Raw genomic sequence first — 49,881 nt, forward strand, 5'->3', positions numbered from 1 at the left:
TAAAACCGTAGTTTGTTAAAGAACATCAACCCTTTGCGACGTTTGTCACTCAAATTGGACGGGAATTATAATAGGTTTTTTTGCCTTTGTCAAGTGCTGGGAATTAAATTTAGCTTAAATTTTGAAAAAAAATCTTTTTTGCACTAATTTTTCTTCCCATATTCGATTTTATCGCCATTTTTATCATATAATGGATACTTTATTTCATTTTTATTCATTTTTAAAATAATTGCTTTTTCTAAATCTATATTATGAGAATAACAAATTCTTAGCAAATAAACTGCAATATCTGCAATTTCTTCTTCTAAATGCTCTTTTCTTGAGTTATCTAAATTTAAGCTTTGTTCTTCATTTAGCCATTGGAATATTTCAACTAGTTCTGACGTTTCTACACTAAGTGCCATTGCTAAATTTTTTGGATTGTGAAATTTATCCCAATCTCTTTCATTTGAGAATTTTAAAATCAATTCTTTTATCTTGTTCATGTCCATAATTATTCCTCTAATCTTTTGAATTCTTCTATTATGTCATTTATATTTTCACTTCCAACAGAAATTCTAAGTATATCTTTTGGTAATCCAATCTCAATTAATCGTTTTGAACCTTCTTCACTTTTTATATAATCATAATGTGCAAGATAAGTATAAGGCATAAGAAGTGTAAATTCTGTACCTAGACTTGGTCCCTTTGCAAAATTTAAATTATCATATATAGTTTCAAATGATTTATTAAATGTTACAGAGATAAGACCTGTATAGGAATTGTCATCTTTCATTATTTGTTTATACTCAAATTCATTTTCAGAATTTAAACAATAATATATCTTATCTATATAAGAACATTTTTTAAAGTAATCAACTAAGGTTTTTGTATTTGAACTAATTGTTTTAACTCTTTTCTCATAATCCTTTATTTCAAAAGCCATTCTTTGGATATCTTTTATATATGCTTTATCACAATGTTTAAAAAATTCTACACTCATATGAGATAATTTTGATTTTTGATTCAAAATAATTGCACCCATTAGAACATCTGCATTACCTGAAGCAAATTTTGTAAGAGACTCTACATATATATCTGCATAGTCATTTAAATTTATATTATATGGTGTTGCCAATGTAGAATCAACAACCAAGGGAATATTATATTTTTTACAAAGTGAGTTTAGTCTTTTCATATCAACACATAATAAAAGAGGATTTGTAGGAACTTCTGTGATTATTGCACTTACTTTAAATCCATTTTCTTCTAAATAAGATTCTAATAAATCTAAGTCTTTTACATCAGTAAAAACTTTTGATTGTTCATAATAATGTTTTACAATATTCATAGTATCTAAATACAACCAACCAAGTTGAACTAGAATATTTCTTCCATTTCTTCTTTGAATATTTTTTATACCTTTAACAACACCATACATTGCGTTCATACCTGAAGGGGCTAAGGTAATATTTTCTTTTGCTTGATTATAAGCTTTTGCTAAAGTTGAAACTACTAAATCAAAAGCAATTTTTTCTTTTTCTTTTTCTTCTATATGTTTTGAATTTATCAATCCAATATTATATAAATAATCTTCTGCAAGTCTAGATGATAAATTATAACCTACATGTTGTATAAACATCAAAACTCTTTGGAGTTGACAAGTACCATTTCTTACTAAAATTACACCAAAAGGCTCTGTAATCTCTATTTTATTATGTATATAATATTTATCACTTAAAATATCTACAGCTTTTTGGGAGCTTAAAAGTACCACTTCATAAGAATCACTTATTTTATATTTTTCTTTTATATATTTTGCAAGAATTCTTAAATATGGATGCATAGTAAATCTGGGATAACCAGACTTTATTTTTTCCATCGCTTCGCCAAAACCCTCTTCATAATCAATAACATCTTGGAGTTTTGGCATACTTACACTTACGGCATGAACATTATTTTGTGGTAGTGTTTCACCACATTCTATAGGCTTAAACGAACTATTTTCCATCTATTTTAAGGCTTGTTCAATATCTTCTATTAAATCTTCAACATTTTCTAATCCAATAGAGAATCTAACTGTACCATCACTTATTCCAATAGCAGCTAGTTCCTCTTTTGAAAATGATGCATGTGATATTTTTGCAGGAATTTCTACTCTAGAATCAGGACTTCCAAAAGAACATTTTTCACCAAAGATTTTTGTATTTTCAATAAATTTTTCAGCAAAATCTTTATTTATAAACTCTGCACAAAAAACTCCTGGAATATAATCCATTTGATAAGTTGCTAGTTTGTGTTGAGGGTGCGATTTTAAACCTGGATGCATAACAGCTTTTATAAAACTTTGTTTTTCTAAAAATTCAGCTATCAATATAGAGTTTTTTTGATGTTCTTTCATTCTTATTTTAAGAGTTGGTATTCCTAAGCTTATTAAAAAGACATCCATTGGATTTTGACTTCTTCCATGGGCATTTGCATAATAGTGAAGTTCATCAGCCAATTCTTTTGTTTTTGCAACAATCGCACCAGCTACTACACTTCCATGTCCTGAGATATATTTAGTAGTAGAGAAAAGAGAAAAATCAGCACCCATATCAAGTGGCCGTTGTGAAATAAAAGTTGCGAGTGAATTATCAATAGCAAAAAGAGTATTATATTTTTTTGCCAAAACAGATACCATACCTATATCAATTATTTTAAGACCAGGATTTGTGGGTGACTCACATAACACTAAATCGATTTTATTATTTTTTAGAATTTTTTCCAATTCTGGTTCACTTAAGAAATCAGCAAAATGTACTTTTATATTATATTTTCCTTGAAAAACTTTTAATAATCTAAAAGTTCCTCCGTAACAATCAGATTCTACCAAAACTTGAGAGTTTGCTTTTAAAACTGTTTCAAATAAAAGTGATACTGCACCAATTCCTGTATGTGTACATACACATCCTGCTCCATTTTCTACTTCTGTAAAAAGATTTTCTAAAGCTTCTCTTGTAGGATTATCACTTCTTGTATAATCATATATCTTTTCACCATCTTGTTTTTTTAAATCAAAAGTTCCTGTATTATATATAGGAAAGTGTGAAGCACCGTACGGATCTTGAATTGTAGCAAAATCTTGTAGATGAGAAAGTTTTGTTTCTAAGTGTTTTTTCATAATAAGCCTAATAATTTTTTGTTTATTATATCTAAGGATTTATAATCATTTGATATAAGTTAATTAATTTTTTATTATGATGTTATAAAATGAGTAGTTTTGAAGAGGAATATTTAGAGTTAAAAACTCTAAATATTCTTAATAATTATTTTGCTGTTGAACAAGCAGATACACCAGGAGGTGTAGTTGGTTGAATAGAAGCATTTTCAGCTTTTTCGCTTACATTATCAATAAATTCAATTAATGTTTCAGTTGCTTTCATATATCTTTTTGCAGAAATTGATTCAGGATGGAAATAAACGATTGGTTTTCCATTATCTCCACCTTCTCTAATAGCAGGTTCAATTGGAAGATTTCCTAAAACAGTCGTTCCATACTCTTTAGCTAAAGCCTCACAAGTACCCATACCAAAGATATCAGACTCTGTACTACATGTAGGACAAATAAATCCACTCATATTTTCTACAATCCCACCAACTGGAATATGAAGTTTCTTAAACATATCTAAACTTCTTCTTGAATCATCAAGGGCTACATGTTGTGGAGTTGTAACATTTACACCACATGTTACAGGAACGCTTTGAGCTAATGTTAATTGTGCATCACCAGTTCCTGGAGGCATATCAATAAATAAAATATCTAATTCTTCCCATAAAATATCTCTTAGAAGTTGTTGGATTGCTTTCATAATCATAGCACCTCTCCAAATAAGAGCTTGTCCCTCTTCCATAAGTGATCCCATAGACATAACATCTACACCATAAGCATGGAATGGTTTTGCTTTATTTCCGATTACTTCAACTTCTTTACCTTGTAATCCGAACATTCGAGGAATATTTGGTCCATAAATATCAGCATCTAAAATACCAACTCTTTTACCTTGCATAGCAGCAGCTACTGCTAGGTTAACAGTTGTAGTTGATTTACCAACTCCACCTTTTCCTGAAGATACCATTACAAAGTTTTTAATTTGTGGAGCAATATTTTTTCCACTTACACTATTACTTGTTTGTTTTGGAGCTTCTGGTTTTTTTACTTGTAAATCTAAATTTGTAACACCAATATTTTCTAATACTTTTTTAATATTAGTTCTTATTTCATGTTCTACTTCTTGTGCACTTGAAGTTATTTCTACAAGTATACTTACAGCATCACCATTTACTTCAACATTTTTTAAAAATCCAAACTCTACAATTGATTTTGTAAAACCTGGGTAAATTACTTTTTCTAATTCTTTTTTTATATCAGCTACATTTGCCATCAATACTTCCTTAAAATTATTATTCAATTTTTTCGCATTATAGATAAAATAGGATAATTTTTATCTTAATTGTAAATCATAGTTTTTTTACCATGATTTATAATTAATTTTACTAGATATTTCAAAGCCATCATCCTTTTCATTTAATGAAAATTCATGGCTTTGACAACTTTTTTTATTCATTATTTCGATAATTTCTTCTGCTTTTTTTAAAGCAACTTCTCTATTATAGTATTCAAATTCTTCATCAAACTTAAATCTTCTTACACAATGACAAGGTTTAAGTACTTTTACTTTCATTAATTAGCTTTATATAGCTGCTTTCATAGCTTCACCATGTTCTTCAACGATTTTTTGAGTGATTTTGTATGAACAAAATTTTGGTCCACACATTGAGCAAAATTCAGCTTCTTTAAATACATCTTGAGGAAGTGTTTCATCATGATACTCTTTAGCCCGATCTGGATCTAAACATAGTTCAAATTGTTTGTTCCAATCAAAAGCATATCTAGCATCAGACATTTCATCATCAATATCCCTTGCACCTTTTCTTCCTCTTGCGATGTCAGCACTATGAGCTGCTATTTTATATGCAATAATACCTTCTCTAACATCTTGGGCATTAGGTAAACCTAAATGCTCTTTTGGTGTAACATAACAAAGCATACTAGCTCCATGCCATCCACCAACAGCTGCACCAATTGCAGATGAAATATGATCATATCCAGCAGCAATATCAGTAGTAAGTGGTCCTAAGATATAAAAAGGAGCTTCATGACAATACTCTCTTTCTAATTTCATATTTCTCTCAATTTGATTTAAAGGCACATGCCCAGGTCCTTCAATCATAACTTGAACATCTTTTTCCCACGCTCTTTTTGTAAGCTCCCCAAGTATTTTTAATTCTGAAAGTTGTGCTTCATCAGAGGCATCAAATAGACATCCTGGTCTTAAACTATCCCCTAAAGATAAAGAAACATCATGTTTTCTACAAATATCTAAAATCTCATCAAAAGCATCATAAAAAGGATTTTCTTTGTGATAATGCATCATCCAAGCAGCCATAAGTGAACCACCTCTTGAAACTATTCCCATTTTTCTTTTTGCAACATGAGGCATAAATTGTAATAAAAATCCTGCATGAATAGTAAAATATGAAACACCTTGTAAAGCTTGTTTTTCTAAAACTTTTAACATAACTTCAATAGATAAATCTTCTATTTTATCTTTACAATCATGCAAGATTTGATAAATTGGAACTGTTCCAATAGGTACAGTAGAATGTTCAATTACTGCACTTCTAATAGAATCAAGGTCACCACCTGTACTTAAATCCATAATAGTATCAGCACCATGTTTTAAACAAACATCAACTTTTTCAACTTCCCCTGCTATATCTGAAGCTAAAGCAGAAGAACCAATATTTGCATTAATTTTACAACTTGATGCCATTCCTATTGCCATTGGTTTTAAATGTCTATGATTTACATTTGCAGGAATAATTAATCTTCCCCTTGCAATTTCACTTCTAACCAATTCTGGTTCAATTTTTTCCACTTTTGCAACATATTCCATTTCAGGTGTTATCATGCCTTTTTTTGCATAATACATCTGTGTTCTTACTTCATCATCTTTATGATTATCTAACCAATCTCTCATAAAATATTCCTATCTAAAATTTTCCCTGATTATATCAAGTTAAGTTTATAAAAACTTAATCTATTAAATTAATTTTATCACAGAAAGAAATAATTAATAAAATGTATATTTTATATGCACAAGATAATTTAATATACTACATTAAATGAAAAAAAATTGGTATAATGTATAATAATAAAAAATTTATTAACACATTTGTTAGTAATATTATAAAACTTGATATTAAAGAAAAAAGTTAAGAACCTCATATGAAATTTGATATTTGCACAATATCTAGTGCAGTATGTCACATATGGGTAAAAATATTAGATAAGGCAATAATAAGTAAAAATAATCTATTATTTTATCAACTAATAGGGAAATAAATGAAAAATGATATTATAGAAAAAATAGAATCGCTACCACCTTTACCAAATAGTGTTATTGAGTTAGAAAACTTTAGAAGACGACCAGAAAAAGAACCTGTGGAACTGCTAAAGATTATTGAGCAAGATCCACTTATTATTACAACTCTTTTAAGAGTTGCCAACTCTGCAATGTTTGGTTTTAGAAGTGAAGTAGAAACTCCAAGTCGAGCGGTAAACTTGCTTGGAATAAATTTTACTATTTCTATTGCCCTAGGTTCTGTTGTTCAAGATTTAATAAAATCAAATCTAAATGCATATAATATATCTACTGATGATTTTTTAATGGCATCAAATTTGGCATCTAATATCATAAATAATTGGGTAGGTGAAATTGACTTTGGACTAAAAGAAGACCTATTATTACCTGCGTTTTTACAAGAAACGGGTAAGTTTATTATTTCTGAAATAATTCAAGAACAAAATAAAACTGAAGAGTTTCAAGAAGCATTAAAAACAGCAGAAGGAAGCTTATCTAATATTGAAGAAGCCTTTACTGGATTTTCTTGTTCAAGAATTACTGCAAATATTTTTAAACACTGGAATTTAAGTCATAATCTTATTTTTACTATTGGATTTGTAGGTAATGTTGAACAATGCCCAGAAGAATATCAACGAAAAGTTAAAATACTTGAAGTAGTAAAAATTTTAACTGATATAAGAAATCCATTGGGCGATGAACATATTGAAAGAGCTTTACAATTAGCGACTAAATATAATCTTGAAATTGAACCTTTAGTAAATGCTATTGATAGAATCAAAGAAAAGATGAGTGAACAATAATTTTAATTAAAATTAACTAATTTCCTAACTTAAATTTTTCATAAGTAACATTAGTTATAATTTGTAACTTTTTTACACAAGGGGTATTGTTGTCTAAAGTTACTTTATTAATATTATGTGCTGGAAATTCTACTAGATTTGGACTTAATTGTAAGAAACAATGGCTAAGAGTGGGAGATATTCCACTATGGCTATTTGTTACTAAAAGAATTACTTCTTACTATAATTTTGATAATGTAGTTATTACATCTTCAAAAGATGAACTATCTTATATGAAAAATTTTTCTGATGAATACAAATTTATTTTAGGTGGAGATACAAGACAAGAGTCTATGATAAATGCTTTAAAAACAATTGATTCTGACTATGTAATGGTTACAGATGTTGCAAGAACTTGTATTCCTAAAGGTGTTATTTTAGATCTTATTTCAAATAAGGAAAAAGCTTCTTGTATTGTTCCTGTTTTAAATGTAACAGATACTGTTGTATTCAAAAATGAAACAATTAATAGAGATGAAGTAAAACTTATACAAACTCCCCAGCTTTCAAATACAAAAATTCTAAAAAAAGCTCTTGATACTGATGTTTTTTTTACAGATGACAGTTCAGCAATAAAAAATATAAATGAATCAATTTTTTATGTAAAGGGAAGTATAGAAAGTAATAAATTAACTTTTCAAGAAGATCTTAAATTAACCCCTTGTCTTAAAGGACCTTCAAATAATTTCTTTACAGGATTTGGAATAGATATTCATGCTTTTGAAGAGAATAAACAAATGGTACTTGGTGGAGTTAAAATTGATAGTAATGTGGGATTTAAAGCTCATAGTGATGGAGATGTATTAATTCATTCTGTGATTGATGCACTGTTAGGTGCATGTGGAGCAGGTGACATTGGAGAATTTTTTCCAGATACTGATAATACATATAAAAATATTGACTCAAAAGTATTGCTTGAAAAAATAGTAAACTTTATTTATAATGTTGGATATGAAATAGTAAATGTAGATTTTACAATCCTTGCACAAAAACCTAAAATAAACCCTTTTAAATTTGAAATTAAGAAGTCAATGGCACAACTATTAAATATTGATATGCAATATGTTAATGTTAAAGCAACAACTGCTGAAAAGCTTGGGTTTGTAGGAAGAAGTGAGGGTGTTACAGTCCATAGTGTTGCAACACTAAAATATTTTGATTGGAAAAATAAATGAATATATTGATAATAGAAAATGAAATTTATCTAGCACAAAAAGTTGTTTCAAGAATACTTGATGATGGTCATTCTTGCGATTTTGTTGAAATGCCAAATAATAATTTAACAAAAGATTATGACATGGTTTTATTATCAACTTCACTTCCTAGTGAAATGGTAAAAAAAACTATTCAAAAATATAAAAACTCTATTATAATCTTACTTGTTTCATATATTAGTGATGAGACTGTAACCGAGCCAATAAATGAAGGTGCAAAAGATTATATTATGAAGCCATTTATTATGGATGAATTAATTAGAAAAATTTATCACTACAAAGAGTGTAGACAGATGAAACAAGAGTTGTCTACTCTTAAAACATATGTTGAATTTCTACTTGAAGAGATAGATACAACTGGCGTTAATATATCACATTCTTTGCCAATGCTTGTGGAAACAAATTCACAAAGATGTACTGATAAATTAGCTTTTGAAATATCAAAATCTTTAAAATTACCAATTAGATTTATAGCCCTTGATAGTCCAACTTGGCAAAAAGAGTTATCAACAATTACCAACAAAGAAGTAGTTTACCTAACTGATTATCATTCATTAAAGAAAAGTGCGAAGGATAATGTTTGTATTGCAATAGAGCATAAAAACTGTATTATTAGCTCTTTAGAAAAAGAAGTTGATTTTCCTTTTCCTAAAATTGAATTTATGAGACCTGATATGTTTATGTTAAATAATAATATTATGACCATAAATGATTATGTTAAGATGATGGTTATATCATTTCAATCAAAATATCCTGATACAGAATTATCGAAAAAACTTGGAATTTCAAGGAAATCACTTTGGGAAAAAAGAAAAAAATTAGGAATTGAGAAGAAGAAATAATGAGAAAAGCCTTTTTAACTCTTTTTTACAGTGGACTATCTCCCAAAGCTCCAGGTACTGTTGGTAGTTTTGTTGCATTGATTTTGGGTCTATTTCTTCTACAATATATCCATGTATCAACACTTTTTTTACTCTCTCTTTTAATTTCAGTTATTGCTATTAAACAAATCAATATCTATGAAGAAGAAGTTGGTATGCATGATGGAAAAGAGATAGTCATAGATGAATTAGCTGGAATGTGGCTTGCTCTTTCTATCTGTGGTATTACAAATGAAAACATGGCATATCTAGCACCTTTGGCATTTTTGTTCTTTAGACTTTTTGACATTTGGAAACCATCTATTATTGGTAAAATTGATAAAAATGTAAAAGGTGGTTGGGGAGTTATGGGTGATGATTTAGTTGCTGGTCTTGCAGCTGGTATTGCTTCTGCTGGAGTGTATCAACTATTATTAAAGTTTGTTCTTTAATTAATAGTGTTTTTTATTCATCTGCACAATTTTTGCAGATAGTTCTATAATAACATTTTTATAAAATTTTGAAATACTAGTTTGTTCTTTAAAGTCTTTAATTCGAAAGGCCAATACTAATGTATTAGATTCTCCTGACTCAACAGTAGCACTTCTAGGTTCTCCTGTAAGTCTCATCATTTCACCAAATAGCGCTGGTTTATCAATGGTAGCAATTCTAACACTTGATCTTGCATCTATTTGTTTTTTTCTATTTATATAAAGTTTACCTTTTAATAAATAATATATATAATTTCTAGTAGTTTCACCCTCTTGAAATATGATTTCTTTATTTTTGTATGTTATGATTTTTACTTCTGTGATTATCTCTTCAATCTCATCTTTGCTTAAAATAGAAAAAAACGGTATTTTTTTACTTATTTTAAGTAATATTTTCATTGCATCAATTTCTTTTTTGTTAGTAACATCTGTATTATTTTCTAGAGTTTCCATTTTCATCCTTAAATATACAGTTTATTTTATTGCTTTTATTCTTCACAAAATGTGAAGAATAAAATTTACTTTATCATCTCTGCAAATTGTTTAAAGATGTACTTAGAATCATGTGGTCCAGGACTAGCTTCTGGGTGATGTTGAATTGAATAAATGTTCTTATTATTATATCTCACACCTTCAATTGTATTATCAAATAAGTTTTTATGAGTTACTTGAGCTATTTTTACAATATCATCAGGAACACTATAATTATGATTTTGTGCAGTTATTTCAACTACACCATTATTTGCAACAGGATGATTACCACCATGTTGTCCAAACTTTAATTTATATGTATCAAAACCATGTGCAATAGAAAGCATTTGGTGTCCTAAACAAATTGCAATGATAGGAATATCAGTCGCAATTAATTTTTGAACTTCTTCTTTTTCTTTTACTAAAGTAAGGGGATCACCTGGTCCATTTGACAAAAATATTCCACCAATCTCTTTTGCTTCATATCTAGCTATTAAATCATCAGCTTTAAATGATGAAGGTACAACTTCAACTTCAAGACCAGATTCAACTAACTCATTTAAAATATTTCTTTTTACACCAAAATCTATAACAACTATTTTTTTATCACTCATTACTGCTTTATTGTAAGAAAGAACTTGATGATTCCAAGCTCCATTTTTATGTATATATGGCTCTTTTGTACTAACTTCTTCTATATAATTGATATCTTCTATTCTAGGACTTGCAGCTAATTGTTTAGCTAATTCTTCTTTGTCAGAAATTTCTGTAGATGCAATCATCATCATTGCACCTTCATCTCTAATCATTTTTGTTAAATATCTTGTATCAATATCTTTAATTCCCAAAACATTGTGCTCTTTTAATAAAGAACATAAATCACTTTCACCTCTATAATTAGAGTATTCGTGATGATAATTTCTAACTATTACACCTTTACAAAAAGCTGTACTACTTTCCATATCATCTTTATTTACCCCTACATTCCCAATTTCTGGCATAGTAAAAGTAACAAATTGCCCAGCATAACTTGGATCTGTGATTATTTCTTGGTATCCAGTTAAAGATGTATTAAATACAATTTCACCAACTGTTGTACCTTTTGCACCAAAAGAATTTGCTTCTAGAAATGTCCCATTTTCTAAATATATCCATACTTTTTGCATATTACATTAACCCTCTTTTTATTAACTCTTCTTCATATAATCTATGATAAACAATATCATACTCATCTGTACCTTGTATCAATTTTCTTTTATAGTTTTTAATTTTTTCATACACTGCATCATCTGCTTTTTCAAACCCATCTAAGAACTGACTAATAGAATCAAAAATTACATTTTTTACTTTATTATCTGAAACAGTATAATGAATATAATCCTCTTCCCAAAGAAAGTCTAATAATTGATGTGAGATATCTGAATATCTATCTTCATTATTTAATATCACTCCAAACTCATTTGCAAGTCTTTTTTTAGTCATCCAAAAAAGTTGTCTATAATCAGCATTTAAGAACTCTATTTCTTCTGCTTGTTCTGCTAGTATCTCATCAACTTTTTCATCTAAATCATGCTCTTTTTCGATATCTATATCTAAAATTCTTTCCACTTCTCGTGTGATTTCTTCTTTAGTTTTTCTTACTTCTACAAATTCACAATTTACCAAATCTCTTGATATTCTTCTTGCGATATAAGGTGTATGATGTAATTTCATTTTCATAAATGTTATCCTCTAATTATAGTATCGTCTCTCTCTGGTGATGTAGAGATTATACCTACTTTTACACCAGTTAATTCTTCAATTTTATTTATATATTTTTTTGCATTCTCAGGTAAATCTTCAAATTTTCTAGCACCTGCTAATTTATCCCACCCTTCAAACTCTTCATAAATAGGTTTTACATTAATTAAATCAGATGGCATATAATCTATTCTTTTTCCATCTAAATCATAAGCAACACAGATTTTAATTCTTGGGAAACCATCTAAAACATCAAGTTTCATTAAAGACAATTGATCACAACCATTTAATCTAGCAGCATGCTTAACAGCAATAGCATCAAACCAACCACATCTTCTTCCCCGTCCTGTTGTAACACCAACTTCTTTACCAATATCAGCAATTTTTTGTCCATCTTCAGTAAAATCTTCTGAAGGGAAAGGTCCATTTCCAACCCTTGTTGTGTATGCTTTTACAATACCAGTTACAATGCCTATATCTTTTGGTGAAATTCCAAGTCCTGTACAAGCTCCTGCACTTACACAAGAAGATGAAGTTACATAAGGATAGGTTCCATGATCAATATCTAATAAAGTACCTTGAGCACCTTCTAATAATATTTTTTTGTCATTATCAATTGCATCCCAAATCATATTTGTAGTATTTGCAATAAAAGGTTCTAATTTTTCTTTATATGAAGTTAATAATTCTATTAATTCTTCTTTATTTGGAGTAGCTATTTCTAAAACATCAAAGATAGCTTTACTTTGTGCAAAATAATCAATTATTCCACTTGCTAATTTACTTGGATTTAAAAGTTCCCCTACTCTAAAACCAGTTCTACTAATTTTTTCAGCATAAGCAGGACCAATTCCTTTTCCTGTAGTTCCAATAGCTTTATCACCTTTTAGTCTCTCTTTTGCTTGGTCAATCATAGCATGATATGGAAGATTTAAATGTGCTTTATCAGAAATGAAAAGTCTTCCTTCTAAGTTTTTAAATTGTTCCATCTCTTTTATAATTGATGATGGGCACAAAACGACACCATTACCAATTATATTTATTGCTTTTGGATTTAAAACACCAGAAGGAATCAAATGTAAGGCATACCTAACTCCCTCAACCCAAATTGTATGTCCTGCGTTATGTCCACCTTGACTTCTACAAACAACATCATAATTTTGGGCAAGCATGTCAACCATCTTGCCTTTACCTTCGTCACCCCATTGGATTCCTACTATTAAATCAGCTTTACTCATCTTCCTCAATCCTCTAAAATTTTTAATAAATTATCTGTATAAAGTGCAAAACCTAGTGAACTTATTCCATCATCACTATATTTCCCACCTTTACATATTACAAAGTTATTGTGTATAACTCTAAAATAAACATCATCATAATACTTTAAACTTCCATGATATAATGGAGCAATTACTAAATTATCATACTCAATTTGAGATGCAGTATTTAAAAGTTTTTCTAAATGAATTTTTATTTCACTTGGAACTAATAATATACTTTGTTTTAAATCTTCAATACTTTTTACTCTAATTAAAGAGTTTAACCAAGGTATATCTAAATCAAATAATTGCGCTATTTCACCATTTTTAAAAAGTTCAATATCTATTTTTAACTCTTTTGCTACAAGCTTTGGAATATTGATATTTGATAACTGTAAAATAGGTTGAACATTAATACTTTTTAAAATATCTGCTGTTAAATTTAAAATATCACTTATGTTATCATGGTCTATCCATTCACATCCTATTTGATACTGCTCTTTTGATGGATAAGAAAATATAGGTTGAATATAAAACCATTTTTTGTGCTTTGTAGTTCTTCCTAATCTTTTTGTAATAATTCTTACCACATCTAAAGAAGAATCGGCTCTTAAAGATACTTGATTATTTTGAATATCTGAAAAACTAATTAATTTTTTTTCATCTTCTATTGATTGATGTTGAGAATATGAGAAATTAGGAGTAACTATCTCTTCAAAGTTATTAGAATATAGTATATCACTAATTTTACTTTCTAATTCTCTTTTTAATTTTGCAGTTTTTCCAAAATAAAGACGACTTCCTTTTGGTATCTCATGAGCATAAATCATTCATTACCTTTAAAAGTAAACATTGCAAATACTTTATTTGCCGTCCCATCAAATTCTCTAAGACCTAATTCATCCATTGCTAACTCTACTGCATTTACGGCCCAAGCAGCTTCAAAGTCTTCTACAAGTCCCATATGATTGATTCTAAAAATAGAATTTTTTATATGATCTTGACCACCTGCAATATTTACATTATATTTTGTTTTCAAAATTTTTCTAATAGCTGGTGCATTTTCTGTATAAACTGTTGTCATAGCATCAGCTGGTGTTTTTGGATATATTTCACAACCAATGGCTTTTAAAGCTTCTCTTGAAGCTTTTGCTCTTAAGGCTGTTTTCTTATATAAATCATCAAATCCACCATTACTTTTTATATGTGTTAAAATCTCTTTTAATCCAATAATTAAAGTTGTTGCTGCTGTCCAAGCTGTTGTATTCGTTTTTTGTACTTTTATCTCTGTTGCTAAATTAAAATAATACCCTTTTGAAAGAGTTTGGATTTTTTCAACAGCTGCATTGCTTAATCCAATCATTGCAAGACCAGGAGGAAGCATTAGTGCTTTTTGACTACCAGTAATTACAGCATCAAGATTTGTTGTATCAATTTTTTCTACACCAACGGCAGTAATTCCATCAGCTACAATCATAATATTTTTATTAAACTCTTTTACTTGTTTAGCTAGTTCTTCTACTGGATGCCTAAGTCCTCCAGCACTTTCACAAATTTGTATAAAAATGGCATCAATATCACTGTCATTTCTTAGTGTTTTTATTACTTCTTCAACACTAACAGGAGTATTCCATTCATTTTTTATTTCAGTATATGGTAGGTCATAAGCTTTGCAAATTTTTCCAAATCTCTCACCAAATTTACCTGAGTTAATTGTAAGAGCTTTTTTATTCACTAAATTTAAAATACAAGCTTCCATTGCACCTGTTCCGCTAGAAGCGAGCATTACAACCTCATCCATTCCGTATAATTCTAATAATAATTCTCTAGTTTGTCCAAAAATAGATTCAAACTCTGGTGTTCTATGATGAATAGTAATATCAGCCATAGCTTTTCTTACAAATTCTGGTACTGGAGTAGGACCTGGAGTCAATAACATTTATTTTCCTTAATTTTCTTTCATTTGAGTAAAACGATAGATTTTATCTAAAAATATATTATTAATTGGTTAAACACAAATTAGGAAATTTATATTAAAGTTTGTGAAAAAAACTTGACAAAGCTAATATTATTCTATACAATCTATATATAATATTACTTTTTTTGAAAAGTAATAGATAAAATTAAAGGATAAACATGTCAAAAGTATTAAAAGAAAAAAAAGTTGCTAAAATAGCAAAAAAAGTTGCTACAAAAGCTACAAAGAAAAAAGCAGATGCTAAAAAATTAGCTAAAAAAATTACTAAGAAAGTAACAAATTTAAAACTATCAAAACCAAAAAAAGCTAAAACTGCTGCTAAAAAAATCGCTAAAAAAGCCTCTTAAATAACATTTGCCTAAAGAATTTATATTTTTTAGGCAATTTTACTTGACATTTATTACTAATTAGTAGTATAATTCTCATATGGATTCAAAATGAAATAGATTTTATTTTGTAATCTTTCATAAATATGAATTATAAAATTCTTATAATGTTTTCAGAAGTTGTTGCTTTGAAAAAAGTTAAATACAAATACTACTAATTAGTAATTAAAAGGTGAAAAAATGAATATAGCAAAATTAGGACTAATCTCTATCTTAACAGCAGGTGCATTATTTGCAGGAACATATAATGTTGATGTAACTCACTCAAACCTTGGATTTAAAGTTAAACACTTAATGATTTCAAATGTGACTGGAAAATTTGATAAGTTTAATGGTTCTTTTGTTTTTGATGAAAAAGCTAATACATTGACAAGTTTAAAAGGTGCAGCTCAAGTTGCTTCTATCAATACTGAAGATGCAAAAAGAGATGGACATTTAAAATCTGCTGATTTCTTTGATGCTGCAAACCATCCAGAATTAACATTTGATTTAGAAAAAATTGAAGGTGATAAAGCATATGGGAAACTTACTATTAGAGGTATTACTAAATCTGTAGAATTTGATTATGACAATAATGGAACAGTTACTGATCCTTGGGGAAATAAAAGAGTTGGTTTAGAATTATCAGGAAAAATCAATAGAAAAGACTTTGGTCTTAACTGGAACAAAGCATTAGAAGCTGGTGGAGTTTTAGTTGGAGAAACTGTTAAAATCAATATCGAATTAGAAGGTGTTTTAGCAAAATAAAGCATCCAGATGTTACCAGGTTATTTACTTGGTAACATCTAAATAGTCGAACTTTTTAAAAGAGTTTAAAATATATAATAATATTTAAGGAATAAATTATGATATTAATATTTGTAGCAAGTTTAAATGAAAATATGAAATTAGCAAAAAATTTACAAGAACAATTAAAAAATGAAAATCTAAATAGTGAAATAATTAATTTAGTTGAATTAAATCTACCTATGTATGATACATTAAAAGAACAAAATGATGGTATCCCCACAAAGATTAATGAATTATCAGAAAAAATGAATAAGGCAGAAGGATTTATATTTATTTCACCTGAGTACAATTTTTCACTACCACCAGTATTAGTAAATACCATTGCTTGGCTTTCAAGAATAGGTGATGACTTTAGAGCACTTTTTACTCTTAAAAAAATACAATTAGCAACACATGCAGGTAGTGGTGGGCAAGATGCTTTAAATGCTATGAGAACACAATTTACAAGACTTAATGCAATTGTATTACCAAGAGAAATTCTAACAACATATACAAAAGCATTAAATCTTGAGAGTTCACAAAGAATTATTAGTCAATTTGCTAACGTAGTAAAAGGATAAATTATGTTAAAAAAACTTTTAAAGGAGAATATGGGAACATCAAATCTTGGGTGGTTGGAGAGTCGTTTCCATTTTAGTTTTGCAGAATATAGAAATCCAGATAATGTAAATTTTGGAGTTCTAAGAGTGATAAATGATGATATTATACATCCAGATAGTGGATTTGGTACTCACCCACATGCAAACATGGAAATAATCTCTTATGTTATTGATGGAGAGATTACTCACAAAGATTCTATGGGAAATGAAGAAACACTTAAAAGAGGAGAAGTCCAATATTTAAGTGCAGGAGATGGTATTTATCACAGTGAATATAATCTTAATAAAACTAAAGATTTAAGACTTTTACAAATTTGGATTATCCCACCAAAAAGCTCTTTACCAAGACTTTATGGTTCAAAAAGATATGTAAAAGAAGATAGAGAAAATAAATTATTAAATATAGTCTCTTCGCAAGAAGGAGATGCAGAAATTAAGATTCATCAAGATGTTAATTTTTATGTAAGTGAATTAGAAAAAGATAAAACACTTGAGTACAAAATCGATAAAAATAGACAAGTTTATTTTGTACAAATAGAAGGTACTTTAACGATTAATGGAATTGAATTAAATTATGGTGATGCTATGGAAATCACTAAAGAAAATGAAATTATTATAAATGCTATTTCAAATTCACATTTCTTATTTATAGAGATGAAAGAGGCCTAGGCTTTATTGATTAAAAATTAAAGGAAGAAAAATGGTAAAAACTTATGGAGAGAGAACAGATAAATCTATGAGAACAGTTGTTAGATTAGAAAAAGCATCACTTAAAATAACTAATAAAACGCTTTCATACTTATCTCAACATGGACTAACTTTTAATCAATTTAAAGTTTTAGAAGTACTATACCACAGAGGTGATTTAAATATAAGCTCAATAACAAAACTTACTATGAGTACTCCTGGAAATATAACTGTCGTAGTAAAAAATTTAAAAAGAGATGAATGGATTACTTCAATAAAAGATCCAAATGATAATAGAGCCTCAATTTTAACAATTACACAAAAAGGTAAAGAAATTATAGAGAAAGTATTTCCGGAACATTCAAAAAATTTATATAAATATATGGAAGTACTAAGTGACGAAGAATTAGATACTTTATACAGATTAGTTAATAAAGTTTACAAAGCAAATTAAAGGAAAAAAATGCTCCCAAGTTTATATATATCACATGGTAGTCCAGCTTTATGTATAATGGAAAACAGTACTACTTCATTTTTAAAAAATTTATCATCAAATTTTGATGAACCTAAATTTATCTTAGTTGTTTCAGCCCATTGGTTTACAAAAGATTTGAAAATATTATATGAAGAGAGTCCTCATACTATACATGATTTTTATAATTTTCCAAAAGAATTATACCAGTTAAAATATGAAGCAAAAAGTGACTTAAATAAATGTGATGAAATAATAAATTTAATTGAAAACTCTGGAATAGAAATAGAAAAAGATACTTCAAGAGGTGGCTTTGATCATGGAGTATGGTCACCTTTAAGTTTAATATATCCAAAAGCAGATATTCCAATTATTCAATTATCTTTACCTTTAAACTTTGATTGTAAAAAACTTTTTGAATTGGGAATAATTTTAAATAAATTAAGAGAAGATACTCTAATCATTGGAAGTGGTGCTATGACGCATAATCTCATGGACTTAAATTGGGAGAATGAACATGCAAAACCTATTTCTTATGCAAAAGAATTTAGAGATTGGGTTGTAGATAATATTCAAAAAGGTAGTGTCAGTTCTTTATTAAATTATGAAAAAGAAGCTCCAAATTTACAAAAGAATCATCCCTCAAAAGAGCATTTTTTACCTTTATTTGTAACTTTTGGTGCCTCAAATAATCATATTGGAGAATCTTTACACGATATTTATATGTATGGAAATCAATCTATGGATACAATAATATTTAAGAAATAATCGATTAATAATAGTATTGTAGACTTTCATTGTTGGTTTTTAGAATAACAAGTTTTAGGTTTTTATTCAGTATAAAAAAGGAGTACATATGATTCAATTATCAATTATCCCTATAGAAAATGGCCCTTTAAAAATTAAAAATTTAAGCAATGAAAATCTAAAAAATATACTATTTTATGACTATTTACCCATTACATTAAAAACAAGCACCTTTATTTGCAGATGTGGGAAATCTAAAAACCAACCTTTTTGTGATGGAACTCACCTAAAAGAAAATTTCAGTTCAAAAAAGAAATTAAAAGAAGAGATTATTCAAGTTTATAATTCAAAAGATGTAACTGTAACTTTTAATCGCTCTATTTGTGCTGGTAGTGCACAATGTGTTAATGAATTTCCCTCTATTTATAGCGCAGAAAGCTCACAAGACTGGATTAACTTAGATACAGAAACAACCCAAGAGATAATCAAGTCAATTGAAGCCTGTCCTTCTAGTGCCTTATCCTATTCAATAGAAAATAAACAAATTATGCAAGATTATGAAAAAGAAAATATCAATATACTAAAAAATGGTCCAATTACTGTAGTTGGAGCAGTCGATTTAAGAATTGAACATTGGTCATCATTTGCCAATAAAACTAAATTTACCCTATGCCGTTGTGGAGCATCAGAAAATAAACCATTTTGTGATTATTCCCATGCTTCACTAAAAGATGACTCATGTACTTTTTAATATAAAAAAAGGTAAACCCAAAAGAGCTTACCTTAAAAAGAAAAAACTAAAAGCTTAGATAAACTCTACGCCTTTTTCACCTTCAGCAATTTCTCCAATAACATATCCATCAGTATTAGCTAAAATGGCATCCACATTTGCAGGATTTACAACTAAAACCATACCAACACCCATATTAAATGTTCTATACATCTCTTCTACTTCAACATGTTTAGACATAAATTCAAAAATTGGTAATACTTTAATCTTACTTCTATCAACCACCGCTTTAAAATTATCTGGTAAAACTCTTGGTAAATTTTCAGTAATACCACCACCAGTGATATGGGCTAAAGCATTTATATTCTCTTTGTTTGCTTTGAACTCTTTTACATATATTCTAGTTGGCTCTAATAATACATCTTTTAATACTTTCCCTTGGAAATCATCATCTAAAGACATTCCAAGTTTTTCAAGTAGTAATTTTCTTACAAGCGAAAAACCATTTGAGTGAACTCCTGAAGATGGAAGTGCAATTAATGTATCCCCAATAGAGATTTTATCTATTCTATTTAACTCATCTTTTTCAGCAATCCCCACACAAAAACCAGCTAAATCAAAATCACCCTCTTTGTACATACCTGGCATCTCAGCAGTTTCCCCACCTACAAGTGCACATTCACTTCTAATACACCCTTCAGCTATACCTTTTACAACTTGTGTTGCTTCTTCAACTTCTAATTTTGCAGTTGCATAATAATCTAAGAAAAATAGTGGCTCACCAAAATTGCATAATAAATCATTTGTACACATAGCAACTAAATCAATACCAACTGTGTCAAATTTTTTAGAATCAATTGCTAATTTTAATTTTGTTCCAACACCATCAGTTCCTGAAAGTAATACTGGTTTTTTGTAACCACTTGGTAACTCAAAGGCACCTGCAAAAGAACCTATTCCCCCAAGTACTCCAGGGATCATTGTTGATTTAACATATGGTTTAATATTTTCAACAAATTGATTTCCTGCGTCTATATCTACACCAGCATCTTTGTAACTAACTGTGCTCATTCTTCACCTTTTTTTTTATTTTTACAATTAAAGTAATTATCTTTTATTAATTTAAAAAATTTTCGCTATTATAACGAAAATTTAATAAAATAAAAGGACTAATAATGTCAAGTGTTGAAAACAAAAACTTTGCTTTTAATGAAATGATCGTTCATGTTCCCCTGTGTACGCACAAAGAACCTGAAAATATTTTAGTTATAGGAAACTGTGACGAAGAGTTAAAACAAGAAGTTGCAAAACATAAATTAAATGTAGAATATGGGGATATTTCTTTATTAAACTCTAAAAATGAAAAAAATATTGATGTAATAATTTTAACTGATATAAATATTGATGAAATAGTTTTAGCAAATATTCAAAAAATTTTAAAAGATGATGGTTTAATTTCTTATAAAACAGAAAGTTATTCTAAAGATCCAGCTAAATTAAAAAGCGATTTAACAATTGCAGGATCTAATTTTTGGATTTGTATGCCATATAGTTTTGGACATACAACTTGTGTATTAGCATCTAAAAAATATCATCCAACAGCTGATATTATTTTACAAAGATCTGATTTACTTGTGGACTTAAACTACTATTCTACAGAGATTCAACATGCATCTTTTGTATTTCCAACTCATATTCAAAAAGAACTAACAGGTATTGCAAAGCGATAAGCTTTGCAATACAAAACTCACTTTCCTTTTAAATTAATCAATTTTATAGTAAAATCTAATAATGAATAACGAAACATTTAAATATGCTGTGGCATTAACAGGTGGAATAGCCACAGGTAAAAGTACAGTTTGTAGTCTTTTTAAGCTACATGGCTTTTTAACAATTGATGCAGACAAAATAGCACATAAACTTTTAGACAGACATAGTAATAAAATAGCTTCAATGTTTGGGCAAGAGTATGTAGAAGATGGAAAGGTACTTAGAAAAAAACTAGGACATATTATCTTTTCAAATCAAAAAAATAAGGAAAAATTGGAAAGTTTTATTCATCCTTTAATAAAAGAAGAGATAGAAAATGAGGCTTTAATCTTTGAAAAACAAGGGAAACCATATCTTATAGATATTCCTTTATTTTATGAAAAAATGAATTATCCTATTAAAAAATCTTTAGTGGTTTATACCCCAAAAGAGATACAAATAGAAAGATTGATGAAAAGGGATAATATAAGCAAAGAAGAAGCAAAATTAAAAATTTCAAATCAAATGGATATAGAAGAAAAAAAGAAATTAGCAGATTTAGTAATTGATAATTCAACAAATTTAAAAAACCTTCAAAAAGAAGTTGAACGAGTTATAGGAGAACTTATATGACATATACAAAATACAGCGCCAGTGGAAATGACTTTGTGATTTTTCATACACTAATAAAAAAAGACTATTCCCAAGATGCTATAAATCTATGTAATAGAACTGAAGGTATTGGTGCAGATGGATTAATTGTTATTGTGCCAAGTGAAACAGCTGATTTTGAATGGCTTTTTTATAATAGTGATGGTAGCGATGCTGCTATGTGTGGAAATGGTACAAGAGCAGTAGCACACTATGCTTATAATAATGGTTTAGCTCCTTCAAATATGAAGTTTTTGACAGAAGCTGGATTTATACAATCAATTGTTGATGGAAATATTGTGGAAACACAAATGACTAAACCAATTGTAATAAAAGAAGAGTTTGAACAAGAGGGTTTAACTTGGTATTTAATCGATACGGGCGTTCCTCATTTAGTAACAATCGTTAATGATTTGGATAAATATGACCATGACTTATGCGCAAAAATGAGATATGAACATAATGCAAATGTAAACTTTGCAAAAATTGAAGATGAGAAAATATTTGTTAGAACCTATGAAAGAGGTGTTGAAGGCGAAACCTTAGCATGTGGAACAGGAATGGTTGCATGTTTTCTAAGGGCAAATGCTTTAGGATTGGTAGATAGCAAATCTTTTATTTATCCAAAAAGTAAAGAGGAATTAACAGTAAGTATAAGAGATGGCGAACTCTTTTTTAAAGGTGCAGTAAAAAAAGTTTTTGTAACAGAGATATAAGAAATAAAATGAAAAAAATCTTATTCTTACTTTCAACTCTCTTTCTAATCAATAGTTATGCTGAAACTACTGGTTTCCCAGATGAATATTATGAGATGAGAGCAACTACTAAAAAGCAAGACTATTTTTTCGACTACTTATATCCATACATTGAACATGCTAACAAAAAGATATTAAAAAATAGAGAATTTATCTTAAAAATGAGATTAGATAAACATTTTGCTAGAAGAAGTGAAAATGTAAAAAGACTTACTTTAATAGCTAAAAGATATAGAGTAGATAGTATTTATGATTATAAAAAACTTTTACTTAGAGTAAATATTGTACCACCCTCTTTAGCTTTAGCTCAAGCTGCTGTTGAAAGTGGCTGGGGAACAAGTAGATTTGTTAGAGAAGGGAATAATCTATTTGGGCATTGGACGTATGGTAAAAATGGAGAAAAAGGAATGGTTCCTCTAAATAGAGATGCAAATGCTACACATATGGTAAGAATATTTGAATCTTTTGAAAAATCTATTTCTTCTTATATGTTAAATTTAAATAGAACAAATGCCTACACTTCATTTAGAATGTTGCGTTCACATTTTCAGAAAATGGAAAAAGATCTATCTGGTTTAGTTTTAAGTCAAACCTTAATAAATTATTCTCAAATAAAAGAAAGATACTTAAGAATATTAAAAATTGTTATACAAAGTAATAACCTAAAAAGATATGATGAAAAATTTTACAAAAACTTAAAAAAGGAAAAAAATGAAATTTGGGACTCCCTTAAAATCTAATTCAATTAAAATAATGTTACTTGGAAGTGGTGAACTTGGTAAAGAAGTTATAATTGAAACTCAAAGATTAGGTATTGAAACTATTGCCGTTGATAGTTATAACAATGCTCCTGCACAACTTGTTGCTAATAAAGCTTATACAATCAATATGAAAAATAAAAATGAAATATTAGATGTAATTAGAAGAGAAAAGCCTGATTATATTTTACCAGAAGTTGAAGCAATCAATATTGATGCTTTATTTACTGCTGAAAAAGAAGGATTTCATGTAATCCCAAATGCCGAAGCTGTAAATAAAACAATGAATAGAAAAAACATACGAGAATTTGCAGCGGAAGAGTTAGAAATACCTACAAGTAAATATAAGTTTGTAAAAAGTTTTGATGAGCTAAAAAGTGCAGCAGAATATATTGGTTTTCCTTGTGTTATTAAGCCAGTAATGAGTAGTTCAGGACATGGGCAAAGTATTGCTAAAAGTGTTAAAGAATTAGAAAAATCATGGGAAATTGCAAAAGAAGCTAGAGGTGATGCTAGTGAATTAATTGTAGAAGAGTTTATCAAATTTGATTATGAGATTACACTTTTAACAGTAAGAAATGAAAAACAAACTATTTTTTGTGCCCCAATTGGACATATTCAAAAAGATGGTGACTATATCTTTTCATGGCAACCAATGAAGATGAGTGAGAAAGCAATAAAAAAATCAGAAGAAATAGCTAAAAAAATTACTGATGGTTTAGGTGGTAGAGGTATTTTTGGAGTTGAGCTTTTTGTAAAAGGTGATGAAGTTTACTTTTCAGAAGTAAGCCCAAGACCACATGATACGGGAATGGTAACTATGATTACCCAATCTCAAAGTGAATTTGCACTTCATGTAAGAGCAGTACTTGGATTGCCTTTAAACTATATTCAATATGGAGCTGGAGCAAGTGCTGCATATAAAGCTGTTGCAGATACTTTTAATCCTATTATTGATATAAAAGATGAAGCATTTAGTGATAATTCATATGTTAGAGTTTTTGGAAAACCACAATCTCATGTGGGAAGAAGAATGGCTGTAGCACTTACTTTTGATAAAGATTCAAGTGATAAAGCCCTTAAAAATGCAAAAGAGATTATAAAAAACTTCTCTGATTGCTAAAAGACTCTCTACTTTTGTAGAGAGTTTATCTTAAGACTTTTTCAAAAAACAAGTTTTTAAAAAGATTCTAACTCCATTTACTTTACCTTCAATGTGAGTTGGATCATCACCTAAAGATATTCCTTTTACAACTGTTCCTCTTTTTGCAGTAAATCCAGCACCTTTTACTTCTAAGTCTTTTATAATAGTTACACTATCACCTGAGTTTAAAGTAACACCATTACTATCTTTTACAACTTCACCAGTAGATAGTCCTGCTTCTGCCCATTCTAAAGTTTCAGGTTCTAAATACATCATCTCAACTAAATCTTGAGCCCAACCTTCATCAATTGATAAGTTCTTTAATAATCTATAAGCAACAACTTGTACAGCTGGAGTTTCGCTCCACATAGAATCATTTAAACATCTAAAGTGATTTGAATCCATTTTTGACTCATCTTCAATTTGCTCTTTACATGTAGAACAAACTACAATTTTCTCATCTTTTGGTGCAACTTCAATTGCCTCAAGACCATCACTTGCTCCACAAAGTTCGCAAACACTACCACTTCTATCTAAAAGATCCTTCTCTATACTCATTAAACTTCCTTATTCTTTTTTTGTATTTTAACATCTTTTTCAAAAAATAAACAAAAATAGATAAACAAATACTCCAGTTATACAACTAAGTAGTAAAAATACAAAGGTAATCTTCCCCTCTCGTATATGATTTGAAGTTTTTATCTCTTCTATTTTTCCATTTTGATATAAACTCATAGATTTTATAAATAACCTTATCCACAATACAGCAGCAATCAGTGCAATTATTATATGAAAAATCAAATATCCTACTAAAAAACCATGTGGAAGATTACTCTGTTTTGCAAACTCAAAAAATCCACCATCTATTCTAATCATGATTTCAAAAAATACTAATACGAAAACTGTCAAAACTAAAATAAACCCTTGAGAATAAAAGTGCAACTTGTACTGTTTATTTTTTGCAAAATATATACTAGCCATCACAAGAAATGGCAATATTGAAAAGAAAATTACCATCACATTCATATGAAGAGGTATATTATTACTTAAATCTTCCATTTGAATTCTATTTATTAGCTTTTAAATCAGATCTCAAAGCTAATTCAGCGGGATATGGATTTAAAAATTTTTGTTTTTTTAAGTATTCGATGTCATATCTACTAATATATATTTTGAACATCTTAACTATAGTTATAAGAGGAATAATCCCGTCTTTATACTCATCCATACTCACAAGTAATAACTCTTTTTCTTCTTTTGAAATGTGCTTTTTAAAGTATCCAAAAATATGTAGCAAAACATTGTAAGTTTTATTAATAGTACTTTTTTCACTTATTGCTTTTAAAAAACTTTGTTTGTATTCAGCTAAAATTCCTTCTAAAGGTTTTTTCTCATGATTTGCAACGATGTGTCCTAATTCTTTATAAAATTCTTGAGATTTTGCGTAAATTAAATATTTATATGAAGTATGAAACTCTACTAAATCATTAAACTCAATATCTTCTTTTTTTAATAACTCATGTAAGTCTTTATAAGCAAAGATTTGCATTAAAAAATTTTCTTTCAACCAAGCATCATTAAGTCTTCCCTCTTCTTCTAAGGGTAAATAAGGATAAAATTCTTTTATTCTTTTTGCAAAAAGTCCTACACCTTCTTTTATACTTGGGGCATTTTTTTCTTGGTAAACTTTTACTCTTTCCATTCCACATGTTGGAGATTTTGATTTTAGAATAAAGCCACAAATATCATCATCTGCTATTTGTTTTGCACAAGAGATTGAGATATCATCTAATTGTTTAGTTACATCCTTTGAACCATCGCTTGTAGTGACTTTTATATCTTCACTATTTCGAACCAATCTAATAGTCTCCCTTGGAGTTCCAAAAACAATACTCTCTGGACAATAAGGCACTATTTCAAAATATTTTTGAAGTATATTAAATACAAAGGCATCTCTTGAATGGGCTCCATCATAACGACAGAGATTCCCGATTAGACATGATGATATTCCTAGTTTCATAATCTTTCCTTACATTTTTATAAAAGATTATACATTAATCCAAAAGTTTTTCATATCCCTATAGGAACACTCTATGCCCTATTTTTTCTTTTTTAGTTTTTCTTTTAAGATAATTTTACCACTTTCAACACCTGGTTGGTCATAGGCATTTATAAATAAAAACTTCCCAACTATTGAAGTTAGTAATTCATATACATACATTAGTTTTGCTAAACTAAATCCATCAACTTTGTCCATAGTAATAGTATCACATGGAATATCTTGTAAATCATGTACTGCTTCTATTGTAGCATCTGCTTGGTGATTTATAAGCTCAGAAAATTTTAAATTATTTATATAATCAAGTTCTTCTAAACCTTTTAATTTTACATCAGGGATTTTTGAATTATCTGCGAAATCTTTTATTTTAATAAAAGTAACCGTTTTATCCCTTTTTCCTTGGATGATTAACTGTAAGAAACTATGTTGATCAACTGGACCTAATAAACCAATTGGTGTCAAACCTTGGTGAGTATTGTCTTTATCAATTTTTCCTAAACTCTCTCCCCATAATTGAACATACCATTTATTAAATCCTTCAAGTTCAGAAGCATAAGAAAAAACTACATTGTTATTAAACTTATGTTTATACTCTGCCATAAATCTAGCTTTTGTCATTATTCTTTTATATAAAGCCTCTTGTTCAAAGTATTCACTATAAGCCTCTTTAGCTCCATCTAATAATCTATCAATATCAATTCCAACAATTGATAAAGGTACAAGTCCTACAGTTGAAAATACAGAAAACCGCCCACCAACATTTTTTGGTATTTCAAATGTTTTTATATCATTACTTTGGGCGAAATCATTTAGTTTACTATCAGTCTCTGTTATTATCAAACAATTATCTTTGTCAATTTTAACTTTTGAGTAAAGGTATTTAAAAACACTTATTGTCTCAATAGTTGTGCCTGATTTACTAATAACGATAAATAGTGTATTATCTAAATCTAATCTTTCCAATCTTGTATTTATATCAATTGGATCAGTTGATTCAAAAAAATAAAGCTTTTTATCAAAGTTATGGGTTCTGGTTAAAAAACTATAAATTGCAAAAGTTCCTAAAGTACTTCCACCTATTCCAATTATTGCTATATCTTTTTGCTTGACAGTTTGGGCATACTCTTTTATTAGAGTTGTATCTTGAAAAGGTAAATTATAATAACCTATATCTTGCTTCTCTTTTTTTATACTTTCGAAAATCTCACTATCAGAAACCCTTGGACTAAAATTTGCACTATAATTCATCTTTTATCCTTTTATACTTTGTGTTACTATTTCTTGAGCTTGAGCTAAAATAAGCTCCAAATGCTCACTACTTATAAAACTTTCCGCATAAATTTTATATATATCTTCTGTACCTGAAGGACGAGCTGCAAACCAACCATTTTTGGTAACCACTTTTAGCCCTCCAATGGAGGCTTTATTAGCCTCTGCTTTAGTAAAAATATTTTCGATAAGTTCCCCTGCAAGCTCTTTTGATACTATATCTTCAACACTTAGACTTTTTAGTTTAGCTTTTTGCTCTATTGTTGCTGGGGCATCGATTCTTTTATAATATGAAGTCCCATTTTTCTCTTCTAACTCTTTATAAACAGTTCCAAGGTCTTTTTTTAGTTTTGAAGTAATCTCAGCTGCTAAAAGATTTAGAATTATTCCATCTTTATCAGTTGACCAAACACTTCCATCAAATCTTAAAAATGAAGCTCCAGCACTCTCTTCTCCACCAAAACCTAAAGTTCCTTCATAAAGACCATCAACAAACCATTTAAAGCCAACAGGTACTTCATAAAGCTTTTTATTAAGCATCTTTGCAACCCTATCTATCATAGAACTTGATACTAGTGTTTTTCCTATACCTAAATCATCACTCCAAGGTCTATTTGAAAATAAATACCAAATAGCAACAGAGAGATAATGATTTGGATTCATAAGCCCAACACTTGGAGTTACTATTCCATGTCTATCAAAGTCAGGATCATTTGCAAAAGCTAATTCATACTTATCTTTTAAGCCTATTAATGAAGCCATCGCATCTTTTGATGAACAATCCATTCTAATCTTGCCGTCATGGTCGCAAGTCATAAAAGAAAAAGTTGGATCAACTTTATCATTTACAATTTCAAGATTTAAACCATAAATCTCTTTTATCTTTTTATAAACTTCTATTCCAGAACCGCCCATTGGATCAACGCCAATTTTAAGATTTGCTTTTTTAATACAATCCATATCAATAATAGTATCAAGAGCTTTTACATAAGGAGTTATAAAATCAAACTCTTCTACAAATAAAGAAGCATCTAACTCTTCAATTGGAACTTTTTTTACATCCTTTAAACCATTTGCCAAAATTTCATTTGCTCTATTTTCTATGATAGTTGTAATATCACTATCTGCTGGTCCACCATTTGGTGGATTATATTTAAAACCACCATCACTTGGAGGATTATGAGAAGGAGTTATTACAACTCCATCATTTAATATTTCACTGTTTTTATTTGCTTCTAAAATAGTAAAAGAAATTACAGGAGTGGGAGTGAAATTTTTATTTTGGGCAATTTTACACTTAACTTTATTTGCTACAAATACTTGTAATGCTGTTGTTTGAGCAGGAGTTGAGAGGGCATGAGTATCTATTCCTATATATAAAGTTCCAGTTATTTTTGCATCTTTTCTATATTCACATAAAGCTTGTGAAATAGCTAAGATATGGTCTTCATTGAAACTCTTTTTTAAAGAACTTCCTCTATGTCCAGATGTACCAAAACTAACTTTTTGACTTACTTCATTTATATTTGGCTTATTTTCATAATAAGATGAAAGTAGTTTTGGAATATCTTCTAATATCTCTTTTGGTGCTTTTCTTCCTGCTAGTTTATTTGCCAAAATATTCTCCTTTTATTTTATTTTTGCTAGTGCTTCAATACATAATTGGGTAATCTTATCAAAATCACCACTTTTTATAATATCTTTTGGAATAATCCAAGTTCCACCAACACATAAAACATTTTTTAAAGATAAAAAGTCATTTAGATTTTCTAGATTTACTCCACCTGTGGGACAAAATCTCATTTTTGGAAAAGGACCTTGAAAAGCTTTTAAAATATCAACTCCTCCACTTATTGTTGCAGGGAATAATTTACAATTATAAATGCCATTATTTTGAGCAAGCATAACTTCTGAAGCAGTTGCAATTCCTGGAATAATTGTCATCTTATACTTTTTTGCACTATCTATTAGCTCTTGAGAAATTCCAGGAGAAAATACAAATTTTGCTCCTACGGCTTTTGCTTCCATCAAATCAACATTATTACAAACTGTTCCAGCTCCCACATTCATAGATGGCATCTCTTTTGAGATAAGATTAATAGCTTTAAGTCCAGCTTTTGTTCTTAAAGTTATCTCCATAATATTTATTCCACCAGCACTTAAAGCTTTTGCTAAAGGCAAGGCATCTTTTATATCATCAAGGGCAATAACTGGTACTATTGGTGATATTTTCATTACATCATTTGCATTCATAAGTTTTCTTCTCCTACAAGTTTAAAAATAGTTGCTCCGGTTTCACTTGAACTTACATTTTCTCTAATACTTGAAAATAGTTCTCGTCCAAAACCATGTCTATTTTTTTCTAAATTTATTTGTTTAACTTCTCTTTTTTCTAAAACTTCTTTATCAATTAGAAGTTTTATTGTGCCATTTTTTACATCCATCTCTATCATATCACCATTTTCAATTTTTGCTATAAGTCCACCTTCAATAGCCTCAGGATAAAGATGTATTGCAGAGGCAACTTTTCCAGAAGCTCCTGACATCCGACCATCTGTTATAATTGCTACTTTAAAACCTTTATCTTGTAAGGCTCCAAGAGGAGGCATTAGTTTATGAAGTTCTGGCATTCCATTTGCTTTTGGACCTTGATATCTTATAACTGCTATAAAATCTTTTTCAAGTTTTCCTTGTACAAACTCTTTTTGTAACTCTTCTTGGGAATTAAATACAATAGCTGGTGCTTTTATATAAAGATACTCTTCTTTTAAAGCTGAAGTTTTTATAACACTTTTACCAAGATTTCCCACTAAAAGTTTTAATCCACCCTCTTTTGAAAAAGGAGTTTTAGCACTTGAGATTACTTCTATATTTTTTGAACTCTTTTCTCCATCATTAAAAATTAGTTCATCATTTTGTAAAATTGGCTCTTTGATAAAATTATCTAAGCCATATCCAACAACTGTTTGAACATCATTATGAACTAATTCTAAGTCAAGAAGTTGAGCTATAACCACACTCATTCCACCTGCATCTCTGAAGTGATTTACATCTGCACTTCCATTTGGATACATTTTACAAAGTAATGGAGTTACTTTAGATATCTCATCAAAATCTTCCCATCTTAAAACTATACCAGCTGCTTTTGCCATAGCTATTAGATGTATTGTATGATTTGTTGAACCTCCTGTTGCCATAAGTCCAATAATTGCATTTACAAAAGTTTTTTCATTTACAATATCTGATATTGAAATCTTCTTCTCACATAATTGCGTAAGAGTTTTTGCAGCTTTTTTTGTCAAAGCATTTCTTAATGGTGTATTTGCATTTATAAAAGAGCCATTAGGAAGTTGTAATCCCATCATCTCCAAAAGCATTTGATTTGAATTTGCTGTTCCAAAAAAAGTACAGGTTCCACAGCTATGATATGAAGCCTTTTCCACTTCAAAAAGTGTCTTTTCATCTACTTTGTTTTGGGCAAATTCTTGTCGCACCTTTGCTTTTTCTTTATTTGAAATACCAGAAGGCATAGGACCTGATGGTACAAAAATAGCTGGTAAATGTCCAAAACTCAAAGCCCCAATCATAAGTCCTGGAACAATTTTGTCACAAATCCCCAAATAAAATGCTCCATCATAAGTATTATGACTCAAAGCAATTGCCGTGCCCATAGCTATATTATCCCTAGAAAATAAAGATAATTCCATACCTGATTGCCCTTGGGTTACTCCATCACACATAGCAGGAACTCCACCTGCAACTTGAGTAGTTGAACTATGTTTTAAAAGTTCTTTTTTCAAGATATCAGGATATGAAGCATAAGGTTCATGGGCTGATAACATATCATTATAAGCAGTTACAATTCCCATATTAAAAGATTTCATATCGCTTAAATAAGCTTTTTCTTCATTGGTCATTGGAGCAATGGCATGGGCTAAATTAGCACAATCTAAAGTTGTCCTATTTACACTATTTTTTTTAGCTTCATTTATTCTAGATAGATAAATCTTTCTACTTTTTTGGGATCTTTTTATTATTTTGTTTGTTACTTCTTCTATTATTTTATTCATGAGTAATAAACCTTTATTTTTTTGTCAGTTTGATTTAAAACTGAGCTTATTGGATATTTATAAATATCATTTGCATTTATAGCACTATTATATACTTCAAGCTTTTCTTTTCCTTCTATATGTAATATTATATTTTTAGCTTCTAAAATTTTCTTTAATATTAAACTCATTCTTGTATAAGGAACTGTTGTGGGTTCAATTGAGATACAAAACTTCTCATTTGTTAAATCATAAGCCTCTTTTAGCCTTTCATTATTTGGAAATAATGAGGCAGTGTGTCCATCAGTACCCATACCCAAAACCAAAACATCTACTTTTTCAAACTCATTTTCATATATTTTTGAAGAGATACTTTGAGCAGATTCTGCATTTATTCCTTTTACATAAAGTCCAATAAAAATAGCTTTCTTAGCAAGATTTATAAGTAAGTTTTCTTTAACCAAAAATTCATTACTATCTTTAGAATCATTTTCAACCCATCTTTCATCTACTAGTCCAATGGTTACCTTTTCCCATTGAATATTTATATTTGAAAGTTTTTGAAAAAATAGTTTTGGAGTATTTCCTCCAGATACTAGAAGAGTAGCTTTTCCTAAAGTATCTATACTATTTTTTAATATTAAAGCTATATCAGAAGCTAGATTCTGAGCTAACTCATCACTTGAAATAAATTCTTTAAAATCATTCATCATTCCAACTTCTTCCATCTTTTGCGATTAATTGAATGGCAGCACTTGGTCCATCACTTCCAGCTGTATATGTTTTCATAGGAGATAGATTCTTTTCCCAACCCTCTATAATCTTATCTGCCCATTTCCAAGCAGTTTCTACCTCATCAAGTCTCATAAAAAGCGTTGGATTAGAACGAATCACATCTAAAATAAGTCTTTCATAGGCATCTGGTTTTCTATCACTGTTGTGAGGTGAGTTTAGTTCTAAATCCACTTGTTGAAGTTTCATACTATCACTTAAGCCTGGGATTTTATTCATAAGCTTTAACTCAATACTCTCTTTTGGTTGTAGAGTTATTACCAATCTATTCGCATTTATTGAAGTCTCATCTTCACCAAATATAGAGTGAGGAATAGTTTTAAACTGAATTACAATCTCAGAATTTCTTTTTTGAAGTCTTTTACCACTTCTTATATAAAAAGGTACTCCATTCCATCTCCAATTATCTATATCAACTCTAATGGCTGCAAATGTTTCTGTATTACTTCCTTCCTCTTTTCCATCAAGATATCCGGGAACTGTTTTTCCATCTGAAGAACCAGCTTTATATTGGGCTCTTACTGTTTTTGTTTTTATATCTTCATCATTTATACTTCTAAATGAACGCAATACTTTTACTTTTTCATCCCTTACACTATTTGCTTCAAGTGAACAAGGAGGCTCCATAGCTATTAGACAAAGTAGTTGCATAAGGTGATTTTGGATCATATCCCTCAATGCTCCATACTCATTATAATAACCCCAACGATTTTCAACCCCAACACTTTCAGCAACTGTTATTTGCACATGGTCTATGTGGTTAGAGTTCCAAAGTGGAACAAAAAGTCTATTTGAAAATCTCAAAGCCATGATATTTTGAACTGTATCTTTACCTAAATAGTGGTCAATTCTATATATTTGATCCTCTTCAAAGTATTTTAAAACCTCTTTATTTATCTCTTGTGATGATTTTAAATCCCTACCTAAAGGCTTTTCTAAGACAACTCTTGTTTGTTGGCTTATTAAATTCCAGTGATTTAATGACTTACAAATAGTTCCAAAAAAATCAGGTGAAGTTGATAGATAATTTATTCTCTCTCTGTCCGTATGTTCATTTAAAATCTCTTTTAATTTTTCATATGAATTTTCATCTGTAAAGTCTATAGTTACCATAAGAAGTTGTTTTTTAAAGATTTTGAAAAACTCATCATCAATCTTTTCTTCACTTAAAAATTCATTTAATTTTTCTTTTATGAGATTTAAATGTTCATCTATGCTTATCTCTTTTCTTGAGACTGTTATTATTCTACTTTCACTTGAGATATAGTTATCTTTACATAAATGATAAAGTGCAGGAAGGAGTTTTCTAAATGCCAAATCACCATGTCCACCAAAAAGTATAAAATCACATAGATTATTTTTTGTATTCATTTTATTTCTTTTTATTCTCTAAATTATAAAAATAGTTTGTAGCTTCAACAAAACCATCAACACTTCCACAATCAAATCTTTTACCTTGAAATTTATATGCCATTACCATACCTTTTTTCGCTTGTGTACATAAAGCATCGGTAATTTGCAACTCTCCATTTTTCCCAGGCTCTGTATTTTTTATAACTTCAAAAATATCAGGTGTTAGAACATACCTTCCAATAACTGCCAAGTTTGATGGAGCTTTATCATTATCAGGTTTTTCAACCATATTTGATACCATAAATACACCATCTTCTATTTGATTACCTTCTATTACCCCATATTTATGTACATCTTCTTTGGGTACTTCCATACAAGCTACGATACAACACTTATATTTATTATAAAGTTTTACCATTTGAGTTAAAATACCATCACCTTTTGGATTTACACAAAGGTCATCTGCAAGAATTACGGCAAAAGGATTAATGTCTCCTACTAAAACTTTACCCTTATAAATAGCATCTCCTAAACCTTTCATCTCATTTTGTCTAGTATAAGTAAATGTACATTTATCAATAATATTTCTAATATCAGCTAACATTTTCTCTTTTGATGAACCTTGTATTTGATGTTCTAACTCATAAGAGATATCAAAGTGATCTGTTATAGCTCTTTTACCTCGTCCTGTAATAACAGACATGATGTCACAACCAGCTTCCATAGCCTCTTCAACTCCATATTGAATCAATGGTTTAGTTAATACTGGTAACATCTCTTTTGGCATAGCTTTTGTTGCTGGAAGAAATCTTGTTCCATATCCAGCTGCTGGAAATAGACAAGTTGTTATTGTTTTATCTTTTTTGTTCATTTATTTATCCTTTTTTCTTTTTTAAATTTTGCCTTTTAGCCACATAATTTGGTATGGCTCTAATTTTATTTCTTTTATTTTTTCTGCTTTTTCTTCATTATTTGGCATACAGTTTGAAGAAAGTATATCACAAAGTGGTAGGGAAATAGAATCAGGTAACTTACATATAACTTCTTCATTTGAGAAATTGTGCACTGCAACTATTCTATTTTCCTTGCCACAACATGATTGGTCTATAACAAAAAGTCTATCATCTAAATCTAAAATTTCAAACTCTCCAAATGGATTAAATGCTTCTTCACTTATTCTTATAGAAATAAGTCTTTTATAGGAATCAAACATAGTTTTTGCAAGAGTTCCTTGAGTTGAAAGTTCATTCTCTAACCAATCAATATTATATTTTTCTCTATTTATTGTACGATTTACTCCTGTATGTTTAACTCCATCATGATAATTCCTAGAACCAACAAGAGAGTGAAAATAAATACCCGGAACACCAGGCATTGCTAAAACAGCTGCTTGGGTTACTAACATTCTTTTTATACTTAAATATTGATCTTCATTAGGGTTTGTCAAAGCATCAATATAAGAACAGTTTAGTTCATATGGCGTTTCACTTCCATCTTCTTCTGCTCTATAAGATACTAATCCTCCATGTTCTTCTACAGTTTTTACTAGATATTGTATTTCTTCATCTTCTAAAATTCCTTTTACTGGACGCATTCCTATACCATCATGACTTGCTGTAAAATTGAAAAAACAAACCTTATCATTTGGTAAGGTCAATGTCTTAGCCCATTTTGTTAATTTAGTAGTATTTGAATTTAATATTGAGTGAAGTAATAAAGGAGGCAAGGCAAAATTATATACCATCTGAGCCTCATCATCACCACTTCCAAAATATGAAATATTTTCATTATGGGGAACATTTGTTTCTGTAATAATTATAACTTCAGGTGCGACTTCATGTAAAACTTCACGCATAAGTTGTATTAACTCATGGGTTTGAGGAAGATGAACACATGAAGTTCCTATCTCTTTCCAAATAAAGGCTATGGCATCAAATCTAATTAAAGTAGCTCCCTTTTCTATATAATAAAAAAGTGCGTCTAAAACATTTCGTAAAACCCTATGACTTTTATAATTTAAATCAACTTGGTCTTTACTAAAGGTTGTCCAAATATTTCTTATCTTCCCTTCATCATCTATAAATTCGCTTAAAAGGGGAGTTGCTCGTGGTCGAACAACTTTACTCAAATCAATTGATGGATCAACATTGATAAAAAAATCTTGAAAATATGGATCACCTGCTAAATATGCTTTAAACCAATCAGAAAATTGTGAGATGTGATTTATAACCCCATCTACCATTAGTCTATAATCTTTACTTATTGATTCTATTTCTCTCCATGAACCCATATGAGGATCAACTGCATTATAATTTACAACAGAAAATCCATCATCACTTGAATATGGGTAAAAAGGTAAAATATGAATAGAATTTATTACACCTTTTAGATGATCATTCATAAAATTATTTAAAGTTTCTAATGATGGCTGATGAAGTTTTGATACTTGGTCGCCATAGGTTATTAAAATAATATCTTTTTGACTTAAACGATAATCTGTTGATTTAATTCTTTGTTTATATTTAAAAATCAAATCAATGATATCATTAACAGCCCTTTGGGCAATCTCTTCTGGATAAAGTTTATGAAGTCTTTTATTTATTGTATGTTTAGGATCTGATATATGTTTTGGACCTTTCATTCATTATCCTCCTTTACATATTTATTAAATTTTGCAGAAAAATCAGGCATAACAGAACGAACTGTAATCCAAGGAGATAAAGATGGAATTCCCATGGGATCCTCATAAAACTCATCTGCTGCAGCTTTTATAGCATCTTGAAAGGTCTTTACAGCCTCTATTTCTTTTTCCCTATTATAATCTAGTGCGTTTAATTTACTCAAAGCATTGAATTTTGATATTTCAAATCTTGATTCTTGAAAATATGTTGCAAGTAGAGTTTTAAAAGAACTAGAAGAAAAAACCACTCCTTCTTGAGCCATAACTCTAAAAAGGGTCTTAGCAATATCATTTGCCATCTTATAAATACCACCACCCTCTTCTTGACTACTTAGTTCTTGATGCTTATGTTCATAAGTTTCCATTATCTCTGTTTGACAGATTCTTTTATTTGAAGTATTTTTATATACTTCACTTAATGTAGAAACTTCTAACCCCCAAGTGGGAGAAATACCAATACCTCGACCAAGAGATCTTATAAATGAAAACTCACCTGATAAAGAGTACCTAAAACTCTCCATATAATCCAAATACCTATTGCCTCCATAAACCTTTTTAAGTGAATTTATCAAAGGAGTATAAAGCAACCTTGTAGCTCTACCATGAAGCTTATTTGTAACCCTTGAGTAAAAACCTTTATTAAATTCAAAATCAAGTGCTGGATGAACTATTGGGAAAAAAAGTCTTGCTGGAATTTCTCTATTATAATTTACAATATCACAATCATGAAGAGCAAAAGCATAGGCATCTTTGTCTGCTAATCCATAACCCATCATTGTCCAGACATTTCTTCCTTTTCCCGGTGTTTCAAGTCCAGGAAATCCCTCTTTTGTCAAATCAGAATAAAGCTCTTTTATCTTTGGCCCATCATTCCATAAAATATCAACTTCACAAGGAAGTTTTGCCATAAGTTCTTTGACCTCTTCAAACTGCTGTTTTGTAGCTTGATCAAGTCCTAAAATAATCTTATAAAGATATTTCACACTTTTTAATTCTTCTATGATTCTATGCATAGCTGGAGTTTGAAACTCTGAATATAAAGCAGGCAATAAAAGAACCATTCTTCTTCTTTGACTAAATTTTAAAAGCTCTTTTTCCATATCTTCAAGTGTTCTATCACCTAACTTTTGTAAAGTAGTTATTACACCATTTTGAAAAAAATCAGACATCTTTATCTCCTTAATTTTTTAATATAATCACAATATCAAGCATATTATTATGGGTGGGACCTGGTTTTAAAAGTTGATTTAATTTATCAAAAAAGTTATTTGAATCAAAATCTTCCATATATTTTTTTATATCTAAATTTAACTCTTGCACTTTTTTTACTGTATCTTTATCAATTATTGCACCACAAGCATCAGAATTTCCATCTATCCCATCACTTGCACCACTTAAAAATATTATATTTTCATCTTTTGGATAAGAGTTTAGAAAAGATAAAACTAAGTGTTGATTTCTTCCACCTTTACCATTTCCACTAACATTTACAGTTGCTTCTCCTCCAAAAATAAAACAACCCTCTTTTTTTTCTTTACAAAATTGCAAAAGATTTTTACATACAAGTTCAACATCATCATCTATTTTTTCATCTACTATGATTGGATTTAGATTTTTCTTTTCTAAAATATTTTTTGCCTCATTTAGTAAAATGTCATTTGAACCTATTAAATAATGTTTTATATTTGAAGATTCACTTTTAGGGGTTTCTAAATCTTTTGATTTAATAGCTTTTTGAAGATAGTTTTGCACAGAATTTGGTACTTTTTCAAATATATTATATTTTTTCAAATCATCAAAAGCATCTTGAAAAGTTGTACTATCAAAATAAAGTGGTGCAGAACCAATAGCTTCTAAATTATCCCCTAAAACATCACTCAGAGTTAAAACTACTCCTTTTGCTTTTGTAAATCTAGCTAATCTTCCACCTTTTACTTGAGAAATATGTTTTCTTACACAATTTATTGATTCTATTGGCATTGAATTTTCTAACATAAGTTTTGTTGTTTCTTGAAATTCTTCAAGACTTATTTCATCTGCAGGGAGTTCTACTAAAGCAGAGTTTCCACCTGATAATAAATATATAAAAAAATCATCTTCATCTAGGGATTCAAACTCTTTTATTAAAGCCTTTGCACCTTTTACACTCTTTTGACTTGGTAGAGGATGGGTACTTTTTATATATGTGAGATTTTGTTTTTTGAAATTATTTTCATAAGCTCCTACTAAGAGTGCTTTATCTATTTTTTCTTCCATGATTTCATATAATGCTTCAGCCATACTAAGAACTGCTTTTCCAGAACCAAAGATATGAATTTTTTTATTTTTTGGTATCTCAAAAGATTCACTATTTACATAAAACTTATCATTTTCAAATTTACATTGTTTTTTAATAAGTTTTTTTGGATGAATCTCTTCTAGTATTGATGAAAATATATTTTCTAGTTGTTCTTTATTTAACATTTAAAATCCTTTTTAAACTATTATTCCAGCCTTTTGGCCCAATAAATCTTGATTTGGTGAGATTATTTATTTCACACTTGATAAATGTACCATCATATTTTTTTATTAAAATTGGAATATCTACACATTTTAACATAGTGATATCATTTTCGCCATCACCTAAAGCAATTGTTTTAAAATTTTTATTATATAAGTTATCATAATACTTTTTCATCTCCAATACAGCTTTTGCTTTATCTTGTCCAAAAGTAATTAAATGATAAAATCTTCCCCCTTTTACCACATCAAAACCATCAGTTAAAACCAATTGTTTCAACTGCTTAGCTTTTGTTTCATCTTTTAAAATAAAAGGCTCACTAAAAGTTCTTTTTCTTGCTTTTTTTGCTTTATTTTTGGGAAGTCCCGTATATAAAGAAACCTCTTCATCATTCATTTCATGAAACCCTTGGATGGGAAACTTTTTTGAGTATTCTTTAAATGCACTAATTGTAGTATCGTAATTTTTCCCTAAAGAAATAAGCTCATAAGTTTTTTCTTTTGGAATAAATATTCCAGCACCATTTTCTATAACAAAAGGAAAAGAAATATCTAATTTCTTTTGTAATTCAACAACCTCATCTTTTGTTTTACTTGTGACGATTATTAATGGTATTTTTTGCTCTCTTATAAAATCAAGCATCTCTTTAGCTTCATTGAACTCATAAGTTTTATGATCCAAAAGTGTTCCATCTAAATCTGTAAAAATTAAATAGTCCGTTTTAGTGTCTTTTTGTAACATTACTTTAGTATATCTTATCCTTATATTTAATTTAAAGTTTTGTCTGTATAAATTTTATACAATCTATAATTATACAAAAAAAATTTATTTATATTCTACAATAATTAATAAAATATTACTTTTTTAAATGTTATGATAGAATTTGCTACTATTATTTTAATTAGAAAAAGAACCAAACAAATGCATATAAAAAAATTTTTAATTGTCTTTTTATTTACTTTCATATCATGGGCAAATGCATATGAAAAAAACACTCAAACCAAAAGAATAGTATATATAGTTGATAATCTAGAAATTCCTTTTTGGCAAATCATGGAAAAGGGAATTAAAAATAGTTGTGAAGACTTGGGTTACAAATTAAGTGTACTTGATTCTCATAATAATCATAAAAAAGAATTAGAAAATACTGTAAAAGCTATAACAGATAAAGTTGATGGGATTATACTTTCTCCCATAAATTCATACTCTGCAGAAATAATTCTAAAACTTGCAAAAGAAGCAAATATTCCAGTTGTAGTTTCTGATGCCGGAACAAAAAATAAGAGCTATGTATCTTATATCTCTTCAGATAATAAACTTGGAGCATATAATCTTGGTATATATCTTACAAATGAATTATCTAAAAAAGGTTACAAAAATGCAAAAGTTGGAATTATAGCTCTTCCACAAAAAAAGCTCATTACCCAAGCCAGAACAGCTGGTTTTATAGAAGCATTAGAAGAATCTCCATTTAAAAGTGCTGATTTAAAACAAGTTAAGACAAGAACAGAAGAAGAAACTTACATTTTGGTAAAAAATATGATAAAAAGTTATCCAGATTTACATGCAATTTGGTTGCAATCTTCAAAAACTTATAGAGCAGCTATTAAAGCAATAAATGATTTTAATAAACAAAATGAAATATCACTAATTACTTTTGATTTAGAACCTGAATTTTTAGAATTAATCCCTAAAAATATAATATTAGCAGCAGCAGTACAGCAACCTTTTATTATGGGGAAGTTAGCCTTAGAACAAATAAATAATTATATAAAAGGGAAAAAAGTTCAAAAAGAGATACAACTTCCAGTGAATATAATTACAGCTGATAACATAAAACAAAAAACTTATTTTATTGAACACAATGTTTTGGGCATTGAAAGTAACTAAAAGATGAAAAATACAGAATATTCATTATTAACAAAACTTGGATTAATAATTATTACTCTTGTAGTAAGTATTATGCTAATTAATTCAACATATAACTATCAAAAAACAAAAAATTCTATTTTAAAAGAGATGAAAGATGACTCAAAAGAGTCTATGCTTTCATTAAAAAACAATATTTCAATACTACTTGCGTCTTATTCTCCAAATGAATATGAAAAAATTGTAACTAATGAACTTAAAGATAAAGATATTTTTGCAATTGTGATAAAAGATTATAATTTAGGAAAAGTATTAGGTAAAAATGTTTATATAAGTGGAAGAATAAAAGACAAAAACTCTATTATCGAGGACTATGATGATAAAGATGAAGAACAAAATAAACAATTAGCAAATTCATTTTTTTCTAATAGTTCAAACATTACTGACTCTTCAAATAATCTCCTTGGTACCATTACAATTTACCTTAGTGATTCAGCTTTAAATGAAGAGCTAGATACAATAATATATGATACTATTATAAATACTATCTTCTTATCTATATTATTAATTTTATTTTTATATCTAAGTATAAAATACTATATATTAAAACCTATTTCAAATATTATTGATGCAATTAATAATGATAATAGTCATGGAATACCAAATAAGCCTATTCCTTATTCTAAGAGTACAGAAATAAATGAACTCTCTTCAAGTATTAATAAAATGATTTTATCTATAAAAGATTCTAGAACTGTTTTAGAAAAAAGTCAACATCGCCTTGAATATCTACTTGATCTTAGTCCTATTTCCATAAGAATTACAAAAAAAACTAAAAAAAATAAAGATTATGTAATTTTTGCTAATGATGCCTATTCTAAACTATTACAAGTAAATAAAGACAATGTTTATGGAATGAATCCAAAAGATTATTATATAAATAAAACTGCTTATGAAAATATTGAAAAAGAACTACTCAATGGAAATAGCATTTATAATATGACAATGGAAGTAAAAATAAACAATAAACAAGTTTATGTACTAGCTTCTTATATGAATATTGAATATGATGGTGAAAATGCAATTATTGGGTGGTTTTATGATATAACAAATGAAAAAGAAAATGAAGCAAACTTGCACAAAGCATTAGAATTACAAACTACTATTTTTGATAACTCTGGATATATGATAATAAGTACAAATATAGATGGAGTTATTCAACAGTTTAATAAAGAAGCTGAAAGAATTTTAGGATATAAGGCAAAAGAAGTTGTAAATATTCATACTCCCTTACTTTTTCATCTAAAATCAGAAATTAAACAAAGAAAAACATATCTATCAAAAGAGTTAAACATTAATATAACATCAAGTTTTGAAGTATTTTCAGCTAGAACAAATTTGGGCTTAAAGAATGAAAATGAATGGACAGTTATCTCAAAGAATGGAGAACATATTCCAGTACTTATAACAATTACTGCTTTAAAAAATAAAGATAATGAAACCTATGGTTACATAGGAATTTGTCAAGATATATCCCAACGAAAATTATTAGAGTCCCAATCAAAACTAGCTTCTATGGGTGAAATGATAGGAAATATTGCCCATCAATGGAGACAACCACTTAGTATGATTTCAACAATTGCAAGTGGAATACTAATAAAAAATGAATTAGTTGAAAAGATTTCTCCCCAAATTGTTTCTGATATGGAAAAAATCATGGGTCAAACTAATTATTTATCTCAAACAATAGATGATTTTAGAAATTTTATAAAAAATACAAATCAAAAAGAAAAAATCTCAATTGTAGAAACAATTGAAAAAGCATTAACTATTTTAAAACCATCCATAAATAACAATCACATAAATTTAATTACAAAGTTTAAAGATGATTGTGAAATTGAAGGTTTTCAAAATCAAATTATTCAAGCATTTATTAATATTATCAATAATGCAAAAGATGCGATAAAAGAAAGACTAAGAGACAATGAAGAGAAGCTTATTTTCATTGAAACACAGAAAATAAATAATCAACTTATATTAGTAATTAAAGATAATGCAGGGGGAATAGATGATACTATCATGCATAAAGTTTTTGAACCATATTTTACAACAAAACATAAAAGTATAGGTACAGGTATTGGATTATCTATGTCACACCAAATAATCACAGAATATCATGATGCTTCAATTGAAGTTTTTAACAGCACTTATACTTATGATAAGAGGCAATATATTGGTGCATATTTCCAAATTACATTCAATAATTTTTGTGATATCTAAAAAGAAGTGAGTTTATTATGTTAATTTATCTTATTATATTTGTTATTCTTGGATTTATCCTTGCAAAATTTATAAAAAAGCCTAAAGTAGCTCTTTTAATAGCTTTGATTATTTCTATTGCAATTGGTGTCTTTTATGCTCCTATGTGGGGGATAGTCTGTTTAGGAGAGATGGCATTTGGGTATTTTGCATTTATTTTTACAAGAGATTAAATAATATTAGGATTTGTTGATGTCAGATTTACAAAATGAAATTATTGGATTTGTACTTATTGCGATTGCAGTAATTGCCTTTGCTTACTATAAACAAAGAATAGAAGATAAAGACAAATAAGAATTCTTATTTGTCCTTCTTATTTACATACTCACACTAAAAGCATTTTTATCCCAACGCAAGCTAAAAAAACAGCAAAGGCTACTTTTAATTGCTTTACATTAAGTCGATATGCTAATTTTACTCCCAAGGGAGCAAATAACATAGTCATAGGAACTAATGCAATAAATCCAAGCCAATTCACATATCCAGTAGAGCCCACAGGTAGATTTGGTGCACCCCAACCAACAATTATATAACCAATAGTTGCTGGAATACTAATAACTAACCCAAATATTGAAGCTGTACTTACAGCTCTATGTATGGGATAAGAAAAAAGAGTAAGTAGAGGAACCATAAGAGTTCCTCCTCCTATACCCAAAAGTGAAGCAAAACCACCTAATAATAATCCAAAAGTTGATTGCCCAAAATTACCAGGTAACTGCTTAGCTATAATTATACTTTTGAAACTACTTATTATCATATGAATAGAAACTACCAATAATAAGATACCAAACATAAATTTTAAAGTTGAAGCATCAATATATTTAGAAGAAAAAGAACCTATAAGTACTCCAATGATAACAAGAGGTACCCATCTCTTAGTCAAATCCCAATCTATTCCACCTTTTTTATGGTGTGATCTTGCAGACATAATAGAAGTTACTACAATTGTAGCTAGTGAAGTACCAATTGATAGTGGAATTGCAACTGTAATATCAATATTTAAATAAATAAATATATGATAAAGCATTGGCACTATAACAATACCGCCACCAACTCCTAATAAACCTGCTAACAAACCTGCTATTACACCAGATGCTAAAAGAATCGGCAATAGAACTAATAATTCATTCATTAATTTTTATCCTTATTTATTTTTATAAATTTGATGCTTTCCCATCACTTCGAGGGTCACTTGCACCCTCTATTTTTCCATTAGGATGCCATACTATTGCACCTGCATGCCCAACAGCAGAATCAAGAGATGATAAGATTTCTACATCATGTCCTTTTTTTATCAAATCTTCTTGACAATCAAGTGGAAAACGAGACTCTAGTTTTAAACTCTCAGATGAATTTCCCCATGTTCTACCTAATAACCATCTTGGCTTATTAATAGTAGTTTGTAAATCATCATTATAATATGCATATCTTGAATATACCGCTGCTTGAGTTTGAGGTTGCCCATCTCCACCCATTGTTCCATATGCCATCACTCTTCCATCATTAAATAAAGCAATAGCAGGATTTAAAGTATGAAAAGGTTTTTTATGTGGCATCAAAGTTTGAATATGTGAAGAGTCTAAAGAAAAACTACATCCCCTATTTTGCCAAACGATACCAGTCCTAGGTAACATCAAACCGCTACCAAACTCATGATAGATACTTTGAATAGCACTTACAACTCTACCTTGGGAATCAACAGCTCCAAACCAAGTAGTATCACCAGGAGCTGTTTCTTTACCCCAAGCTTTAGCTTTTTGTAAATCAATTTTTTCACTTAATTTATCTAAATATTGGGGTTCCAACCAAGCTTGTAGTTCTTCTAGACTTGCTGAAGTGTCCATTTTTGCCCTATGAGAAAAAGCTATTTTTGTAGCTTCTACTAACAAGTGTACATGATTAGAAGAATCCAATTGGGGTAATTTTTCTACCCAACGATCAAATAATCCCAATATCATCAAAGAAGCGACCCCTTGTGTAGGAGCTGAAGCATTAAATAATTTTGCTTGAGAAGTTTGCATTTCCAGTGCCTTATTCCAACTTGCATGGTGATTATTTAAATCATTAAGAGTTATAAATCCTTCTCTTTTTAAAAAATCATTTGCAATATCTTTTGATAAAGAACCCCTGTAAAAAGTGTCAAAGCCTTCTTGGGAAATCCTTTTTAATGTTTCACCCAATGATTTTTGAACTAAAATCTCACCCTCTTTTGGAACTTCTTTATTTGGATAATAAACATCTGCAAAAAAACTATCAGCTTGAAGTTCAGCTTGTTTTTCATTTAATGTATCACTTAAGGATTTAGTTACTTTAATACCACTATTTGCAGAACTTATTGCCTCAGAAAGAAGAGTTGCAGGAGTCATTTTCCCACCCCAAGTTTTACTTTTCTCAAAAGCTAAGTCCCAAGCAGAAACTGCTCCAGCTGCTGTATTTGCTGCTAATTTTCCCCTAAAAGGTATTTCAGTTAATCCTTCATATAACTCTTTTTTTACATCATATCCAGAATACCCAGAGGCCTCTATAAAAGAAACACCTTCTTTGGGGTCATAAACTAACCAAAAGGCATCTCCTCCAATACCTGTCATGTGAGGATAATGTATTGCTAAAGAAGAAGCAACTGCAATTGAAGCTTCAATCGCATTGCCTCCTTTTTTTAGTATTTCAAGCCCTGCATCTGAAGCTTCATGGTGGGGTGAAACTACCATGCCTTTTTGTGAAGTTTGTGTTTTAAGTAATTTATTCATATTTATTTAAATATCCTTTTTAGAATTTTATTATAATTAGTTTATATTTTTCTTACATCCATCCAATTGCTTTTGGTAACCATAAAGCAATATCTGGGAAAAGCATCACTAGCCCAATAACAAAAATCTGAATTCCAATAAAAGGTAAAACACCTTTATATATCTCCATAGTCTTAATCTCTTTAGGCGCAACACCTTTTAGGAAAAATAAAGACCAACCAAAAGGTGGAGTTAAAAATGAAGTTTGTAAATTTAGTGCAACTAAAATACCTAGCCATATCATATTTATATCCAAAGCATGAAATATAGGTAAAACCAATGGCAATACAATATAAGAGATTTCAATCCATTCTAAAAAGAATCCTAATACAAAAAGTACAAACATCATAAAAATAATAGAACCCCACATCCCCCCTGGAATTGCGGCGAAAAGATCTTCTACTAAATAATCTCCCTCTAATCCTCTAAAGCTCAGCCCAAATATTTGAGAAGCCAATAAAACGAACATAATCATACCAGTTACTTTCATAGTTTCGTATAAGGTTTCTTTTAAGACATCCATATTAAGTCTTTTACTTAAAAAAACTATTAAAAGTGAGCCTATTGCTCCCATTGAAGCAGCTTCTGTAGGGGCTGCAAGTCCTCCAATGATAGAGCCTAAAACTGCAAAGATTAAAATAAAAGGTGGTGCAACTGATTTTATAAACTCTATGTATAACTCTTTTCTTGAATAAGATTCTCTCTCTTCAATATCAATTGGTGGCACATGTTGAGGAAAAAAACAACTCAAAAAAACAATATATAAAATATACATACAAGCTAAAAGTAACCCTGGAACTAAAGCAGCAGCAAAAAGAGGCCCTATGGCTTCTCCACTAATGTCTGCCAATAATATAAGAACTAAACTAGGAGGTAAAATTTGTCCCAATGTTCCAGAAGCACAAATAGTACCACACGAAACACTATGACTATAGTTTCTTCGTAAAAGTGTAGGAAGAGAAATCATTGTTAGAGTAACAACTGTTGCCCCTACAATTCCTGTTGATGCACCCATAAGAATACCCACAACAATAATCGCGATAGCCATTCCTCCAGGCTTTTTACCAGATAAAAGTCCTAATACATCAAGCATCTTTTCTGCTATGCGAGATTTTTCCAAAAGTATTCCCATAAAAACAAATAAAGGTACTGCCAAAAGTGTATAGTTAGTCAAAACTCCAAAGATTCTTGCAGGAAGTAAATTGAAAAGATTCATATCTACACCAATTGCTCCAAAAAACAGACCTGCCCCTGCTATTGCAAAAGCAACTGGAACTCCTGCTAAAATCAGTGTAAAAAGAGATACAACCATTAAAATTGCTAATATTTGTGGATCCATAAATTATAACTCGCTTTCTGTTTTTGTTATGGCTTTTAATAAAACCGATAATCCTTGAATAAAAATAAGTATAAAACCTAAAGGTATAAGTCCTTTTACTAGGTATCTATAAGGTAATCCCCCAGGATCAGGTGAGACTTCATTATTTACATAAGATTGCAGTACATAATCACTTGATAAATAAATTATAAAAGCAGAAAAAGGAAGAATTATTATTAAAGGAATTAAAATATTCATCCATCTTTTTACATTTTTACTATAACTGTGATAAAAAAGGTCAACTCGTACATGTTCACCTTGTTGGAAAGTATAAGCAGAACCAAATATTGCAATTGCTGCTAAAAGATGCCATTGAAACTCTTGTTCAGCAATAGAACTTATGTGAAAAAAATATCTAAAAAGAACATCCCCAGCAACTAATAAAACCAAAATAAAGATTAGCCAAGATGTTATTTGACCGATACGCATTATAAGCGTATCAAGTCTATTTGCTAAAAGTGCTAACTCTTTCATTATTTCAACTTAGTCATAACCACTAATTCACTTTTATCTTGCCAACCATCATGAATAGTCTTAAAGTTAAAGTAACTCTCATGAACTTTTTTAACCAAAGGATCTTTTGCAGTAAGCTTGTCATAAGTTGAAAAAGTAACTTCTCTTAATTTTTTAATAACTTCATTTGGTAATGTTTTTACGATAACACCTTGATTTTTTACCAAATCATCTAATGCCTCTGAGTTATTTGCTTCAGACCATGAAAGACCCATAAGATTACACTCAGATGCAACTGCTTTTACTATTGCTTGAATATCTTTTGGTAGTGTTGCCCAAGCATCTTTATTAATCAAACACTCAGTTGTATTACTTGGTTCTCCCCATCCTGTTGTATAGTAATATTTAGCAGCTTTTTGGAATCCCATTCTTCTATCTTGGAACGGTCCTACAAACTCTGCTGCATCAATTACACCTCTTTCTAAAGCTGGGAAAATTTCTCCACCTGGTAATAACTTAACGCTAACACCCAATTGCTCAAGAACTTTTCCAGCAAGTCCTGGAACCCTCATTCTTAATCCATCTAAGTCTTTAACACCATTTATCTCTTTTTTGAACCAACCAGTCATTTGAGTACCTGTATTTCCAGCTGCTAAACCAATCACATTAAATGGTTTATAAACCTCATCCCAAAGTTCTTGTCCTCCACCAAATTGTAACCAAGCATTTGTACCTTCAAAAGTCATACCAAAGGGAACTGCCGTGAAATATTGAGCTGCAAATGTTTTACCAGCCCAAAAAAATGAATTACCCCAATTCATCTCAATAGTACCCTTTGATACAGCATCAAAACCTTCCATTGCAGGGATTAATTCCCCAGCTGGATAATGTTTGATTCTCAATCTTCCATTTGTCAACTCTTCAACCCTTTTACAAAAATAACTCGCACTTCCAGGTCCAGTAGAATAAAATGGAGCCCCTGCCCCATAACAATTTGTCATTTTCCATCTAAACTTTTTTGAAGAATCAGCACTTGCAACCGATGGAATTGCTACTGCTGCTGTAATTCCTGCCAAACCAGTTTTTTTAATAAAATCTCTTCTATTCTTAGTCATTTTATTTCCTTAATTGTATAAATTTTAATCGAGACTTCTAGTAGATATTGTTTATGATAAATTACTTATGTCCTCGAAATAACATAAATCATTCAAACAATGTATAACTCCAAACTGAGAAATCCTATCATTATTTATAAAAAATAATATTTCATTACTGTATACTTTTTATACAAAGATAAAATTTAATCATATTTAAATTATTTAAATATGATTAAAAAATATAAAAATAAAACTTTACTTAAAGAAGAATTTAATTATTGTTTATTTTATCATAAACCCCTAAAATAAAGGATTCTTATTTATTAAAAAATTCAATAAATTTACAAATAAATACTCAATGAAATATTTTTAATGTTTTTTGCATATATTTAAATCATACTAATTTTATGGCTTTAAAAGCATTAATTACTTAACAATATTAAATTAAAAAATAATAAATAATTTTTTATATTGATAAAAATACATAAAATAATTATGCACTTATAAAA

General features: G+C 29.2%; 51 protein-coding genes. 19 read left to right on the plus strand and 32 right to left on the minus strand.

Going from position 1 to position 49,881, the window contains the following annotated elements:
- Window positions 1-143 precede the first annotated feature (143 nt).
- The 6 genes from CRU95_RS13505 to thiC all read right to left on the minus strand — a co-directional run bounded on the left by CRU95_RS13505 (window position 144) and on the right by thiC (window position 6,062).
- A complete protein-coding gene (locus CRU95_RS13505; RefSeq protein WP_129101645.1) occupies window positions 144-491 on the minus strand; it encodes a nucleotide pyrophosphohydrolase in 348 nt (115 codons plus the stop codon).
- A 2-nt stretch (window positions 492-493) separates the two neighbouring features.
- Window positions 494-1,990 (minus strand): PLP-dependent transferase, encoded by a 1,497-nt coding sequence (locus CRU95_RS13510; protein ID WP_129101646.1) that lies wholly within the window; start codon window positions 1,988-1,990, stop codon window positions 494-496.
- Complete coding sequence (locus tag CRU95_RS13515) at window positions 1,991-3,142, minus strand: PLP-dependent aspartate aminotransferase family protein (RefSeq protein WP_129101647.1); 1,152 nt, start codon at window positions 3,140-3,142, stop codon at window positions 1,991-1,993. It lies immediately after the preceding gene.
- Between the two features lie 145 nt (window positions 3,143-3,287).
- Window positions 3,288-4,403 carry an Mrp/NBP35 family ATP-binding protein gene (locus CRU95_RS13520; RefSeq protein WP_129101648.1) on the minus strand — a complete coding sequence of 372 codons (1,116 nt, stop codon included), beginning with the start codon at window positions 4,401-4,403 and terminating at the stop codon, window positions 3,288-3,290.
- Between the two features lie 87 nt (window positions 4,404-4,490).
- The gene (locus CRU95_RS13525; protein WP_129101649.1) at window positions 4,491-4,703 is read right to left on the minus strand and encodes a hypothetical protein; all 213 of its coding nucleotides are present in this window, start codon (window positions 4,701-4,703) and stop codon (window positions 4,491-4,493) included.
- 9 nt (window positions 4,704-4,712) lie between these two features.
- Window positions 4,713-6,062, minus strand: a complete 1,350-nt coding sequence (gene thiC / locus CRU95_RS13530; protein WP_129101650.1) for a phosphomethylpyrimidine synthase ThiC — start codon at window positions 6,060-6,062, stop codon at window positions 4,713-4,715.
- A 365-nt stretch (window positions 6,063-6,427) separates the two neighbouring features.
- On the opposite strand from thiC, the gene CRU95_RS13535 reads away from it, so the two are divergent.
- The 4 genes from CRU95_RS13535 (at window position 6,428) to CRU95_RS13550 (ending at window position 9,814) form a co-directional block, all read left to right on the plus strand.
- Window positions 6,428-7,249, plus strand: a complete 822-nt coding sequence (locus CRU95_RS13535; RefSeq protein ID WP_129101651.1) for an HDOD domain-containing protein — start codon at window positions 6,428-6,430, stop codon at window positions 7,247-7,249.
- An 89-nt stretch (window positions 7,250-7,338) separates the two neighbouring features.
- Window positions 7,339-8,463, plus strand: a complete 1,125-nt coding sequence (locus tag CRU95_RS13540; RefSeq protein WP_129101652.1) for a bifunctional 2-C-methyl-D-erythritol 4-phosphate cytidylyltransferase/2-C-methyl-D-erythritol 2,4-cyclodiphosphate synthase — start codon at window positions 7,339-7,341, stop codon at window positions 8,461-8,463.
- Window positions 8,460-9,344, plus strand: coding sequence for a response regulator (locus CRU95_RS13545; RefSeq protein ID WP_129101653.1), 885 nt, complete (start codon window positions 8,460-8,462; stop codon window positions 9,342-9,344). The genes CRU95_RS13540 and CRU95_RS13545 overlap by 4 nt, the downstream gene beginning before the upstream one ends.
- A complete protein-coding gene (locus CRU95_RS13550) occupies window positions 9,344-9,814 on the plus strand; it encodes a phosphatidylglycerophosphatase A (protein ID WP_129101654.1) in 471 nt (156 codons plus the stop codon). The genes CRU95_RS13545 and CRU95_RS13550 overlap by 1 nt, the downstream gene beginning before the upstream one ends.
- Here CRU95_RS13550 and CRU95_RS13555 read toward each other — a convergent pair whose 3' ends face one another.
- The 6 genes from CRU95_RS13555 to CRU95_RS13580 form a co-directional block, all read right to left on the minus strand.
- Window positions 9,815-10,306 (minus strand): Crp/Fnr family transcriptional regulator, encoded by a 492-nt coding sequence (locus CRU95_RS13555; protein ID WP_164969792.1) that lies wholly within the window; start codon window positions 10,304-10,306, stop codon window positions 9,815-9,817. It abuts the gene before it with no gap.
- Between the two features lie 65 nt (window positions 10,307-10,371).
- On the minus strand, window positions 10,372-11,490 hold the full coding sequence (carA, locus tag CRU95_RS13560; RefSeq protein WP_129101656.1) for a glutamine-hydrolyzing carbamoyl-phosphate synthase small subunit: 1,119 nt from the start codon (window positions 11,488-11,490) through the stop codon (window positions 10,372-10,374).
- Window position 11,491: 1 nt separating this feature from the next.
- Complete coding sequence (locus tag CRU95_RS13565; RefSeq protein ID WP_129101657.1) at window positions 11,492-12,043, minus strand: DUF507 family protein; 552 nt, start codon at window positions 12,041-12,043, stop codon at window positions 11,492-11,494.
- Between the two features lie 5 nt (window positions 12,044-12,048).
- Entirely contained in the window at window positions 12,049-13,302 is a 1,254-nt protein-coding gene (locus CRU95_RS13570) for an adenylosuccinate synthase (protein WP_129101658.1), read from the minus strand.
- 5 nt (window positions 13,303-13,307) lie between these two features.
- The gene (locus tag CRU95_RS13575) at window positions 13,308-14,153 is read right to left on the minus strand and encodes an ATP phosphoribosyltransferase regulatory subunit (RefSeq protein ID WP_129101659.1); all 846 of its coding nucleotides are present in this window, start codon (window positions 14,151-14,153) and stop codon (window positions 13,308-13,310) included.
- Window positions 14,150-15,262: an alanine--glyoxylate aminotransferase family protein gene (locus CRU95_RS13580; protein WP_129101660.1), complete on the minus strand. Its 1,113-nt coding sequence runs from the start codon at window positions 15,260-15,262 to the stop codon at window positions 14,150-14,152. The genes CRU95_RS13575 and CRU95_RS13580 overlap by 4 nt, the downstream gene beginning before the upstream one ends.
- Window positions 15,263-15,459: 197 nt before the next feature.
- On the opposite strand from CRU95_RS13580, the gene CRU95_RS13585 reads away from it, so the two are divergent.
- The 7 genes from CRU95_RS13585 to CRU95_RS13615 all read left to right on the plus strand — a co-directional run bounded on the left by CRU95_RS13585 (window position 15,460) and on the right by CRU95_RS13615 (window position 19,732).
- Window positions 15,460-15,648: a hypothetical protein gene (locus CRU95_RS13585; protein WP_129101661.1), complete on the plus strand. Its 189-nt coding sequence runs from the start codon at window positions 15,460-15,462 to the stop codon at window positions 15,646-15,648.
- Between the two features lie 219 nt (window positions 15,649-15,867).
- Complete coding sequence (locus CRU95_RS13590; RefSeq protein ID WP_129101662.1) at window positions 15,868-16,434, plus strand: YceI family protein; 567 nt, start codon at window positions 15,868-15,870, stop codon at window positions 16,432-16,434.
- A 98-nt stretch (window positions 16,435-16,532) separates the two neighbouring features.
- Entirely contained in the window at window positions 16,533-17,036 is a 504-nt protein-coding gene (locus CRU95_RS13595; protein WP_129101663.1) for an NADPH-dependent FMN reductase, read from the plus strand.
- A gap of 3 nt (window positions 17,037-17,039) precedes the next feature.
- The gene (locus CRU95_RS13600; RefSeq protein WP_129101664.1) at window positions 17,040-17,744 is read left to right on the plus strand and encodes a pirin family protein; all 705 of its coding nucleotides are present in this window, start codon (window positions 17,040-17,042) and stop codon (window positions 17,742-17,744) included.
- Between the two features lie 31 nt (window positions 17,745-17,775).
- Complete coding sequence (locus CRU95_RS13605; protein ID WP_129101665.1) at window positions 17,776-18,216, plus strand: MarR family winged helix-turn-helix transcriptional regulator; 441 nt, start codon at window positions 17,776-17,778, stop codon at window positions 18,214-18,216.
- Window positions 18,217-18,225: 9 nt separating this feature from the next.
- On the plus strand, window positions 18,226-19,002 hold the full coding sequence (locus CRU95_RS13610) for a class III extradiol ring-cleavage dioxygenase (protein WP_129101666.1): 777 nt from the start codon (window positions 18,226-18,228) through the stop codon (window positions 19,000-19,002).
- An 88-nt stretch (window positions 19,003-19,090) separates the two neighbouring features.
- Window positions 19,091-19,732, plus strand: coding sequence for a CDGSH iron-sulfur domain-containing protein (locus tag CRU95_RS13615; RefSeq protein WP_129101667.1), 642 nt, complete (start codon window positions 19,091-19,093; stop codon window positions 19,730-19,732).
- Window positions 19,733-19,786: 54 nt separating this feature from the next.
- On the opposite strand, the gene purM is transcribed toward CRU95_RS13615, so the two are convergent.
- Window positions 19,787-20,782 (minus strand): phosphoribosylformylglycinamidine cyclo-ligase, encoded by a 996-nt coding sequence (gene purM / locus CRU95_RS13620; protein WP_129101668.1) that lies wholly within the window; start codon window positions 20,780-20,782, stop codon window positions 19,787-19,789.
- A gap of 104 nt (window positions 20,783-20,886) precedes the next feature.
- Here purM and CRU95_RS13625 point away from each other — a divergent pair, with 104 nt between their 5' ends.
- From CRU95_RS13625 to purT, 5 genes are all read left to right on the plus strand, one after another.
- Window positions 20,887-21,441, plus strand: a complete 555-nt coding sequence (locus CRU95_RS13625) for a spermidine synthase (protein ID WP_129101669.1) — start codon at window positions 20,887-20,889, stop codon at window positions 21,439-21,441.
- A gap of 61 nt (window positions 21,442-21,502) precedes the next feature.
- Window positions 21,503-22,093: a dephospho-CoA kinase gene (gene coaE, locus CRU95_RS13630; protein WP_129101670.1), complete on the plus strand. Its 591-nt coding sequence runs from the start codon at window positions 21,503-21,505 to the stop codon at window positions 22,091-22,093.
- Window positions 22,090-22,827: a diaminopimelate epimerase gene (gene dapF / locus CRU95_RS13635; protein ID WP_129101671.1), complete on the plus strand. Its 738-nt coding sequence runs from the start codon at window positions 22,090-22,092 to the stop codon at window positions 22,825-22,827. The genes coaE and dapF overlap by 4 nt, the downstream gene beginning before the upstream one ends.
- A gap of 8 nt (window positions 22,828-22,835) precedes the next feature.
- Entirely contained in the window at window positions 22,836-23,606 is a 771-nt protein-coding gene (locus tag CRU95_RS13640; RefSeq protein ID WP_129101672.1) for a glucosaminidase domain-containing protein, read from the plus strand.
- Complete coding sequence (purT, locus tag CRU95_RS13645; protein ID WP_129101673.1) at window positions 23,578-24,747, plus strand: formate-dependent phosphoribosylglycinamide formyltransferase; 1,170 nt, start codon at window positions 23,578-23,580, stop codon at window positions 24,745-24,747. Before CRU95_RS13640 ends, purT begins: the two co-directional genes overlap by 29 nt.
- Before the next feature lie 30 nt (window positions 24,748-24,777).
- Here the strand turns inward: purT and CRU95_RS13650 are convergent, their stop codons facing one another.
- The 14 genes from CRU95_RS13650 to CRU95_RS13715 all read right to left on the minus strand — a co-directional run bounded on the left by CRU95_RS13650 (window position 24,778) and on the right by CRU95_RS13715 (window position 40,211).
- On the minus strand, window positions 24,778-25,326 hold the full coding sequence (locus tag CRU95_RS13650) for an alkylphosphonate utilization protein (RefSeq protein ID WP_129101674.1): 549 nt from the start codon (window positions 25,324-25,326) through the stop codon (window positions 24,778-24,780).
- Between the two features lie 39 nt (window positions 25,327-25,365).
- On the minus strand, window positions 25,366-25,827 hold the full coding sequence (locus CRU95_RS13655) for a DUF420 domain-containing protein (RefSeq protein ID WP_129101675.1): 462 nt from the start codon (window positions 25,825-25,827) through the stop codon (window positions 25,366-25,368).
- A gap of 7 nt (window positions 25,828-25,834) precedes the next feature.
- Window positions 25,835-26,788 carry a DUF523 and DUF1722 domain-containing protein gene (locus CRU95_RS13660; protein ID WP_129101676.1) on the minus strand — a complete coding sequence of 318 codons (954 nt, stop codon included), beginning with the start codon at window positions 26,786-26,788 and terminating at the stop codon, window positions 25,835-25,837.
- A 78-nt stretch (window positions 26,789-26,866) separates the two neighbouring features.
- Entirely contained in the window at window positions 26,867-28,075 is a 1,209-nt protein-coding gene (locus tag CRU95_RS13665) for a glucose-6-phosphate isomerase (RefSeq protein ID WP_129101677.1), read from the minus strand.
- Between the two features lie 3 nt (window positions 28,076-28,078).
- Window positions 28,079-29,713, minus strand: a complete 1,635-nt coding sequence (gene pgm, locus CRU95_RS13670; protein ID WP_129101678.1) for a phosphoglucomutase (alpha-D-glucose-1,6-bisphosphate-dependent) — start codon at window positions 29,711-29,713, stop codon at window positions 28,079-28,081.
- A 12-nt stretch (window positions 29,714-29,725) separates the two neighbouring features.
- Window positions 29,726-30,349, minus strand: a complete 624-nt coding sequence (gene eda, locus CRU95_RS13675; RefSeq protein WP_129101679.1) for a bifunctional 4-hydroxy-2-oxoglutarate aldolase/2-dehydro-3-deoxy-phosphogluconate aldolase — start codon at window positions 30,347-30,349, stop codon at window positions 29,726-29,728.
- Window positions 30,346-32,166: a phosphogluconate dehydratase gene (gene edd, locus CRU95_RS13680; RefSeq protein WP_129101680.1), complete on the minus strand. Its 1,821-nt coding sequence runs from the start codon at window positions 32,164-32,166 to the stop codon at window positions 30,346-30,348. The genes eda and edd overlap by 4 nt, the downstream gene beginning before the upstream one ends.
- Window positions 32,163-32,858, minus strand: coding sequence for a 6-phosphogluconolactonase (gene pgl, locus CRU95_RS13685; protein ID WP_258238726.1), 696 nt, complete (start codon window positions 32,856-32,858; stop codon window positions 32,163-32,165). Before pgl ends, edd begins: the two co-directional genes overlap by 4 nt.
- On the minus strand, window positions 32,848-34,308 hold the full coding sequence (gene zwf, locus CRU95_RS13690; RefSeq protein WP_129101682.1) for a glucose-6-phosphate dehydrogenase: 1,461 nt from the start codon (window positions 34,306-34,308) through the stop codon (window positions 32,848-32,850). Before zwf ends, pgl begins: the two co-directional genes overlap by 11 nt.
- Window position 34,309: 1 nt before the next feature.
- The gene (gene galU, locus CRU95_RS13695) at window positions 34,310-35,161 is read right to left on the minus strand and encodes a UTP--glucose-1-phosphate uridylyltransferase GalU (protein WP_129101683.1); all 852 of its coding nucleotides are present in this window, start codon (window positions 35,159-35,161) and stop codon (window positions 34,310-34,312) included.
- A gap of 21 nt (window positions 35,162-35,182) precedes the next feature.
- On the minus strand, window positions 35,183-36,931 hold the full coding sequence (locus CRU95_RS13700) for a sugar phosphorylase (RefSeq protein ID WP_129101684.1): 1,749 nt from the start codon (window positions 36,929-36,931) through the stop codon (window positions 35,183-35,185).
- On the minus strand, window positions 36,928-38,139 hold the full coding sequence (locus tag CRU95_RS13705) for a glycosyl transferase (RefSeq protein WP_129101685.1): 1,212 nt from the start codon (window positions 38,137-38,139) through the stop codon (window positions 36,928-36,930). Before CRU95_RS13705 ends, CRU95_RS13700 begins: the two co-directional genes overlap by 4 nt.
- 10 nt (window positions 38,140-38,149) lie before the next feature.
- Complete coding sequence (locus CRU95_RS13710) at window positions 38,150-39,433, minus strand: glycerate kinase (RefSeq protein WP_129101686.1); 1,284 nt, start codon at window positions 39,431-39,433, stop codon at window positions 38,150-38,152.
- Window positions 39,423-40,211, minus strand: a complete 789-nt coding sequence (locus tag CRU95_RS13715) for a mannosyl-3-phosphoglycerate phosphatase (protein WP_129101687.1) — start codon at window positions 40,209-40,211, stop codon at window positions 39,423-39,425. Before CRU95_RS13715 ends, CRU95_RS13710 begins: the two co-directional genes overlap by 11 nt.
- A gap of 180 nt (window positions 40,212-40,391) precedes the next feature.
- On the opposite strand from CRU95_RS13715, the gene CRU95_RS13720 reads away from it, so the two are divergent.
- Genes CRU95_RS13720 through CRU95_RS13730 form a run of 3 tightly spaced genes read left to right on the plus strand, consistent with a single transcriptional unit; the run spans window position 40,392 to window position 43,831 of the window.
- Entirely contained in the window at window positions 40,392-41,360 is a 969-nt protein-coding gene (locus tag CRU95_RS13720) for a substrate-binding domain-containing protein (RefSeq protein ID WP_129101688.1), read from the plus strand.
- A gap of 3 nt (window positions 41,361-41,363) precedes the next feature.
- A complete protein-coding gene (locus CRU95_RS13725; protein ID WP_129101689.1) occupies window positions 41,364-43,619 on the plus strand; it encodes a PAS domain-containing sensor histidine kinase in 2,256 nt (751 codons plus the stop codon).
- Between the two features lie 17 nt (window positions 43,620-43,636).
- Entirely contained in the window at window positions 43,637-43,831 is a 195-nt protein-coding gene (locus CRU95_RS13730; protein ID WP_129101690.1) for a hypothetical protein, read from the plus strand.
- Window positions 43,832-43,983: 152 nt separating this feature from the next.
- On the opposite strand, the gene CRU95_RS13735 is transcribed toward CRU95_RS13730, so the two are convergent.
- From CRU95_RS13735 to CRU95_RS13755, 5 genes are read right to left on the minus strand one after another with little or no spacing between them, the layout of a single operon-like run.
- Window positions 43,984-44,790, minus strand: coding sequence for a sulfite exporter TauE/SafE family protein (locus CRU95_RS13735; protein ID WP_129101691.1), 807 nt, complete (start codon window positions 44,788-44,790; stop codon window positions 43,984-43,986).
- A gap of 22 nt (window positions 44,791-44,812) precedes the next feature.
- Window positions 44,813-46,405, minus strand: a complete 1,593-nt coding sequence (locus CRU95_RS13740) for a gamma-glutamyltransferase family protein (RefSeq protein WP_129101692.1) — start codon at window positions 46,403-46,405, stop codon at window positions 44,813-44,815.
- 52 nt (window positions 46,406-46,457) lie between these two features.
- A complete protein-coding gene (locus tag CRU95_RS13745) occupies window positions 46,458-47,783 on the minus strand; it encodes a TRAP transporter large permease subunit (protein WP_129101693.1) in 1,326 nt (441 codons plus the stop codon).
- Between the two features lie 3 nt (window positions 47,784-47,786).
- Entirely contained in the window at window positions 47,787-48,296 is a 510-nt protein-coding gene (locus CRU95_RS13750; protein WP_164969793.1) for a TRAP transporter small permease subunit, read from the minus strand.
- Window positions 48,296-49,390, minus strand: coding sequence for a TRAP transporter substrate-binding protein (locus CRU95_RS13755; RefSeq protein WP_129101695.1), 1,095 nt, complete (start codon window positions 49,388-49,390; stop codon window positions 48,296-48,298). Before CRU95_RS13755 ends, CRU95_RS13750 begins: the two co-directional genes overlap by 1 nt.
- Between the last annotated feature and the right edge of the window lie 491 nt (window positions 49,391-49,881).

This window comes from Arcobacter sp. F2176, from assembly GCF_004116465.1.
Classification (GTDB): domain Bacteria; phylum Campylobacterota; class Campylobacteria; order Campylobacterales; family Arcobacteraceae; genus Arcobacter; species Arcobacter siniprincipis.

Excerpts from the sequence above, each read along its gene's own strand:
- edd (WP_129101680.1), bottom strand. The coding sequence starts at position 32,166 with ATGAATAAAATAATAGAAGAAGTAACAAACAAAATAATAAAAAGATCC.
- galU (WP_129101683.1), bottom strand. The coding sequence starts at position 35,161 with ATGAACAAAAAAGATAAAACAATAACAACTTGTCTATTTCCAGCAGCT.
- thiC (WP_129101650.1), bottom strand. The coding sequence starts at position 6,062 with ATGAGAGATTGGTTAGATAATCATAAAGATGATGAAGTAAGAACACAG.
- CRU95_RS13700 (WP_129101684.1), bottom strand. The coding sequence starts at position 36,931 with ATGAAAGGTCCAAAACATATATCAGATCCTAAACATACAATAAATAAA.
- carA (WP_129101656.1), bottom strand. The coding sequence starts at position 11,490 with ATGCAAAAAGTATGGATATATTTAGAAAATGGGACATTTCTAGAAGCA.
- CRU95_RS13735 (WP_129101691.1), bottom strand. The coding sequence starts at position 44,790 with ATGAATGAATTATTAGTTCTATTGCCGATTCTTTTAGCATCTGGTGTA.
- CRU95_RS13510 (WP_129101646.1), bottom strand. The coding sequence starts at position 1,990 with ATGGAAAATAGTTCGTTTAAGCCTATAGAATGTGGTGAAACACTACCA.
- CRU95_RS13730 (WP_129101690.1), top strand. The coding sequence starts at position 43,637 with ATGTTAATTTATCTTATTATATTTGTTATTCTTGGATTTATCCTTGCA.
- CRU95_RS13550 (WP_129101654.1), top strand. The coding sequence starts at position 9,344 with ATGAGAAAAGCCTTTTTAACTCTTTTTTACAGTGGACTATCTCCCAAA.
- CRU95_RS13600 (WP_129101664.1), top strand. The coding sequence starts at position 17,040 with ATGTTAAAAAAACTTTTAAAGGAGAATATGGGAACATCAAATCTTGGG.
- CRU95_RS13580 (WP_129101660.1), bottom strand. The coding sequence starts at position 15,262 with ATGTTATTGACTCCAGGTCCTACTCCAGTACCAGAATTTGTAAGAAAA.
- CRU95_RS13705 (WP_129101685.1), bottom strand. The coding sequence starts at position 38,139 with ATGTCTGATTTTTTTCAAAATGGTGTAATAACTACTTTACAAAAGTTA.
- CRU95_RS13655 (WP_129101675.1), bottom strand. The coding sequence starts at position 25,827 with ATGGAAGATTTAAGTAATAATATACCTCTTCATATGAATGTGATGGTA.
- CRU95_RS13520 (WP_129101648.1), bottom strand. The coding sequence starts at position 4,403 with ATGGCAAATGTAGCTGATATAAAAAAAGAATTAGAAAAAGTAATTTAC.
- CRU95_RS13575 (WP_129101659.1), bottom strand. The coding sequence starts at position 14,153 with ATGATTTATGCTCATGAGATACCAAAAGGAAGTCGTCTTTATTTTGGA.
- CRU95_RS13755 (WP_129101695.1), bottom strand. The coding sequence starts at position 49,390 with ATGACTAAGAATAGAAGAGATTTTATTAAAAAAACTGGTTTGGCAGGA.
- dapF (WP_129101671.1), top strand. The coding sequence starts at position 22,090 with ATGACATATACAAAATACAGCGCCAGTGGAAATGACTTTGTGATTTTT.
- CRU95_RS13545 (WP_129101653.1), top strand. The coding sequence starts at position 8,460 with ATGAATATATTGATAATAGAAAATGAAATTTATCTAGCACAAAAAGTT.
- CRU95_RS13640 (WP_129101672.1), top strand. The coding sequence starts at position 22,836 with ATGAAAAAAATCTTATTCTTACTTTCAACTCTCTTTCTAATCAATAGT.
- CRU95_RS13720 (WP_129101688.1), top strand. The coding sequence starts at position 40,392 with ATGCATATAAAAAAATTTTTAATTGTCTTTTTATTTACTTTCATATCA.
- CRU95_RS13725 (WP_129101689.1), top strand. The coding sequence starts at position 41,364 with ATGAAAAATACAGAATATTCATTATTAACAAAACTTGGATTAATAATT.
- CRU95_RS13535 (WP_129101651.1), top strand. The coding sequence starts at position 6,428 with ATGAAAAATGATATTATAGAAAAAATAGAATCGCTACCACCTTTACCA.
- CRU95_RS13590 (WP_129101662.1), top strand. The coding sequence starts at position 15,868 with ATGAATATAGCAAAATTAGGACTAATCTCTATCTTAACAGCAGGTGCA.
- CRU95_RS13605 (WP_129101665.1), top strand. The coding sequence starts at position 17,776 with ATGGTAAAAACTTATGGAGAGAGAACAGATAAATCTATGAGAACAGTT.
- CRU95_RS13515 (WP_129101647.1), bottom strand. The coding sequence starts at position 3,142 with ATGAAAAAACACTTAGAAACAAAACTTTCTCATCTACAAGATTTTGCT.
- zwf (WP_129101682.1), bottom strand. The coding sequence starts at position 34,308 with ATGAATACAAAAAATAATCTATGTGATTTTATACTTTTTGGTGGACAT.
- CRU95_RS13740 (WP_129101692.1), bottom strand. The coding sequence starts at position 46,405 with ATGAATAAATTACTTAAAACACAAACTTCACAAAAAGGCATGGTAGTT.
- pgl (WP_258238726.1), bottom strand. The coding sequence starts at position 32,858 with ATGATGAATGATTTTAAAGAATTTATTTCAAGTGATGAGTTAGCTCAG.
- eda (WP_129101679.1), bottom strand. The coding sequence starts at position 30,349 with ATGAATGCAAATGATGTAATGAAAATATCACCAATAGTACCAGTTATT.
- CRU95_RS13665 (WP_129101677.1), bottom strand. The coding sequence starts at position 28,075 with ATGAATTATAGTGCAAATTTTAGTCCAAGGGTTTCTGATAGTGAGATT.
- CRU95_RS13745 (WP_129101693.1), bottom strand. The coding sequence starts at position 47,783 with ATGGATCCACAAATATTAGCAATTTTAATGGTTGTATCTCTTTTTACA.
- CRU95_RS13625 (WP_129101669.1), top strand. The coding sequence starts at position 20,887 with ATGTCAAGTGTTGAAAACAAAAACTTTGCTTTTAATGAAATGATCGTT.
- CRU95_RS13715 (WP_129101687.1), bottom strand. The coding sequence starts at position 40,211 with ATGTTACAAAAAGACACTAAAACGGACTATTTAATTTTTACAGATTTA.
- CRU95_RS13505 (WP_129101645.1), bottom strand. The coding sequence starts at position 491 with ATGGACATGAACAAGATAAAAGAATTGATTTTAAAATTCTCAAATGAA.
- purM (WP_129101668.1), bottom strand. The coding sequence starts at position 20,782 with ATGAGCACAGTTAGTTACAAAGATGCTGGTGTAGATATAGACGCAGGA.
- CRU95_RS13565 (WP_129101657.1), bottom strand. The coding sequence starts at position 12,043 with ATGAAAATGAAATTACATCATACACCTTATATCGCAAGAAGAATATCA.
- CRU95_RS13555 (WP_164969792.1), bottom strand. The coding sequence starts at position 10,306 with ATGGAAACTCTAGAAAATAATACAGATGTTACTAACAAAAAAGAAATT.
- CRU95_RS13595 (WP_129101663.1), top strand. The coding sequence starts at position 16,533 with ATGATATTAATATTTGTAGCAAGTTTAAATGAAAATATGAAATTAGCA.
- CRU95_RS13570 (WP_129101658.1), bottom strand. The coding sequence starts at position 13,302 with ATGAGTAAAGCTGATTTAATAGTAGGAATCCAATGGGGTGACGAAGGT.
- purT (WP_129101673.1), top strand. The coding sequence starts at position 23,578 with ATGAAATTTGGGACTCCCTTAAAATCTAATTCAATTAAAATAATGTTA.
- CRU95_RS13650 (WP_129101674.1), bottom strand. The coding sequence starts at position 25,326 with ATGAGTATAGAGAAGGATCTTTTAGATAGAAGTGGTAGTGTTTGCGAA.
- CRU95_RS13525 (WP_129101649.1), bottom strand. The coding sequence starts at position 4,703 with ATGAAAGTAAAAGTACTTAAACCTTGTCATTGTGTAAGAAGATTTAAG.
- CRU95_RS13610 (WP_129101666.1), top strand. The coding sequence starts at position 18,226 with ATGCTCCCAAGTTTATATATATCACATGGTAGTCCAGCTTTATGTATA.
- CRU95_RS13710 (WP_129101686.1), bottom strand. The coding sequence starts at position 39,433 with ATGTTAAATAAAGAACAACTAGAAAATATATTTTCATCAATACTAGAA.
- CRU95_RS13660 (WP_129101676.1), bottom strand. The coding sequence starts at position 26,788 with ATGAAACTAGGAATATCATCATGTCTAATCGGGAATCTCTGTCGTTAT.
- CRU95_RS13750 (WP_164969793.1), bottom strand. The coding sequence starts at position 48,296 with ATGAAAGAGTTAGCACTTTTAGCAAATAGACTTGATACGCTTATAATG.
- coaE (WP_129101670.1), top strand. The coding sequence starts at position 21,503 with ATGAATAACGAAACATTTAAATATGCTGTGGCATTAACAGGTGGAATA.
- CRU95_RS13585 (WP_129101661.1), top strand. The coding sequence starts at position 15,460 with ATGTCAAAAGTATTAAAAGAAAAAAAAGTTGCTAAAATAGCAAAAAAA.
- CRU95_RS13615 (WP_129101667.1), top strand. The coding sequence starts at position 19,091 with ATGATTCAATTATCAATTATCCCTATAGAAAATGGCCCTTTAAAAATT.